A 57,671-nucleotide genomic window follows, 5' to 3' on the forward strand; every position below is an offset into this window, starting at 1 on the left:
CCCTGAGCGCGTGGCACCGGCGATAGAAATCGCTATGGCACAATTTAAACATTTCCAGCAATTGCGTCAGTCTCTTGAGCGCACCCAGCAGCAACTCACAGAGCGAAAAGCGATCGAGCGGGCCAAAGGGCTATTAATGGCCAAGAAGAACCTCAGTGAAGAGGATGCCCATAAGACCTTGCGCAATCTCGCAATGAACAGCAACTCGACCATCCATACAGTTGCCGAGCAAGTAATCCAATATTTTCAGAAAGAGCATTAGAGTACCGATGTCAGCCCTTCTGTGCCCGGAAAAAAAGACCATCAAACTGCTTTACCTGCGCCTGACCGACAGCGCACCGCTGATTGTCGCCAAGGAGCTAGGCTACTTCCAAGAATATGGATTAAAGGTACAGCTGCAAAAAGAAACAAGCTGGGCCACCCTGCGAGACAAGTTAATTGCGCGCAAAGCAGATGCTGCAGCAATGCTCGCTCCTATGCCCCTGACACTGGAACAAGCGTTACCAAATTGCCACGAACACTTGTTAAGTGGATTAATTCTCAGCTGCAACGGTAACGCTATTACCCTTTCCGCAGAATTATTCGAACGTCTGCAAAATTACTGTGAAGGTGACTCACAAAGTGATATCGCCTTGGCGCTAAAGCGCTACCTTCACGACAATAAATACCCACCTACTGTCAGGCTCGCCACGGTTTATCCATTCTCCAGTCATAGCTTGCAATTAAGATACTGGTTGCGCTCTGCCGATATCAACCCGGACCGGGATATAAAACTGGTGGTATTACCGCCTGAACAAATGCTGGAAAACCTCCACAGTGGCGTTATCGATGGCTATTGTGTAGGCGAACCCTGGAACTCCCTGGCCGCCCACAAAGGGTCCGGCGTGGTTATTGCGGCTTGTAATACACTGCTGCCAGCTATGCCGGAAAAAGTGCTGACAGTCACTGAGAGCTGGCACCAAGCCAACCCTGCGACCCACTTGGCCCTAAGGGCCGCTCTTCTCAAGGCCTGTACCTGGCTTGCCGCACGCGCAAACAGAGCCGAAGCTGCCAAGCTCTTGTCCCTGGGGCAATACCTCAACTTGCCTGAGGAGCTGATTCAACGCTCCCTCAATGACCAGATACTCTACCACCGGGACCGGGAAATTCTCGCCAATCCCGGCTGGCACCTCTTTGCCCATATTGATAACGACTGTGGGCGTCCAACTCAGGAAAAAGCACGGCAGCTGCTGGAGATGTATTCAGACCTGGGGAGTTCAACGCTCCGTGCAGCAGAAGCCTATCGTCCAGACCTCTATCGGCAGACAGTGGATTTCCTGCTCGCAAAAAAATAGTGGCACATTAATTGAATGGAAATAATTCGATGATGCAATTGCCTTCCCTCAGGCGCATCAGCGCGGTGAAGCGGTTGTTCGCCGAATATAACGGGCAACGAAGTCCATCGTCTGCAGTCAAGCGGCTGCAGCTGTGGGCTTTTTTTGTGCCTGCGGAATTAGCAAACAAAGGAAATGCGCATGTCCAGTGACTCACTCAATCTATTCTCGTTCCGCGGGAAGATAAAAGTGCTCCACCTAACCTGGGTGGCCTTCTTTATCACTTTCTTTGCCTGGTTTAACCACGCACCACTGTTAATGGCAATTGCGAAAAGCCTTTCATTAACTCCAGACCAGGTCAAAACCCTACTTATTTTAAACGTGGCCCTGACAATTCCCGCGCGCATTGTAATCGGGATGCTAACTGATAAATATGGCCCCAGACTCACCTATTCGCTATTACTGGCAATCGGCAGTGTGCCTTGCTTTATTTTTGCCCTGGCAGACAACTTTGTACAGGCAGCCATTGGCCGATTCCTTTTGGGCTTTATTGGTGCAGGTTTTGTCGTAGGCATCCGAATGGTGTCCGAGTGGTTCCCGGCTCGACAGCTGGGTACCGCAGAGGGTATTTACGGGGGATGGGGAAATTTTGGCTCAGCTGCAGCAGCCATGTCCCTGCCCACTATCGCCCTGTTTTTTGGCGGTGACGACGGCTGGCGCTATGCCATTGGCCTCACTGGCGCAATCGCACTGGTTTACAGCGTAGTTTATTACTTCTCTGTGACTGATACGCCCAAGGGGTCAACCTATTTCAAGCCAAAAAAAATTGGGGCGATGGAAGTCACTAGCCCCGGGGATTTTATCCTGCTTCTGGTGATGAAAGTGCCCATGTATGCGGCACTGGCTCTGCTAACCTGGAAATTATCCAGCGGCGTTGCATTAATATCTAACCTTACCGCCAACCTGATCTATGCAGGCTTGGTATTACTCTATCTTCTGGACGCGTATAAAACCTACAGTATTAACCGTGAAGTACTCAGCAACCCACCGGCACCGGTACACCGCTATAAGTTTAAGCAAGTAGCAGTTTTGAATCTGCTCTACTTCGCGACTTTCGGTTCCGAATTGGCTGTGGTTTCCATGCTGCCCCTCTTCTTCTCCGAGACCTTTACACTGGACCCGGTAAAAGCTGGCTTGCTGGCCTCCGCCTATGCCTTTATGAACCTCATGTCACGCCCTGCCGGCGGATTGATTAGCGACCGCTGGGGCCGCAAACCTACCCTGCTGATCCTCACCGCCGGCCTGGCTCTGGGTTACTTCACTATGAGCATGATCGATGCCGAGTGGCCCCTGTACCTGGCGGTCGCCGCTGCCATGGCCTGTTCCTTCTTTGTGCAAGCTGGTGAAGGCGCTGTATTCGCAGTGGTGCCCCTAATCAAACGCCGCCTAACCGGGCAGATTGCCGGCATGACTGGCGCCTACGGCAATGTCGGAGCCGTTTTCTATCTCACCGTTCTCAGCATGGTGTCTTACCAGGCCTTTTTCCTGGTAATCTGCGCTACCGCATTGCTCGGCTTTGCCGCCCTGCTTCTACTGGAAGAACCGGAGGGACAAATGGCAGAAGTACACCCCGATGGCAGCGTATCCATGATCGATGTTGCCTAATAACGATCTACCCACTGCAGCGAGCACAATAGAATCTGGGCTCGCTGCTAGTGACAGTTCGCAGGACAATAAAGAAGATGCCCTGCAACTGTTCACTGCCTCCTGCGCCGGACTTCGCCAGCACAATGACGACGCCTGCGCAGTGCGGCTTCCCCAAGGCGCTGAATTACAGCGCCACGGCAGCCTTGCCGCAGTAGCCGACGGTGTTGCCAATGCAGAAGCCGGCGGTGAAGCAGCCCGCGCTGCCATCAATGGATTCTTTTCCGATTATTACAGCACCCCGCAAACCTGGTCGACAAAGCACGCTGTTGCGCGGGTTTTGCACTCGCTCAATAGCTGGCTATTTCGACAGAGTGGCGGCAGTGCCGAAATTAAACGGGGTTGGCTGACCACTTTTTCTGCCGTTATTTTCAAAGGCACCAGCGCACATCTGGTTCACATCGGCGACTCCCGGATCTACCGACTCCGCGACAGGAAATTACAGTGCTTGAGTAGCGATCACAGCCACAGCCTCGGACCTGGACGCACCTTTTTGAGCCGCGCCCTGGGAATGGATGCCCATATTGAAGTGGACTACCGCTGTGAGGAATTGCAACCCGGGGATATTTTCCTGCTGAGTAGCGATGGGATTCACGATTTTCTGCCTGAGACAGAGTTAATTGAGCTATTGCTTAATTTTTCCAGTTCAACCCCACAAGGGCTTATTGATGCTGCTCTGACAGCGGGCTCCACCGATAACCTGACTGCTGTCACTTGCCGGATAAATTATGTAGGGCTGCCCCAGTGCGATGAATTGGCTATGCGTAATCGCGAACTCCCGTTCGCACCTGACCTGCGCCCAGGCCAAAAGCTCGACAATTTCCTTGTTTTACAGGAATTACATGCCAGCAGCCGCAGCCATCTCTATCTGGCCCGAGACCTCAATACCGAAGTATTGCGGGTGATAAAAACTCCCTCAGTTAATTTCTGTGATGACCCCCACTACATCGAACGATTTATTGCTGAGGAATGGACCGGGCGACGAATCTCCCACCCAGGAATTATTAAAGTTTTTGCTCCGACTTCTGAAAGGCACTGTCTCTATCATATTCTCGAATATATCGAAGGACAGACTTTGCGTCAGTGGATGCAATTACATCCACAACCTCAAATTCCCCAAGTGCGGGAGCTAATGGCACAATTGGTTAGTGCGTTGCGAAGTTTACAGCGGTTGGAGATCGTTCACGGCGATCTCAAGCCAGAGAATATTATGATGCGCAACGACGGGCGCCTGGCAATCATTGATCTCGGTGGTGCCGATGGCCCAGGGCTCAGAGAGCAATTACATCTATCTGGTGAAACAGCGCCCGGCAGTAAGAATTATACAGCTCCGGAATTCTTTTTTGGGGATAGCGCCAGCCATCGATCAGACATCTTTTCCCTGGGAATCATTGCTTATGAATTGCTCACGGGCAAATATCCCTATCCCGAGCGCTTTGGCAGCTACCACTACCGTTTAAAGAACTATAACCAAATGCGCTTTACTCGCGCATCCGCACACCGCAAAGATATTCCCTACTGGATTGATAGCGCCCTACAAAAGGCTTGTGCTCCTGATCCTAAAAAGCGCTACAACGCATTGTCAGAATTTATCCAGGATCTGCAATCTCCCAGCCCGGAATTTAAAGCCCCCCAAAGCCGTCCCCTGCTAGAAAGAAATCCGGTTCTTGTCTGGCAGCTACTAACTTTAATTCTACTGCTCTCTCATCTGCTCTACTTCTTTTGGCGCTAATACATAAGATTTGAATAAGCACATTTACAGCGCAGAAAATTAATTAAATGCACCACTTTGTCGCAAAAATTGTGGACAATCAGGCCAAACCCCCTTTATTACTAAAAATAAAATTGGCATAGAGATTGAATGTATTTAATTACCAACAAATTATTCCCCCATTACGAGGCAACGGCGCCTGTACTCTTCGGCAGAAGAGGAGACGCCCTTGCCATTTCAGACGGGCCCTCTTCCTGCCGAATAAAACGAATTGAGACGGCAGGATTGTAAATGAAGGCAAATGTTAAACCTCAAAAGCTGATTGTGATTGGCAACGGTATGGTCGGGCACCATTTCCTGGAACAGCTCGCCAACCATCAATACGCCAACCAGTTTGATATCACCATATTCTGTGCAGAGCCCCGTCCCGCTTATGACCGGGTCCACCTTTCCGAATACTTTGCCGGACGCACAGCTGAAGACCTGTCCATGGGAAACTTGGAGCAGTATCAGCAGTGGGGTTTTAATATCCTGCTCAATGACAAGGTGGTGCAAATTGATCGGGACAATAAAACAATTACTGCGGCAAGTGGAGCCAGCCACTCTTACGACCAATTAATACTTGCCACCGGCTCCTACCCTTTTGTTCCGCCAATACCCGGTCATCAACACCAGCGCTGCTTTGTATATCGAACCCTGGAAGATCTCGATTCCATTCGCTCGATTGCCGCCAGTGCAAAAAGTGGTGTAGTTGTCGGCGGTGGCCTACTGGGCCTGGAAGCTGCCAATGCCCTGAAAGCCCTGGGACTTGAAGCCCACGTTGTCGAGTTCGCCCCAGGCCTAATGGCCACTCAGTTGGATGAAGGTGGTTCAGCCCTACTAAGAACAAAAATTGAAGCACTCGGGGTTCAGGTACACACCAGTACCGCCACGGAATTGATTGAAGAAGTAGACGGCCGCCTGCGTATGCAGTTCAAGGGAGATAAAGAACTACTTACCGATATGATTGTTTTCTCCGCAGGCATTCGCCCCCAGGATGAACTGGCAAAATCCAGCGGGCTGGAAGTTGGCGAACGCGGCGGGATCGTAATTGACAGCAACTGCCGTACTTCAGACCCGAATATTTTCGCTATCGGCGAATGCGCGCTTTACGATCAGAAAATTTTTGGCCTGGTCGCTCCCGGTTACAGCATGGCGCGTACTGCTGTCGCTCAACTGACCGGTGGAGAGGAGAGCTTTAACGGTGCTGACATGAGCACCAAGCTGAAACTCCTGGGTGTACAGGTCGGTTCTATTGGCGATGCCCATGGTCGCACCAGCGGCGCTGCCGCTATTACTTTTGTAGACGAGCAGAGCGGTGTTTACAAACGTATGATCACCGATAGCGAGGGCAAAAAGCTGCTGGGTGCGGTGATGGTGGGGGATACGGTTGACTACGATACCCTGCTGCAATATCACCTCAACGATATTGATCTGCCCGAACACCCGGAACAATTAATTTTACCGGCAACCGATGGCGCAGCTCCCGGGCTGGGTGCCGCTACACTTCCTGCGTCGGCTACCGTGTGTTCCTGCCACAATGTAAGTAAAGGCCAGATTATCGACGCCGTTGCCGGTGGCTGCCACTCACTGGCTGATGTCAAGGATGCAACAAAAGCATCTACAGGTTGCGGTGGTTGTGCTGGGTTACTGAAAAATATTGTCGATGAAGAGCTAGCGGCGCTCGGCATGGAAGTGAACAATCACTTATGCGTGCACTTCCCCTTCTCCCGCCAGGAGTTATTCCACATTATCCAGGTGGAAGAAATAAAAACCTTTAGTGAATTATTAAGTAAACACGGTTCAGGGCGCGGCTGTGAAATTTGTAAACCTGCGGCCGCATCCATATTTGCCTCCCTGTGGAATGAACATATTCTGGAGCAGACTCATGTCGGCTTACAGGACACCAACGATACTTTTATGGCGAATATGCAGAAAAACGGCAGCTATTCTGTAGTTCCGCGTATTCCCGGCGGCGAGATCACACCGGAAAAATTAATAGTGATCGGCGAAGTGGCCAAACGCTACGACCTTTATACAAAAATTACTGGCGGCCAGCGTATCGACTTGTTTGGCGCGCGCCTGGAGCAGCTACCGGAAATTTGGCGAGAGCTGATTGATGCCGGATTTGAAACCGGCCATGCCTACGGCAAATCCCTGCGCACGGTTAAGTCCTGTGTTGGTAGCACCTGGTGTCGCTTTGGGGTTCAGGACAGCGTTTCAATGGCCCTTCAAGTAGAGAACCGCTACAAGGGATTGCGCTCTCCACACAAAATAAAAATGGCTGTCTCCGGCTGTACCCGTGAATGCGCTGAGGCTCAAAGCAAAGATGTCGGGGTTATCGCCACTGAAAAAGGTTGGAATCTATTTGTTTGTGGCAACGGCGGCATGCGCCCCCGCCATGCAGATTTGTTCGCCACTGACCTGGATGACGAAACTCTTATCCGCTATATCGACCGTTTCCTGATGTTCTATGTGCGCACCGCCGATAAATTACAGCGCACATCTGTGTGGCTGGAAAATCTTGACGGCGGCCTGGATTACCTGCGCGAAGTCATTATCGATGACAAGCTGGGGATTTGTGCCGAGCTGGAAGCCCAGATGGCCCGAGTAGTAGACACCTACCAATGCGAATGGAAAACAGCCATTAACGATCCGGAAAAACTCAAGCGCTTCCGTCAATTCGTTAATAGCAACGAAACCGACGAAAAGATTGTTTTCGTTAAAGAGCGCGGGCAACCGCGTCCGGCGACCACTGACGAGCTAGTGGAAACAGCCGAATACGCCTAAAGCTTCTCCCGGCGGCGCAAGCCGCCAGTTATACCTTTATTAATAAATTGCTTTTGAATCCTTTCCATCCATTGTGAGGAAATTATTATGAACCTGGCTGCCCTGCAAGAAACTCCCTCAAATTCAGTTGCCATAACCCACCCCCAATGGTCTCCAATCTGTCAGCGATCAGATTTGGTCACCAACTCTGGGGTATGTGCGCTTTGGGGCGATACCTCCGTATACCCAACGAAGGCTTTGAATACAGTGACTAAAACTGTCTATCAAAGAAGCATCGCCCTGTTTTTTTTACCCGACCAGGAACAACAGCTTTATGCCGTTGACAACTGGGACCCAATCGCACAAGCTGGTGTGATTGCAAGAGGAATTATTGCGGAATTGGAAGGGGAATTAACCATTGCTTCCCCAATGTATAAAAACCATTTCCGCCTTAGCGATGGAGTCTGCATGGAAGACAGCGATATCAAGCTTGCCACCTACCCGCTGGCATTTAGTGGGAACACGGTTTACATCGGCAACAATAAGCTACAGTAATGGCAGTACAGGAATTTCTGAGCGCGCACCGCTCCTGCACTACCTGCCCCTATTGTGGTGTCGGTTGTGGGGTTTCGATTAACAGGGAAGAGCGCGCAAATACTACAGCGATTACTGTTAGTGGCGATTCCCAGCACCCTTCAAATTTCGGCAAATTGTGCGTTAAAGGTTCTGCGCTCGGCGAAACGCTGGGCGAACACGGCCGTCTCCTACACCCTCGCCTGCACGGAAAAGATTGTGACTGGGATACTGCGCTCTCTTATATGGCCGATGCCTTTAAACAGACAATTCGCGACCATGGCCCTGACTCTGTAGCTTTTTATCTGTCCGGTCAGCTTCTCACCGAAGACTACTATGTGGCCAACAAGTTAATGAAGGGATTTATTGGCTCTGCCAATATTGATACCAATTCCCGACTTTGTATGGCCTCTGCGGTGGTGGGATATAAACGCGCATTTGGTGCCGATGCGGTACCCTGTTCCTATGAGGATCTGGAACAGGCTGAACTTATCGTGCTTATCGGTTCCAATGCAGCCTGGACACATCCGATCTTATTCCAGCGAATGCAGGCAGGTGCTGCAAAGCTTGTCGTTATCGACCCCCGTGGCAGCGCTACCAGTGAAATGGCAGATCTGCACCTGGCAATTAAACCCGGCACTGATGCGGCACTATTCAATGGACTTCTGCGTTTTCTCAGCCGGCACTATTATCTAGATACCGACTACATAAAAAATCATACACAGGGATTTGCCGATACCTTAGCTGCGGCTCAAGACTGGTCACCAGAATTAACTGCGGCCACCTGTGGCATATCTATCGAAAAACTATTGGAATTTTTTCAGGCATTTGCAGCAACAGAAAAGACCATTAGTTTTTATTCCATGGGAATCAATCAGTCCAGCAGCGGCACTGATAAAAACAACGCAATCATAAACTGCCATTTAGCCACCGGACGCGTGGGCAAAATTGGTGCAGGACCATTTTCTATTACCGGCCAACCCAACGCGATGGGTGGACGCGAGGTGGGCGGACTTGCCAATACCCTCGCCGCGCATATGGAGTTTAACGAGCAGGATATTGACCGGGTATCACGATTCTGGAATTCCGATCAAATTGCTACCAAGCCGGGAATGAAGGCTGTGGATATGTTCCGCGCGGTAGAAAGCGGAAAAATTAAAGCCATTTGGATTATGGCTACCAACCCCGCCGTCAGTATGCCCGAAGCCGATAGAGTCAAAGCCGCACTACAGAAATGCCCGTTGGTTATTGTCTCCGACTGCATTGCCAATACCGATACCGCTCGCTGTGCCGATTTGCTACTTCCCGCAACGGGCTGGGGAGAAAAAAACGGCACTGTCACCAATGCAGAACGACGTATCTCTCGGCAACGTGGATTTTTATCCCCAGCGGGAGAAGCTCGCCACGACTGGCAAGCCCTGTGCGAACTGGCCCAGCATCTGGGTTATGGAGATCAGTTTAATTATTCACACCCCGCCGATATTTTTCGTGAGCACGCCCAGCTTTCCGGCTTCGAAAACCACGGCTCCAGGGCTTTTGATATCTCCGCACTCGCCAATATCAATCGCAGTGAATACGATGCACTGGCCCCGGTACAGTGGCCGGTCAACCAGGAGCATCCAGCCGGGTGCAAACGCTTATTCACCAGTGGACAGTTTTTTACCCCGGACAAGCGTGCTCGCTTTATCCCCATAGCGCCGCAGCCTCCGGAACAGCAGATCAGTGGCGACTATCCTATATGGCTCAATACCGGCCGTATGCGCGACCAATGGCATACCATGACCCGAACCGGGCGGGTAAGAAAATTACTCGATCACAGCGAACTGCCGGAAATACAAATAAACCCCAAGGATGCCGCTCGCTTCCAGGTTAACGATGGGGAATTAGTTCGGTTAAACAGCGGCTCATCTAAAATGGTCGGCCGCGCCGCTCTCAACGGCGGGCAAAAAAGCGGGGAGATCTTTGCCCCTATTCACTGGAGTGAAACCTTCTCACAGGATTCCAAGCCCAGTGCCCTGGCGGACTCCAGTATTGATCCCTATTCCGGCCAACCAGAATTCAAACAGGTTCCCGTCAATGTCAGTCCTCTGGCAGCTGAATACTTTGCCACAATGATCTGTGCCGAAGAGACTGCCGATAGAGTATGGGATTGGTTACAGCGGGCCAACGACAGCAGTATCCTGCACTGGTATCGAGTCCCCTTGGAAAATGGCTTTCGCTATGAAATTGCCGCAAACCAACTTATCCACGGGCGGGAACTGGCATCCAAGATAATGGACGAGCAGCCCCAATTGTTCTGGCAGGAATTGGTTACCCCTAAAAGTCAGCGCTGGATCGCCTACGATAATAGCTTAAAACTTCTGATTTTCTCTGGTAGAGACTGGCACCAATTACCCAGCCGACAACACCTGGAAAACTACCTGGCCACTCCCCTGCCTGAATCACCGGGGCAATTGCTTCATCCCATAAAGCCCGGTGTGAAGATGATTTGTACCTGCCTCCAGATATCCCGGCCACAGATAGAGGAGGCCATCGCCCAAGGCATTAACACCGTCGAAGCACTGGGAGAAACCCTTGGCTGCGGTACCAGCTGCGGTTCCTGCAAACCAGAAATCGCCAGTATTATTCGCACAGTTAATGTCTCTGAAGACACATCCATGGAGTCAACACCGGCAAAGCAAGATCCTGCCGAAATAAGCAGAAACCCCCAAATAAATATGGTTCAGGAATTTATTCCGCAGTAAGTTTTTAAATTTTCCCATGAATAAAAGAACCTCTGCCCGCAAGCGACCAACCTTGACGGCAGAGGCCTCTACCGAGCTATTGAGAACCTTCCGGGACAATCAATCAACCGCTTCTGCAGCTAGCTTTTGCGTTACATCGCGAGGATGGCAGGCAGCAAGCTGGGTATCACTATCGGCCAAATAATCAATCAGTTTCTGTATAGGACCTTCGGAGACTCCGTTTGAAGGTCTAACTGCATAGGCAGGTAAATTCGGAAGCTGCCAGTCTGGCAATAATTCTTGTACATCATCCTGTGCACTTAATAGAAATCTAGGTGGCGCCGATAGTCCCAGGCCGCAGCTCGTTAATCGATAAGCCGCTTCAACACTGTCGACAGTCGCTACCGGAGCGTAGCTAACTTCATATTCGCTCTGCTGCCGATGCAGAAATCGCCGGTGATTGGGCCGCATTTTCAGCCCAATCCAGGGCCAAACTGCAAGGTCGCGAGGATGACTCGGAAAACCATAACGATCCAGCATATCGCCACTGGCAATTAACACCCGCTCTAGTTCAAATATCTTACGCGCTTTCAAATTGCTGTCAGGCATATTACCCAGACGAATTGCCAAGTCAAAACCACCGCCAATTACATCCTCGTGCTGGTCGCTGCATTGAATTTGTAAATGAATACCCAGATCCTGCCGGACAAAGCCCACTATTTTGCTCAGCAAGCGGCTGTGGATCAAAACGGCGGGGATTGCAATTTTAAGCCGACTGATACTGCGTTCCTCTCGCGCTTTGTATTCTCCGAGACCATCGGCGTACAAATCCAATATCTTCTGTGCCGTTTTATAAATCTTTTCCCCATCTTCGGTCAGGGACAACTTGCGGGTATTGCGATACAAGAGTGCAACGCCAAGACTTTCCTCCAACCTCGCCACATAGGAACTAACGCTGGCGACAGAAATATCCAGTTCCGAAGAAGCGCCTCTAAAAGAGCCGCTTTCCACAACCTTGGCAAACACCAGTAAATAGCGAATATCCTTTAGCACAATAGCAACTCCCTATGAATTCTCTAAAGGTACTTCTGGGTCAACAGGAAAGGATACACCGCTCTTGCGAAGATCTGTGAATATATTGCTGTTAGCACGTAATCGGCACCCAGTCTCATGCAGCACACTCTTCCATACTTACTACTGGGGTGGAAGGATAGAATACACTGCACTCGAGACACGCAGTGAATACATCCCTGTAAGCTCCTAATCGGCATCCATGCCTCATAGGGTCCCAAGTGCAGTGTATTCTTTCCTTCTCCATTTTTAGTAAGTAAATTTTTATAAACAATATATTTCAGTTTTAAGTATCTAATCATTTTCCTACCAGGCCATTAAAGTCTCCAAACAATTGATAACTGCCAGGAGCAGCGAATGTCACTACTTCTTGCTATGTTTGGGTTTTCCCTGGCTATGTCCATTACACCGGGGCCGGTGAATATGGTTATCATTTCCTCTGGGGTGAATTATGGATTTATCCGCACCTTGCCCTTTGTATCAGGAGCCACAATAGGCTTTACACTGTTACTTGCAGCTATAGGCCTTGGGCTCTATCAGGCAATAGAAATTTATCCCCAGTTACTACGATATGTTGCGATACCAGGATCAATTTATGTGGCCTTTATCGGCTACCAAACAGCGGCTGCACCTACTAATCATGCGGATATTGAGCAGTTACAGAAACCACGCTTTTACCAGGGGTTTTTATTGCAATGGCTCAATCCGAAGGCCTGGATCGCCTGCCTTTCTGGAGTGGCTATTTTCTCCAGCAGCGATAACCACAGCAATTTACTCTCATTCACCCTGATTTACTTTCTGGTTTGCTACATCTCATTAAGTATTTGGGCTATTGCCGGAGATCGGGCTCGCCTATTATTAGAGAGTCAATACCGGCGCAAAATATTTAACAGATCCATGGGGAGCCTTCTGGTTATTTGCGCTACCTACCTTCTCTATAGCCAGGCTTTTACAGATTAACTAAAAAATCTCTAACATTTAATTCACTCGACAACTACCTTAGGGTCCACCTAGTCTTAGTAAAAACTAAGCTTGGGCAGCCTATGATTAAGCTCCACCATATTGACCATATTGTATTGCGTGTCCAATCTCTAAAACCCATGCTCGACTTTTACCAAAATATTCTTGGATGCAGCATTGTGCGCCAACGGGACGATATTGGCCTCTACCAACTCCGCGCAGGCACTTGCATGATAGATTTAGTGCCAGTTGATAAACCTATAGGCCAGAGAGGGGGAGCAGCACCAGGAAAGGAAGGGCGGAACCTGGATCATTTTTGCTTCCGGGTTGAACCCTTTAATCCGGAGAGCATTCAGGCCTTTTTAGCGCAGGAACAGGTAAAGTTTTCGCCAGCAGAAGAGCGCTTTGGCGCCGATGGAATTGGCCTGTCAATTTACATCTCAGATCCCGAAGACAATGTGATTGAGCTGAAAGGGCCACCCACTGGCAACAACTGAAGTTTGTGCCACGCTTGCGGAGTAGCCGGGCCCAAACCGGTTTCCCAACGACTCTTTCTCGATCAGCCAGGCGACTCACTATGGAAGCGGAAGTAATTGACTACACCGTAAACGGGGATACTTTTTGCGGATATCTCGCATGGGATGAAAATATCAGTGACAAACGGCCGGGGGTTTTACTGGTACACGAATGGTGGGGGCACAATGCCTTTGTTCGCGAGCAGGCGGAGAAACTGGCCAACTGCGGCTACCTCGCTTTTGCAGTGGATATGTTTGGCGCAGGCAAGCAGACCGATGATCCACAAGAGGCACAGCAGTTCAGGGATGAAGCCCTGAAGGACCCGGTGGCCCTTGAAGCGCGCTTCCGCACAGCATTATCACTGCTCCAGCAGCGGCCCCAAGCAGACCCGGACCAGGTCGCAGCACAGGGCTATTGTTTTGGCGGCGGAGTCGTACTCGCTATGGCTCGAGTCGGCGTGGACTTGCGCGGCGTAGTCAGTTACCACGGGGCACTGGCAAGAAGTACCCCCGCACAAAACAAACCTATTAATGCTGAAATACAGGTCTACACCGGCGGCGCCGATGTGATGGTTCCACCGGACCAGGTCGGCCAGTTTGTTACTGAGATGCAGGAATCCGAAGCCAAATTAACTCTGGTCAGTTACCCGGGGGTCCTACACGGATTTACCAACCCCTGTGCAACAGACCGGGGAGAAAAGTTCGGCCTGCCGCTGGCCTATAACCGTGAAGCCGCTGAAGACGCCTGGCGGGGAACACTGGCGTTTTACGAGAAGATTTTCTCCTGAGGTGAGCGCCGAAAAACCGCTATCAGCCTTTTAGCAGTGATAAAAGTACGCCTTGGGGGTTGGTAGCAGTACTCGTGTATTGCTACCACTTTCCTATTCGGTCAAATCCAAATAGCGAGCTCCCCCTCCCTGCTCCGCAGCTTCATCCCCGGGATTCCGTAAAGGGCATTTCTGCATAGACAAACAACCGCAGCCAATACATCCCTCAAGGTCATCGCGCAACTTGGTTAACTGCTGGATACGCTGATCCAACTCTTCACGCCAGTGAGAAGAGAGTGATGACCAATCCCCCGCATTGGGCGTGCGTTTATTGGGAAGCTCCCCGAAAGCCTCGCGTATTTCCGACAGTGGAATCCCGGTACTCTGGGCCACCTTGATAATGGCCACTCGGCGCAATACATCCCGCGAGTAACGCCTTTGATTTCCGGAGGTCCGCCAGCTGGCAATCAGGCCTTTGCTTTCATAGAAATGCAGGGCGCTGACTGCCACGCCGCTGCGCTCGGCCACCTCGCCAACAGTCAGCTCCCGCTTGATTTGCTTTGACTTTACCGCTCCTTTTTCGGCCGATTCTTCAGCTGCCATAAAAATGCCCACCAACCATTGACCTAAACATTAGTTGAGGTTTTACACTGCTGCACAACCTAATGCAAGCGAGGGAGAAAAGTGATGGAAAAGCACCAAGCAAACGGCGTTACGCAACCAGTCGGTCAAGCCAACCCAAACCTGTTCTTACTACTAGTGGCAGCTGCAAGCCTGAACCCCAAATTTGCTACTGAAATACGCGAGTCTGGAGATACCGCGAAGAGAAACCCTGGGACCTAGAAGCAGCGACTAATAATCATGAAGCACACGACCAGCGGGATACCGTCTCAGAGCCGTATCACATTACTGTGTCTGGCAGCACTCACTATCATGTCGGGGGCCACTGTAGCCCCGTCACTACCTGCACTGCAGCAGTATTTCTCAGGGACACCCAATAGTGATTTGTGGAGCCGACTGGTAGTGACCCTGCCCGCTTTGAGCATCGCCCTCTGCGCTCCATTAGCAGGCTGGATTGCTGATCGCCATGGCCGCCTGCAATTATTGAAAGCAGCCCTGGTACTCTATGGACTATCCGGTCTACTAGCCCTATTTCAGGATAGTCTCGCAGGTATCCTGACTAGCCGCTTACTATTGGGAGTTGCCGTGGCCGGAACAATGACCTCGGTAACAGCCCTGGTGGGGGATTATTTCAGCCGGGAGCAACGCCTAACTTATTTGAGCCAGCAGAGTACTTTTATCAGTATCGGTGGGGTCGTATTTCTAACCCTGGGCGGACTACTGGCCAGCTTACATTGGCGCGCCCCCTTCGCAATTTACTTGTTGGCCTTACTACTAGTTCCAGCAGTTAAAATTTTCCTTTGGGAGCCCATGCGAGTAAGGCCTTTCAAGCACAGAGACCCCAAAAAAGAAAAGCAGGATAACCCGCTTGCATTTTATGCACTACTGGCGGCGGCAACTTTAAATAGCCTGGCTTTTACCCTGATTCCAACTCAGATCCCGTTTTACTTGCGCGAGATAGAAATCTCCTCACCCAGCCTTATTGCTATGGCTATCGCCTCCAGTAATGTTATGGGAGCCATCGCCTCATTATTGATTTACCGGCGAGCCCGGAATCAACTGGGAGTGCTCGGCGTTTTTATCGCAAGCTTTACTATTATGGCCGCCAGCTTTGGGCTGCTCGCCGGTGCTCAAAACCTGACGGAAATAGTTGCTTTTATTGCCCTCTACGGACTTGGAATGGGTACCCTGATACCACATATCTTTTCTACGGCTCTCGAGTCTGCTCCGGAGTCAAAAAGAGGGAAAACTGCGGGATTTCTGACGACTGGAATTTTTCTTGGGCAATTTATTTCGCCTTTCATCAGCCAGCCCTGGATAGATAAAATGGGATATTCCAGTGCATTCTCATCCATGGCTTTAATTTTGATGTTCGCCGCCTCCAGCGCGGCTTTGATATACATCATTAAAATTAAAAAAGAATTCTCATTGGCATATACTTCCGGGCTGGGATCGGGAAACTGATCCGACAGGAAAGGTATTCCTCCTTTCTGCCCGATAAATCCACCTGACAACACACAGCCAAAGCCGTACGGTAATTTTGGCAAGGAGAAAAAGTGGAATCGATTATTTCCATCAAAGGCTTGGGAAAAACCTATGCCGAGGGGTTTACCGCCCTGAAGAATATCGACCTGGAAATTCAGCGGGGAGAACTCTTTGCCTTGCTCGGCCCCAATGGCGCGGGCAAGACAACCATGATCAGCATTATCTGCGGCATCGTAAATCCAAGCTGCGGTGAGGTCACTGTCAATGGTTACAATATTCAGCGGGGCTATCGCAATGCCCGCAATGAGATTGGTCTGGTGCCCCAGGAGATATCCACCGATGCCTTTGAAACCGTTTGGGCGGCAGTGAAATTCAGCCGCGGTCTATTCGGCAAGGCTCCCAATCCCGCCTACCTGGAGAAAATTCTACGGCAGCTATCCCTGTGGGAAAAAAAAGATAACAAAATTATTACGCTTTCAGGAGGAATGAAGCGCCGCCTGATGATCGCCAAAGCGCTATCCCACGAGCCCAATGTGCTCTTCCTCGACGAACCCACCGCCGGGGTCGATGTGGAGCTACGCCAGGATATGTGGCAAATGGTGCGCGAACTGAAAGAGTCGGGGGTAACCGTTATCCTCACCACCCACTATATCGAAGAGGCCGAGGAAATGGCCGATCGTGTCGGTGTTATCAATCACGGCCAACTGGTTCTGGTTGAGGAGAAAAATGCACTGATGAAGAAAATGGGGGAGAAAGAACTCAGCCTGCAACTGCCCACACCACTGCAACAAATTCCAGAGAGTCTTGCTGACCTACCACTCAGTCTCAGCAGCGATGGCAGCCAGCTGGTTTATCGCTTTGACATCAAAAGCGAAGACACTGGTCTTGCGGAATTTCTGCGCCGTTTAAATGCCGCCAATATTGAATTCCGCGATTTACACACCCGGGAAAGCTCCCTGGAGGAAATTTTCGTCAACTTGGTTCACGGTGCCCGCCTTGAACGGGAAGAGCAGCTCAGTAAGGAGGCACAGGCATGAATTGGTATGGAATTGGCGCCATCTATAAGTTTGAGATGGCCCGCACCTGGCGCACCCTGATGCAGAGCATCGCCTCACCGGTGCTCTCGACATCTCTCTATTTTATTGTCTTTGGTGCGGCGATTGGATCGCGTATGGGGGATATCGACGGAGTCAGTTATGGGGCCTTTATTATTCCAGGATTGGTAATGCTGGCACTGCTCAGCGAGAGTATTTCCAACGCATCTTTCGGAATATTTTTCCCTAAGTTTTCCGGCACCATTTATGAAGTACTGTCCGCTCCCATATCCTCCTTCGAAATCGTCACCGGATATGTGGGTGCCGCAGCTACAAAGTCCATTTTATTGGGGCTGTTGATATTGCTGACCGCTCGCTTTTTTGTGGATTACGAAATTGTACACCCCTGGTGGATGCTGACATTCCTCGCGCTGACTGCCGTCACTTTTAGCCTGTTCGGATTTATTATCGGAGTTTGGGCCGATGACTTTCAGAAGCTGCAAGTTATTCCGCTGATGATTATTACGCCGCTCACTTTTCTCGGCGGTGCATTTTATTCGATCAGTATGCTGCCGGAAATGTGGCAAAAAATTACCTTGTTCAACCCGGTAGTTTATTTGATCAGCGGCTTCCGCTGGGCTTTTTACGGCGTAGCCGATGTTAACCTGGGGCTGAGTATCGGCATGACTTTGCTCTTTCTGGTGCTGTGTCTCACCACCGTCTGGTGGATTTTCCGCACCGGATACCGCATCAAAACCTGATTCCTCCCCCACGCCGCTGTGCCAACCTTAGTAAAGGCGGTACAGCGGTGGACTTAGCATGGTGGAGGAATATCACGAAGGGGGCTGCGTTTGCGGGCAACTGCGCTTTCGCGCCCACGGCTCCCCTCGCCGGGTCAGCCTGTGCTCTTGTCAGTGGTGCAGAAAGCGCAGCGGTAGCCCCATCGGCTTATCGGTCTACTTCAAAAAGAAACAAATAGCCTTTCTTCAGGGCCATTTGCAAACCCACACTCTTTACTCCGATGCCGGTCGCTGGATAAAGAGCCAGTTCTGCCCCAATTGCGGCAGCACGCTCACCTGGACACTGGAATTCCTACCCGAATATCGGGGCTTCGGCGGCGGCGCCTTTGATGCACCGGAGTTTATTTATCCCGAGCGCTATGTTTACAGCCGCAACAAACCTGAGTGGCTCCAGGTAGCCTCTGATATTGTCCTGTGCCCCGCGATGGCGGAGCAGCCCAAGAATACAGGCAATAATCCCGGCGCTAGTGGTGGGCACACATAAAGGTTCTCACCGCCTTTTGTACGCGCTCACGGCGCTCTTCCTGTGTCGACATTTGTCGGCAGCCGATCAAGACCTGCATATGGTGGCAACCCAGCAACAAGCCGATAAAATCTTCCGCCGCTACGGCGGGATTATCCACCTTCAACATCTGTAACTGATTGGCTCTGCGCAGTAGCTGCTCTATCTCCCCCAAAATCCGCTGGGGACCTGCGTCAAAAAATAGCTGGGCCATTTCCGACTCCTGGGATGCCAGGGCACACAAAAGGCGTAACAGACGCACGCTATCCTCGCTCTCCACCATCCCCAAAAAAGCGTCGCCAATACGCTCCAGGACCTGCTCTACCGATTCCCCCTCTTCTAAAGCAAAGATGGGCAGGGGCATCATCATTTCGCAGCGAGAGGCAATAGCGGCGCTAAAGAGCGTCTCCTTATCGGAGAAGTGGCTGTAGACCGTAAGTTTGGATACTCCCGCAGCCGAGGCCACCGCATCCACGCTGGTAGCGGCAAAACCGTGGGATAAAAACAGGTCCCGGGCGGCATCCAGAATGGCTTGGCGTTTCACCGGATCCTTGGGGCGACCGCGCTGGGCGGCCGTCTGGGTCTGCTCAGACATAGCTCTCCATATACTAGACTCGTTAGTTCATTAAATATACTATACTCGCCAGTATAACATTGATGGCCGCCCGGCCATGCTTGACCCAGTCACGGATCTGCCTCGACGCGCCAGCGCCGGGGAAGGAAGCCAATATGTACCGAATGCTAATCCTCGCTGCGCTCTCACTCAGCCTTTTGCTGAGCGCTTGTGCCCCCTCTGAATCCCAGGAACAAGAAGCCAAACCGCGCCCCGCTGTTATGGTCCGCCCCACCCTGGCCAGCGCCCAAACCGATGTGTATCCCGGTGAAGTAAGAGCCCGCTTCGAGCCGGCACTGGCCTTCCGTATCGGCGGGAAAATCCAGCGGCGCCTGGTAAATGTCGGCGACCGTGTGGAACAGGGCCAGCCCCTGGCGGAACTGGACACTGAAGACCTGCTGCTACAACTGGATTCAGCCCGCGCCAGCCATACTTCCGCCGAGGCAGACCAACGCCTGGCTAGCAGTGAACTCTCGCGCCACCGCAAGCTATTGGAAAAGCAGCTGGTGAGCCTCTCCCAATTCGATACCGTAGAAACCCAATTCGAAGCCAGTGAAGCGCGACTACAGCAGGCCAAGGCACAGCTGGATGTTGCTCGCAACCAGGCTGCCTACGCCGTACTTAAGGCGCCGGAAAGTGGCGTGATTGCCCGCCGCATGGCCGAGGCCGGCCAGGTCGTTGCCGCAGGTCAAGGCATTTTTGAGCTGGCAGCCGATGGCGAGCGAGAAGTGCGTATCGACCTGCCGGAGCAGTCCATCAGCCGCTTTAAAGTGGGCCAACCGCTAACTGTCGAACTCTGGTCCCAACCGGGCCGATCTTTCCCCGCACGCATCCGCGAACTATCGCCGGCAGCCGATCCCATATCCCGCACCTTTGAAGCCAGGGTCGCTTTCGAAAATAAAGTGAGCGGTGTAGAAATCGGCCAGAGTGCACGGGCATTTGTCCCCAGGGCGGAAACAACTGATGTACTGCAAGTTCCGATGTCAGCAGTCAGTGCTGACGATGGCGCCGCATTTGTATGGGTATTAAATCCAGAGACAAAAACGCTGCACAAAAGTCCGGTCAGCCTGGGCCCCTACGGTGAGGAGTTTGTCTCGGTATTTTCCGGGTTGGAACGCAATGACTGGATTGTGGCCGCAGGTACCCATTTATTGCAGGAAGGTATGGTGGTGCGCCCTGTGGACCGTATGAACCGCCCCATCGAACAGGGGCCGTCTCTCGCCCATCAGGAATAAATTAAAGACGCGGGAACAATAAACCTGCCCGCGTAAATTAATTCCCAATAAAGCCTCGATAACAATTTCCAAAGTGCGGCCGCGAACAGCAGAGCCGCCCTTGAAACAGAGAAACTGCCATGGGTTTTAACCTCTCCGAGTGGGCCTTAAAAAACCGCCCGCTGGTGCTTTACGCAATGATCGTCCTGGGACTGCTGGGAACCTTTTCCTATACCCAATTGGGGCAAAGTGAAGATCCACCCTTTACCTTTAAGGTGATGGTGATCAACACCGTCTGGCCCGGCGCCAGTGCCGAAGATGTGTCCCGCCAGATTACCGAACGGATAGAAAAGAAATTACTGGAGACCGGCGATTACCAGCGTATCTCCTCTTTTTCGCGTCCGGGGCAATCCCAGGTACTGTTTGTTGCCCGGGACGATATGCACTCCCGTGACATTCCCGATCTCTGGTATGAAGTGCGCAAAAAGGTGGGAGATATTCGCCACACCCTGCCGCCGGATATCCAGGGCCCATTTTTTAACGACGAGTTTGGCACCACCTTCGGCAATATTTATGCCCTCACCGGCAGTGGCTTCGATTACGCACTGATGAAGGACTACGCTGAGCGGCTGCAACTGGCCCTTCAGCGAGTTAAGGATGTAGGCAAGGTCGAGTTGCTGGGATTGCAGGACGAAAAAATTTGGGTGGAAATATCCAATACCAAATTGGCCTCCATGGGCATTCCCCTGTCTGCGGTTCAAAACGCCCTGCAAGCGCAAAACCAGGTCACCGATGGCGGCTTTGTGGATACCGTCAGCGACCGGGTGCGCATCCGTGTGAGCGGACAATTCACCTCAGTCAATGAAATACGCCAGTTTCCTATTACCGCAGATGGCCGCACCCAGCGCCTGGGAGATATCGCCCAGGTCCACCGCGGCTTTAGCGATCCGGCCCAGCCCCGCATGCGCTTTATGGGAGAGGACGCCATCGGCCTCGCCGTGTCCATGAAGGAAGGGGGAGATATTTTAAAGTTGGGTAAAGCCCTCGACGAAACCTTTGCCCGACTACAGGAAGATCTGCCCATAGGTATGGAACTGCGCAAGGTCTCCGACCAACCGGCGGCAGTAAAACGCGGCGTTGGCGAATTCCTGCAAGTGCTGGCCGAAGCCCTGGGTATCGTACTGCTGGTGAGTTTTTTCTCCCTTGGCAGCCGCCCGGGATTGATTGTGGCGCTGTCGATCCCATTGGTATTGGCGATGACCTTCGCGCTGATGCACTACTTCAATATCGGACTGCACAAGATCTCGCTGGGGGCACTGGTGCTCGCCCTGGGCTTGATGGTGGACGACGCCATTATCGCGGTGGAGATGATGGCGATAAAAATGGAGCAGGGGCTCAGTCGGCTAAAAGCCGCCGGCTTCGCCTGGACCAGCACCGCTTTTCCCATGCTCACCGGTACACTGATTACCGCCGCCGGTTTTTTACCGATTGCCACCGCCCAGTCCGGTACCGGTGAATACACCCGATCTATTTTCCAGGTGGTCACCCTGTCGCTAATCGTTTCCTGGATTGCCGCCGTGGTCTTTGTACCCTATCTGGGCCACTACCTGCTGCCAAACCTGGCGCGACACGGCCACGGCGGTGAAGTGGCAGACCCCTACCAAAAACCCTTTTACCAGCGCTTCCGCCGCTTTATTACCTGGTGCCTGCGCAATCGCAAAACAGTGATCGCGGCTACCCTGGCGATTTTTGTCGGCTCGCTCGCTCTGTTCAAACTGGTTCCGCAACAGTTCTTCCCCTCTTCCGGGCGTCTCGAATTGATGGTGGACCTGAAGCTGGCCGAGGGTGCCTCGCTGAAATCCACCGAGCACCAGGCCAAAAGGCTGGAAACCCTGCTGGCGCAAAACGATCAGGTAGAAAATTACGTGGCCTATGTGGGCACCGGCTCCCCGCGCTTCTACCTGCCTTTGGACCAGCAACTGCCCGCTGCCAGCTTCGCCCAGTTTGTTGTAATGACCCGCAGTGTCGAAGAGCGCGAGCAAGTGCGCAGCTGGTTGATCAATACGATGAATGAGGAGTTCCCCACCCTGCGCAGCCGTGTGTCCCGCCTCGAGAACGGCCCGCCCGTGGGTTACCCGGTGCAATTCCGCTTGTCCGGCGAACATATTCGCGAAGTGCGCGGATTGGCCCGGGAAGTGGCCGAGCGCCTGCGGGACAATCCACAAGTGACCAACGTGCACCTGGACTGGGAAGAACCCAGTAAATCTATCAACCTCAATATCGACCAGGACCGCGCTCGCGCGATGGGCGTCAACAGTGCAACCTTGTCCCAGGCTCTGCAAAGTTCCTTGACCGGTATCACTGTGAGCCAATACCGGGAAGATAACGAGCTGATCGACGTGCGTGTGCGCGGTAATGAAGACGATCGCTATGCCCTACGCCAGTTGGGCAACCTCGCAGTACAAACCGACAGCGGCCGCAGTGTACCGCTGAACCAGATTGCCACCCTGGAATACGGTTTTGAGGAAGGTATTATCTGGCACCGGGATCGCCTACCCACCGTTACCGTGCGCGCTGATATTTATGGGGAAGAATTACCGGCGACCGTCGTCAATGCCGTGTGGCCTCAACTTCAATCCATTCGCGATAAATTACCGCCGGGCTACTTGCTGAAAGTGGGTGGTACCGTGGAAGAATCTGCGCGGGGGCAAAAATCGGTCAATGCCGGTATGCCGCTATTTGTGCTGGTGGTCTTTACCCTGCTGATGCTGCAATTGCGCAGTATGTCCCTATCCACCATGGTATTCCTCACAGCTCCCCTGGGTCTGATCGGCGTTACCCTGTTCCTGCTACTGTTTGGCAAGCCCTTTGGCTTTGTCGCCATGCTGGGCACCATCGCCCTTGCGGGAATGATTATGCGTAACTCGGTGATTTTGGTGGACCAGATACAGCAGGATATCAGCCAGGGCCTCAGCCCTTGGGATGCAATTGTCGAGTCGACGGTAAGACGCTTCAGGCCGATTGTTTTGACAGCGCTGACTGCGGTATTGGCGATGATTCCTCTATCCCGCAGCGACTTCTTTGGCCCTATGGCGGTCGCCATTATGGGGGGATTGATTGTCGCAACCGGACTCACCCTACTGTTCCTGCCTGCACTCTATGCCGCTTGGTTCCGAGTGCGAGAAGAGCACAATGAAGAGGCGGTGGAAAACAGCCCTGAATTTGGCGGGCCCATGACCCCGAACGCCGCTACAGATTAAAATCACCGGGTAATCCAACAAAAAAGGCGGCGCAGGTTTTCACTGCGCCGCCTTTTTTTTCTAAGATTGTGTCAGGGAGTCGTAAACAATCCCGGTCCAAATATCCGGTGTCATAAAACCCTGGCCATACTGCGCATCAAATTCCGCTGTGGGTTTTGCAGAAATCACTTCCTGCCGGGTTTTCCCCTCATCCACCATCGCTTTCACTTTGTCCCTAAGCCCTGCCAGTATATTGCGCTGCTGTTGCAGTTCTGCCCGATTACTGAGAGGACCGTGACCGGGAATAATTTTTGTATCTTCCCCCGCCATCGCCAATGCGGTGTCCATAGCTGCGATCATGCCATCCACCGAGCCGCCGGAAGAGAGATCGATAAAGGGATAGTTACCGTTAAAATAAATATCCCCCATATGAATCACATCGGCTTCGGCAAAATGCACGATGGAGTCACCATCCGTGTGGGCGGGCCCCACATGTTGGACCTTTACCCTATCGCCATTCCAGTAAAAGGTAGTGGCGTCGGTAAAGGTAATCACCGGTAATGCTTCTGGAGGAGACGGCTCAACCTTCCGCTTAAACGCCTCAATAAACTGCTCGGTACTTACCCGTTTGCGCACATTCTCGTGAGCCACAATCAGGGCGCCGCTTTTACCCAGGTTTTCGTTACCGCCGGTATGATCTCCATGCCAGTGGGTATTAATGACGAAGCGCAAAGGTTGCTTGGCTAACTCAGCTACTGCCTGTTGAATTTTTGCGGTCAAAGGCGCGTACTGGTCATCCACCATAAAGGTGCCGTCCTCTCCCACCAGTACTGCAATATTGCCCCCAGCCCCTTTGAGCATATAAACATTGCCAGACACAGCTTCACTGCTAATTTCCACATTGGCAAACCGATCCTGCGCAGAAGTAAAAGATGCAGCCAATACAGAAACCGCCAGGGCGACGGAACCTACCAAGTTCTTCATAAAAACTCCCAGTTGTTATTATTTCTTTCCAATATCATCGGCAACTGATTATTTAGCTCAGGCTGCCTGCTTCAATAAAGTTTCTCGCTGCTGCGCCAACATCTCCAACAGCAGATCCGGTCGGTCAGTCACAATGCCGTGTACGCCCAGATCAATATAGCGCCGGTAATTCTCCATACCATTCACGGTCCATACCGCCAAGTGGACTTTCTTTTTATTAGCAGCGCGCACCATACTTTCAGTAACTACGGGAATACCTTTTTGTTCCATCGGTAGCTGCATCGCGCTATAGCTTGGACGCAGCAGTTTCTCTGCTCGGAGTAACTGTGCAATATAAAATACTACCGCCTCTACGGTAGGCGTACCCGTCGCCACTTGCGGACAGAGTCGACGAAACTCATTAATCACCCCTTGGTGAAAAGAGGAAACAACGACCTGCTCGCCTTTTCCACACTTTGCCAGCACATCCTTCAACACTTTTGCAGCGCGATACTGGCGGCTTTTAATCTCCAGTATCATTGGCATATCCCCCACCATTGCCAGCGCCTCTTCCAGAGTCAACACTCGCAGGGGCTTTTCTCTATAGGGGTAATGCTCTCCATCCCGAGTCCAGAGATAGGCAACATTTAACTGACGCAGCTGCTCTAAGGTTTTATCCTCTACAAACCCCGCTCCATCAGAGAACATTTCCAGCTCCCTGTCGTGAATCAACACTAAATGGCCATCGGCGGTGAGCCACAGATCGACTTCAATAGCATCCACGCCCAGTTGCACCATTTTTTCAAGGTAAATCGCCGTGTTTCCTGGATAGAGGCCATTGCCGCAGTCATTACCATGTGCGATCACCATCGGCCCCTCCCCCTGAGGAAACCACAGGGGGCAAGGTTTGCCCGGTGCAGACCGGGCATAAAGAAATAGGACGACTAGGGCAATTAAAAAGAACGACAACCAAAACATGCTTCACCACACTTATTATTTTGTCAGTTTTCAAGCTGGATAGTGTTAGGCCTCTTCCGCTAATTTGGCAACAGAGTCAGTGTCAGCAAGCACGGTATTCTTTTTGGACTCTTCTTTCCCCGCCGGTTCTTTAGCCTCACTGCCAGTTCCCTGTTTCTGACGCACATATAAAGCCTGTAACCAGAGGGGAACAAAAATAACGATGTCGTAAAAACGATTAGCCAAAACACCTAAGTGCAGTGAAGCCATCGCCAAAAACCGCAGTATTATGGTCATTCCCCGCAGGGATAAGCCCACCCCAATACCAATTACTGTTCGCGCTGAACGGATAAACTGCTCCAAAGGAATTGCCAGAAAAGCCAGAATCAAGGGAAGCACAAACCCAAGTCCCATCTGTGCCAGAGGAATTGGCCAAAGCTGCTCAGAACCTAATAACTGCTGTTGCAGAATCAACTCACGTGAGAAAGCCAGGTTTCCACCGACTACAGCCAAAACCAATAAGAGTGTCAAAGCCACACCCAGCAATAACCTGCGCGTACTCTCACCAAGGGAACCTACCGCAGGAAACATTCGAGTAACCTGCAAGCATTCCATAATCAACAATCCGACAGTGATCTGCAAAAAGACAACCACTGCGGCTGAAATACTGGCGAGACTATAACTGCCAAGTGAAGCTTCAGCGCCCAGTACTGCCGCCATAGGCTGTGCCAGTAACTGGAAATTCACCATAGCGCCAGCTAAAGCAACCACTAATACCAGAGAAGCTGTCAGAAAGCGGCTGAAAGAGGATGAAGACAGCAAGTGAAGGCTTTTATCCGTTTCCTGCAAAATCTCTTCGTAGCGCTCCATATGGCCATCCAGCGCTTTGGCCCGCCGAATAACCGATTCTACATTTTTGTTAATACGTCCCAATGTCGAAAGCATTGCACGCCAACTGGGCAGCATACGTTTTAGTAATTGATGCCTCTCCCGGGTGGACTCACGATAGGACTCCAGAGCTTTGGACTCGGCCTTGCGCATAGACTGATTAATAGTATCGAGAACATCAGCTACCACTGGGTCCTCTTTACCGGGTATTTCCGAAACAGCCCGAATAGCCCTGGCCCAGTTTGACGGTTCCGGTGCTATTTCAGCACTGCGTACATAGTCTTCATCCAAGCTGCTGAGTTGTTCACAGAGCTTTCTATGTAAGGTTGGATACAGTGCCAAATCCCGCTGTACGGTTTGCTCAATACGTTCAAATTCTCTTTCAATCTGGCGCTCTGCCGTGTCCCTGCCTTCGACAAAAAGTACTTCTCGATTGCGCTCTACCAGTCTTTGTTCTGCGGAATCAATATTACTCGCCACAAAGCGCAACGCCCGATGGCCCAGACGCGCTATCGCATATACGGCACGATGCACAGGCTCACGGGCCAGGAACAAAACAATCAATCCCAGGATGCCCCAAAGCCAAAGTGGTAAACTTTGCATTAGTTGACTCATCTCTCCCCCCTTCATTATCAGCCCAATTGGCCTCTATCCTAACAGCTGCGGACAGCACATTCGCCCAAAAGTTCACAATTTGTACAGGAGTATGACGACAGCTTTGCCATTGGGATCAGGCCCTAATATGGGAAACACAGGGAAAGCTGATATAGACGCAGGGCCGTTAAGGCGACCCAACAATACGGAACCATACAGGTGACATCAATAAGTTACCTGAAAACAGTTGTTCTTTTACATCAATTTAAGTTTATCCCGTTAGAAATTAAAAAAATAAACGTCTACATCGAGTAGAGAAAATCAACAATAAAGCACAATAGTTGCCAAAGAAAAAAAACAGCACCATATGCGAGACACAAAATGCCAAAAAAATAAATTGCACGCATACCTTTCAAAACTTTGACTGAGAAAAACAATACATTTCCAAACTTAAAAACCACAGCCAAACCAAACCAAAAATATTCAAACCCCATAAATAAGGCACATTTTTTCCTAAGCCTTACCCCTCCTACGTCTACACTCCAAACTAAATTCTCATTGAGTGAGTGTTTTTCCCTAACACGGCAGAAACAATTTTACGCTGACTCCCACGTCGTCATGGCAGATAACGTGGGGTAATTTTGGGAACCTAAACGACAGGAGTCGATGGAAGGTCAAACTCTTATTTTAAGAGAGATCTATCTGTATCAAGGAGAGGTACGAGGTATATGCCGGTTCTTTTTTTTAGCAACTCCGGCCTTCAAGGCGATCTATTATTTTCACTGTTTTCACAAGCTATTCCCATACCCTGGGAAAAATCTAGCATTGGAAAACAAAAAAACTGCCTGCAGCATTATCAGGCTATCGTGATAGATTGCTGGCAAATTGGTGTGAGCTCTGACTCAAAGCAGTTTCTTTCAGATCTAAAGAAGATTAGTCATGCAAAAGCTTTACTGATTAATCTCCCAGCCAACCTACCCATTCATATATCGGAAAAGTTACGCCAGAAAGGTTTTCACCTACTTTGTGACAGCAATACCAGTCAGGAAAACCTTATTCACAAATTGGATACCGCGATTCACAGTGCCGAGGGGCGACAACATATCAGCCCACAAAACTCCCTCCCTCTTACCCGCAGGGAACAGGAAATACTCGGACAACTCACTACCGGTGAACCCAACAGTGTGATCGCAACAAAATTGCACCTTAGCGAACACACTGTAAAAAATCACATGTATAACATTTTCCGAAAAATTGGAGTTAAAAACCGGCTGCAGGCCAGTAATTGGGCCAAGCTCAATCTCCAGGAAGAGAGGATATGAGACTAACCCTGTTGATGTTGACACTGTGTGCATCCCTGGCCTTTGGCCAGGATGACACAGAGGTCCCTCCAGCAGATACCGATTCTGGAAAACTCGAAGACGAAATCAGTGGATTCAATATTGATCGAACAATAACCCGTACCGGGCACGATTTTGCCCGCTACATGAGCGAATACAGAAACCTTAATTATCCAGATGCCACTTACAACTTAACTATTTACGAGAGACCCTCAGCACGGTGGGGAAACCTCATCTGGGTTACCTATAACGACAAAATTGTTTTCAGGCGTTTTATCAGTCCAAGCACCAATAATATTCATCGCTTGGCCGATGAGGCCGCGCAATATATTCACCAGGAAGTACTGCAAGCGCGTGTTCGAAGCTCACTCACAGACACCTTTGATTTGGGTAAGGATGAATTCTAATGAAGATCAAATCATTACTGGGTACCGCTTTTTTTTCTCTGGCGGCGTTCTCATATCATCACGTCTCGGCCACCGAATTAATCTATGAACCGGTAAACCCCAATTTTGGTGGCAACCCACTCAATGGTACCTACCTTCTGCAAAATGCGCAGTCACAAGACACTCACGAAGATCCGGATAAACCAGACAGCCTTTATGAACAACCCAGTGCTTTGGATAGGTTCAGCGACTCGCTTGAAACCCGCCTGCTAAACCAACTTCTAACCGATGTTGGTGATGGTAATAGTGGAGAACTGATTACAGACGACTTTATCGTACAAATCGTTGATAACGATGGTGTCCTGACAGTACTTATCACCGACCGCAGTACCGGAGATAAAAGCGAAATCGTTGTAAGCGGGCTAAACCCGACAAACTAACGAACGTTTAAATTTCAAAGGATTCTTTGGCAATGCGTAATGCAATAAAAAAAGTGATAGCTTTGCCCATCGTAGCGACATTAATGACGCTAAGTAGTTGTTCCGCGGTCAAAGATGTGGGCGATGCACTTTTTGGTCCGGGCATCACAGATGCAATGCTCACCCCGAGGAAAAACACCTATCGGGACCTGATCAACCTTCCGCAACCGAAGGGTAAAATATTGGTGGCGGTATACGGTTTCCGCGATCAGACTGGCCAGTACAAGCCCGCACCAAACAGCAGTTTCTCTACCGCAGTCACCCAAGGTGGCGCGGCCATGCTCATGGACGTACTCAATGAGTCCGGCTGGTTTATCCCGTTGGAACGTGAAGGGCTGCAAAATCTGCTGACTGAGCGGAAGATTATCCGTGCTGGATTAACCAAGCCGGATATTCCCGTCAATAACAGTGTGCCACTTCCCACACTTGTGGCTGCAAATGTCTTATTAGAAGGCGGTATCGTTGCCTACGACCAAAATATTCAAACCGGTGGTGCAGGTGCTCGCTACTTTGGTATTGGCGCAGATGAGCAGTATCGCGTGGATCAGGTAACAGTGAATTTGCGGGCCATAGACATTCGTTCCGGACGGGTGCTCCACTCTGTATTGACTTCTAAAACTGTCTACTCCAAGGCAATCAGTGCCGATGTATTTCGCTACGTAAAATATCGGCGCCTGTTGGAATTAGAAGCTGGTACTACTTATAACGAACCCGCACAGCTTGCTATGCTTTCAGCGATGGAATCTGCTGTGATTCATTTGATCAGTGAAGGCATCGTGCACAACTCTTGGGCACTTGCCAATCCGGATGAGATTGAAAATCCGATATTGCAGTACTACCTCAATGACAGCACTGTCATTATGTAGAATCAATGACTGACAAATTAGATTTTTAAGCCCGGCTTAAAATTGGGATACTTGGAAAGATGTACCATAAATTCAGAATTATTTTTTCTGCCACCCTAGCAATGGCTGTTGTTAACCTTCCGGGTTTAGGCCATTGCTCAGACTTGGATTCCAGTAGTGAATTGGCTGTTGCGAGCGAATTAAGCGCAGCCAACCTTTACTCCGTCACAAATTTAACCGTTATCAACCAGGAAGGTGGAAACAACAACATACATACCCGCCAATCAGGTAGTAACAACTACACTTCTGCTCACCAGGACGGCAATAGAAATAGTTTATCGGTCACCCAATCTGGTGAGGATAATATTATCACATCGAGTCAGGTCGGGAATTACAACTATTCAATGTTGATACAAATAGGTTTTGAGAATTTTATAGATATCGACCAGTATGGAGTTGGCAATACTGCGGGCATATCCCAATTTGGAATACAAAATAGTGCCCATGTGGAAGAGATTGGCAGCTTTCATAACGTCAATATTTACCAAAGTGGGAATGGCCTTCACACCTCGGTCACTGTTACCGGAACCGCTACAACAACGTATATTAGCCAATATGACTAATAACTAATAATACTTCTCTGGTTTCCCTTCATCTGATTGGACTTCTTTACTTCAATTCATGTAAGCTTATTAAGTGACAATAATGATTACAGCAACTTAGAAAATTTATCAGAAATGTGATTATTTGAACCTCGCGCCGTATAAAAGAATTTTCTGACAAGCTTTATCACCCCACCTTAAAAAAAGAACTTTCTTCCTAAAGTTTCAAGACTTCTGCCCTATAGCCACAACCTCCAAAGACGACAAAACTCTATTCAGCATCAAGCTGCTGTTAAAAATGATATTGCTAGATGTTTCACAAGGAATGTGAAGGTTAGAAGCAGTCGGTTTCACTCCAGATAACTCACATACGCCTGACACAGCCGTATCGTGTCCTGAGACAAAACACTCCCAATATCTAATGGTGCTGAATTCTTTTATTTGTAAAAAGCTGTACAGCTATATTTGACATCCCTATGGAGTTACTGATGACTAAGTACACACCTATTGCCGCCAGTGTTCTTCTGGCGATCGCCAGTACCGGAGCCTTAGCTACCAACAATACCGCCATTCTCAACCAAAATGGCACTGGCAATATGGCCACGGCTGATCAGAGTGATGCCACTGTATCCAACAACCTGATCACACAAAACCAAACTGGTGACAACAACGTAGTTTATGCAGAGCAAACCAGCTTTAATGATTCCGGTGTAATTACCCAAACTCAAGTCGGGGATATGAATGACGCAGAGTCCTTCCAGAATGATTCCAGCACTGCGATTGTTACTATCACCCAAATCAACGACGGTCACTTTGCAACAACTACACAAAGTTTTGTAGATACCAGCGTTGCTACTGTCACCCAAAGTGGTAGTCCGCAAGTAGCAGCAGTAACTCAAGTTTCCAGTACAAATGATAATGCTGTAGTGACTCAGTCTGGCGACGGCAATGTAGGTAATGTTATCCAAACTAACGGTTCATTTAACACCGCACTCTTAACCCAAACAGGAACCACCAATACTGCAACTTCTACTCAAACTTCCAGTACCTCGAGCACTGTTAACGCCACCCAGGCAGGTACCACAAACTCTGTAATACACATTCAAACTTTGGCCACCAACAGTACCTCTGTTTCCTTCCAGGATGGCACTTCCAACACATTCACTACATCACAGACAGCAGGTGATGGGAACTACAGCGAGGGCTTCCAAAATGGTACTACTCAGGGCTTGACTCACATTCAAGTTGGAGATGATCACTGGGCTTATACTGAGCAAGTGGGCACCACCAATATTGGCGTGATCTCCCAGACAGGCTTTGATAACTATTCTGAAGGCTACCAGGATGGAACGTTCAATAGCTTGACCGTTACCCAGCCAGGAGATTTCAATACCACTGTCGCCTCGCAGACCGGTAATAACAACGTTATTGCCGTAACTCAGGCAACCGATACCAACATGGCTACACCTACACAGGTAGGTGATTTCAACATGGCAATTATCATTCAATAGTAAAGGGGGTAGGCCGGCTTAATTGGCCGGCCTATTTTCAACTTGGTGGGCTAAGTGCAAGCTTCAATTATTATTACTAGCCCTAAATTCCCATGAAACAACCATTTCATGCATTTAATGCCACCCCCCAAATCAGCTGGCATTATTTGCCATAGCTAGTTCAAAAAAGAACTTTATTCCTAAGGTTTCGGCACTTCCGTCCTATGGCTGTAACTCCAGAAGACGACAAAACTCTAATCAGCATCAAGCTGCTGTTTAAATGGTATTGCTAGGTTTCACAAGGAATGTGAAGGTTATTAAGCAGTCGGGTTCATCCCAGTTTCCTCACATACTTCTGGCACGGTTGTAATATGCCTGAGGATGAGACTCTTCCAATATCAAATGATGCTGTTTTCTTTTTGTTTGTAAAAGCTGTACAGCGATATTTGACATCTATATGGAGTTACAGATGACCAAGTACACACCTATTGCCGCCAGTGTTCTTCTGGCGATCGCCAGCACCGGAGCCTTCGCATCGAACAATACCGCCATTCTCAATCAGAACGGTACTGGTAACATGGCAACCGCTGATCAGAGTGATCCGACGGTAACTAATAACCTGATCACCCAGACTCAAACTGGTGACAACAATGAGGTTTACGCAGAGCAAACCAGTAGTAATAACTTAGGAGTAATTACTCAAACTCAAGTAGGAGACTTGAACTTTGCGGAGTCTTTTCAAAATGATTCTAATGTTCCTGTCGCTACTATCACGCAAATAGATGATGGACAGATTGCTACAACGGTCCAGAGTTTTGTAGACACCAGTGTTGCAACTATTACCCAAAGTGGTGGATCACAACTTGCAACTACCGCTCAGACCACTAGTGCAAATGATACTCTAGTCATTAATCAGTCCGGCGATGGTAATGTTGCTGCAGGCATACAAACCGCTACATCATTAAACTCAGCGGTTATTAGTCAAACAGGTACTAATGGCACTGCTTCAGCGACACAAAGTGGCACCACATCAAGTAGCATGACGATGATTCAAGCGGGAGACACCAATGTAGTCGCCCATCAGCAAGTCTTGGCCAGTAACAGTACAACACTCTCCTTCCAGGATGGCTCTTTCAACACCATCTTCTTCAGCCAATCTGACGACGGCAATTATAGTGAAGGTTTCCAGAGCGGTACTGGCCAGACTTTGGTACACAATCAAAGTGGTGGTGATCACTGGGCTGTCACCGCACAGGTAGGGACGTCTAACGTAGCTGTTGTTACGCAGGTAGGTTTCGATAACTTTTCATCAGCAGCCCAGGACGGCACGTTCAATAACTTAACTGTGACGCAGCCTGGTGACTTTAACACCACTACGGCATCACAACTTGGCAACTTCAATACAATTACCGTTACTCAGTCTACGGATCTTAATGCAGCAGCGCCTGCTCAAGTAGGTGATTTCAACATGGCAATTATTATTCAGTAGCCAAAATTAAGGCCGACTTTTAAAGCCGGCCTTTTTATCTGAAAAAATTTATCGGTTTATATTGTGCTAAACAAGTATTAACCCCTATATACACGTAGAATCAGCCCCACAAAATCCAAACCTATCCCGACTCAGCTTACCAAAAATGGCACGCTACAGTAGACCAGGGCGATCTCATTGCTGCGAAAAATCCAGCTGCCAAAATTAAAATTGGAGACCCCTACACATTTAATACTACCCAAAACAGTAATAATATGGGATTTATTTTTAAGCAACCCTGATTAGGGCTTTAAACAAGGGTCGCCCTATCGAGCCCCTAACTGAATTTCATTTAAGTCCACTTATCCAGCAACCTTAGTGCTCTAGCGTAAAAAACAACAACAAAGAAAATATTCCTATTTTTTAGGCACTAACTTCCCATAGCAATATTTGAGGCTTACGATAAAACTCATACCAGCATCAGGGTATTGTCAGGTACTCCAGAGATAATACCTATTAGGGATGGCAATAAAACAAGGTGTGCCAAACTCCTTGCGCAATAAATGCCATACCCTATCTATGGAGTCTTTTGTCCTTCCTAGGCTTGATGCTTCACCGCAACTGAAATCATGGGGATAAGAAAAATCCACCTTACCTTCAATCGGAGATATCGATGCGAATCCATACACCAATTTCCGTGGGCATCAGTCTATGCCTTGTCGGGTCAATTACTTATGCGGATGGAAATACAACTACCGTGGAACAAACGGGTAACAATCACCAGGTGACTGCAAACCAAGTAGACCCAACAGCAACAAACAACCTTATTGAGGTTATTCAGGCAGATGAAGCACAGGTTAGCAATAGCCTGCAAGACACTTCAACCAACCTGAGTATTATCAGACATGAGCAAGTAACATTGGGGAATGAAGCTGACTCGACTCAAACTAATTTCTCAGATGATGCAGAGGTAAATATTTATCAGGAGGGCGCTGGAAATTTCGCCTCTACTTTACAAGACAGTACTTCTTCCAGCCTTGTTGACATTTCTCAGTTCGACAATGCAAATGACATCATTTTTTCCCAAACGGACAGTAGTTTCGATACAGTCAACCTCTATCAGTCTGGCTTTGATAACCAGATGTTAGTGACTCAAACTACCACTACGTTTAACAGCCTAAATGTGTCTCAAACGGGTGATCAAAATAGCGCAGATGCCGAACAAACAGGGTTTGATAATCTGTTGACCTCCTCGCAAACGGGCAATCTGAATACTTACTTTTCTATACAAACGGGTGACATCCTGGTAGCAACAAGTACCCAGATAGGAGATGGTAACATTAGTACCCAGACCCAGACGGGAGATATTTTGTTGGTTTCTACGCTACAAGATGGTACTGGCAATATGTCCATCGTGGATCAAGCTGGAGCAATGCAAACTGCAAGCAGTACCCAGATAGGAACAACTAACCTTCATACTATTACCCAAAGCGTCGACAATCAAACGGCTATTGGCATTCAGAATGGTATGTTAAACCAAGGATTTATCATGCAGTAGCGGCATATTCGTTCCGGCCGAAAGTTATTATATTTTCAATATACATAGAGGAAAGAATGCATTTTTTAATGCCAGCTTTAATTTATGAGTCACTTACAAAGCTACCCAAAGAATGGCATTCTTTCCTTACCTGATAAAAATACTGCATCAATATTTTCTTACGTAGCAGTGGTTTCAAAATTCTTCGTCTACAGTTTTCCATGTAAACGATTTCTCACATTTTGACGTTACTCACTTCACAGGTAACACAGGCAAAAGTTTTAACGACCGGATTTACCACTAGACGGTAATACACAGGAGTTAGCCGTGCAGAAGATTACCGTAATTCCACTGGTACTGGCGATATCTGCCACCAGCTTGGGTTATGCTGCAGAAAATACTACATTAATCACGCAAAGTGGCTCCAGTAACTCAGCTGTAGCGGATCAAACTGACCCAAGCGCTATCGATAATCACCTGGAGATCAGTCAGGACGGCTCTGCTCATATTGCAGAGGCCGTACAGCAAAACGAAATTGAAAGCTCAATTATCCAAATACAAGAAGGCAGTCTTAACGACGCCTATAGCCTGCAAATGGATGGGATCGCAAATAGCGTAGAAATATTCCAGTCGGGCTCTAATAATCGTGCCAGTAGCTATCAATTAGCCACACAGCATGGGCAATCGACAATACGCCAGGTGGGGTCCGGTAATGAGGCAGAGATCCAACAACACCTCGGTAGCGATAATGTCTCTGTTATTGAGCAAATGGGCGAACTCCACGGCGCATTAATTGGACAATATGCAAGCTTTAATTCCGATGCGATGATTTTCCAGCAAGGCTCAAGTCATGAAGCCATAATCAGCCAGGAAGGCACCGGGCACTACGCCAGTATCCAACAGATCGGCGCCGCCAACAGCGCAGATGTCGCCCAGTCCGATATGTACAACGAACTGGACCTCTATCAGGACGGCGAGGGCAATATGGCCACCATCGTGCAAGTATCCTGGTATAACAGTGCCTACGTCACTCAAGATGGCTACTTAAATTCCGCCAATATTATGCAGGCCGGGAATGGTGGATTAGGCGGTGGCCATATGGTGATCGTCAATCAGTCTGGCAGTATGAATGACGCAACTGTGATTCAAAATGGTTTCTCCCAATCCGCCAATATTACCCAAACCGGTACCGGTAATACGGCAGTGGTTTTACAGTAACGAAGTTATTACCAGTCGGAGTAAGGTCAACTTATTCCGACTGGATTCCTGAGGTAAAAGCAGTCATTTCTTGATACTTATTTCTCATTAAATTGAGAATAAAGCCCTATAGAAACTTACTATACCGCCATCAACAATGAAAATAGCGGTAGTTGGGTCAATTCGCTTTTAGCGCTCTTAATAATTACTGTCCGGAATTTAATTTCCAGTGGTAATTTCCCTATGTTTGCTTGCCAACACCGCACTTTAAAGCCGTAATTTTCATGCTCCTTGTTATGTAGTCGTGGAGGTATTCGTGAAAAAAGTTATTTACTCGCCGGTAGTCATATTTATCGCATTTCTTTCCGTCAATTCCGCCTTTGGGAATGACCAAACCGTAGAGCAGATACAGGTTGGTATTGGCAACAATGCCGTTGCCAACCAGAGGTTTCCGCTTAATGAGGGCAACTTAATCCTGCAAGAGCAAATTGGCTTTTTTAATGACGCCACCGGCATTCAATCCATAGAAATCAACAGCACAATTTCCCAATTTCAAACTGGCCGCAATCATTTTTCCAGAGTCTCCCAATCTACTGGTAGCGACAATGCGGGACAGAGCGTACAGATTGGCTCTAATAGCAGATCGCTCACCCGACAAGTTAACCAAATAAACGGTTTCTCCCTGCACACTCAGGATGGCCAGGGACAGGTTGCCACCACGGTACAGATTTCCGGAGCCAATAACAGCGTCAACATTGAGCAGACAGACAGAGCCAATGTCGCCGCCGTGGCACAAGTATTCAATTTTACGGGTAATGCCTCAATCTCACAGGCGGGTTTGCTTAATTTAGGTGTCAGTGAGCAAACCGGCATCGCTCATGAATCTTCAATTACCCAGGCAGGCGCACTTAACTTTTCCGAAATGGAGCAGCTGGGCACGGGGAATTCATCATCAGCTTCACAAGAGGGTTTATTGAATTCAGCAAATTCTCTGCAAGCTGGTGTAAGTAATACCAACCAATCAAACCAAATTGGGCTTGAAAATACTGTCTCATTTTCTCAACAGGGCCTTAACCAGATGGCCAGCAGTACCCAGATTGGCTTATTTAACCAGGTCCAAGCCAGCCAGATGAGAGCGGGAGCATCCAGCAACACCCTACAGATCGGCATTTCCAACAGCAGCCATATTTCCCAATAGAATAAGTCCACCTAAATTCCTACGCTGTTCATAGCAACAGGCAAAAGCTATAGAGGGGGAAAAAGTAAATTCGGTACTGTGCAATAGCACTTTCTTCTCAAGGATTTACAACTTCTCTCCTATAGCGACTGCCTCAATTCCCAGCAAGAATATTGGGGACGGAACGAAATTTTGGACTCCTAAGCAGTATCAGGGAAGCCATCAAAATGTATCAGTCCTACCCTTCCGCTAACCTGTTTGACTGGCGGCAATGCCTTTGCGGCAACGCTGCTCCCCCTCTTTACAGTGATACCTGCCCCTCCGGCTAGGTGCACCTGCTGTAAAACCCTTGGCGCAGGATGACGTGCCACCCCCTTTTCAGCCATTTAGGCTGGTAATTCACCGTGTGATATTCATTGAAGTTTGTAGTAATGGAGACACTCATGAAGACTTTAACCCCTATCGCTGTAGCCCTAACCCTGGCCATCAGTGGAACCGCTTATGCGGGCGGCAACACTGCCACTCAGGACCAGAATGGCGGCCACAACAATGCCACCATCACTCAGACCGGGCCGCTGACCTGGGATAACAACGCTATGCAGGAGCAACACGGCCATAGCAATGATGCAGAGATCACTCACAGCATTGAACTCGGCAGCTATGGGTACCAGTACCAGGAAGGTGATCACCATTCAGCGGAGTTGCTGCAAAGCGGCGGTGCCGGCAACGAGTCGTTCAGCTTCCAGTCCGGCACCACCAACGTGTCTGAGACCTATCAGATTGGACAGCTGGGCAGTTACTCCGCCCATCAGCAATCTGGGGACAACCACTACGCCCTCACCTATCAGTTTGCAGGTGCTGGCAACATGGTGATGATTAGCCAGATGGACAGCCACAACACGGCAACCGCCACCCAGGTTGTTAGCGTTGGTTCTGAGACCGTTATTCGCCAGAGAGGAGAACTGCACAACGCAGATACCTTCCAGAGCGGCTTTGGCCACGATGCCGGCATGCGCCAGTCCGGTGAATCCAATGATGGTGATATTCGTCAGGTAGGTGGTGATCACTACGCCCGTATGCGTCAACGCGGCCACAATCAGGAAGCGGATATTTCCCAGGCTGGATATGACCACAGTGCGAGTGCCCGCCAGAGAGGCCACCACAATGATGTGTACCTGGGACAGATCGGTTCTGGACACAGCGCAACAGCACGCCAATCAGGAGACAACAACAATAGCCTGGTGGGACAATTCGGCCTCTATGAAACTGCTACGGTAATGCAGTCTGGCCACGCTAACCAAAGCCTCGTATTCCAGTAGAACGGGCAACAACAAAAAAGGGCGGCCCATGGCCGCCCTTTTTTTATCGCTTGTAATTTACAGGTGCTCAACCGCATCGATTTCGTACTCCACCGCACCGGAAGGTGTTTGGACCACCACCACATCACCCACTTCCTTGCCGATCAGCGCACGGGCAATCGGGGAGTTCACCGAGATCTTGTGCTTTTTCACATCGGCTTCGTCGTCACCCACAATTTTGTATGTGACTTCCTTCTCATCATCCAGGTGAATAATCGTTACCGTAGTGCCGAAAATTACCTTGTCACTGGGCTCAATGCTTTTCACATCAATGACCAGAGAGTGGGAAAGCTTGCTTTCGATTTCCTGGATACGGCCTTCGATAAAGCCCTGCTTTTCCCGCGCCGCGTGGTATTCGGCATTTTCCTTTAAATCACCGTGTTCGCGCGCTTCAGCAATCGCCTGTACAACAGTAGGGCGTTCAACTTTCTTCAGATTGTCCAGCTCTGAGCGCAGCGCTTCTGCGCCTTCAACGGTCATTGGTACCCGGTTCAATGTGGGACCTCCATTATTGTTACGACGAAACCAGGCCCAGTGAGATCACGGGGCCCGGTTGGATTTCACAAGTTGGTTTTAAAGCTATTAAGACAGCTTTACGACACGCTGGTGAAGGTCTTGCAGGCGGCGAACCTGTAGCGGCTGCTCCTGACGCATGGCCATCGCCATGGCCTGGGCCGCCGCCAGGGTGGTGGTGTAACACACCTGGTGGTTCTCGGCACTGCGACGGATATCCGCAGAGTCGCGAATCGCCTGGCGCCCTTCGGTGGTATTCACCACCAGTGCAATCTCGTCGTTCTTAATCATATCGACGATATGCGGGCGACCTTCACTCATCTTGTTGACGGTTGTAACGGGAATATTGTTTTCTTGCAAGACCTTGGCGGTGCCGCGGCTGGCAATTACTTCGAAGCCAAGCTCCACCAGATCGCGAGCTACGCCCACTGCGTCGGCCTTGTCGAAGTCACGTACAGAGATAAATGCGCGGCCGGACTCCGGCAGGCGGTCGCCAGCGGCAACCAGGCCCTTGTCGAAGGCTTCTGCGAAGGTAGCGCCTACGCCCATCACTTCGCCGGTGGATTTCATCTCGGGGCCGAGAATCGGGTCCACTTTCGGGAACTTGTTGAACGGGAATACAGACTCTTTAACGGAGTAGTAGTCCGGTACGATTTCTTCGGTAAAGCCCTGCTCCTGCAAGCTGATACCCGCCTGACAGCGCGCAGCCACTTTCGCCAGTGAAGTGCCGATGCACTTGGAGACGAAAGGTACAGTTCGGGAAGCGCGCGGATTCACCTCGATCACGTAGATCTCGCCGTCCTGATAGGCCAGCTGGGTGTTCATCAGGCCAACTACGCCCAGCTCGCGAGCCATGGCTTTCACTTCTTCGCGCATACGGTCCTGCACATCCGCCGGCAGGCTGTAAGGCGGCAGGGAGCAAGCGGAGTCACCGGAGTGAACACCACACTGTTCAATGTGCTGCATGATGGCGCCGATCACAACGTCCTTGCCATCGGATACCGCATCGATATCTACTTCAATGGCAGCGTTGAGGAAGTGGTCCAGCAGTACCGGTGCTTCGTCGGAAACCTGTACCGCTTCTTTCATATATGTGAGCAGCTCGTCTTCTTTGTAGACGATCTCCATCGCGCGGCCGCCCAATACGTAAGATGGGCGCACAACCAGCGGGTAACCCACATCTTTCGCCGCCTGGATGGCTTCGGAGACAGAGCGCACGATGGCGTTCTTCGGCTGCTTGAGGCCGAGACGCATAATCATCTGCTGGAAGCGCTCGCGGTCTTCGGCGCGGTCGATCTGCTCTGGGGTAGTACCGATAATCGGCACACCTTCGTTGGCCAGGTAGCGCGCCAGGTTCAGCGGAGTCTGGCCGCCGAACTGTACGATCACGCCTTCCGGCTTCTCTTTGGCAACAATTTCCAGCACGTCTTCCAGGGTTACCGGCTCGAAGTAGAGGCGGTCGGAAGTGTCGTAGTCGGTGGAAACAGTCTCCGGGTTACAGTTGACCATGATGGTCTCGTAACCGTCTTCGCGCATCGCCAGTGCGGCGTGTACACAGCAGTAGTCGAACTCAATGCCCTGGCCGATACGGTTGGGGCCACCGCCGAGTACCATGATTTTCTTTTTGTCGGACGGCTGCGCTTCGCACTCCTCATCGTAGGTGGAGTACATGTAAGCAGTGGAGGTGCTGAACTCAGCAGCACAGGTGTCCACGCGCTTGTAAGACGGGAATACGCCCAGCTTGTGGCGGAATTCGCGCACAGTCTTCTGGCTCACCCCCAGCAGGTCCGCCAGGCGACGATCGGAGAAGCCTTTGCGCTTGAGGAAGCGCATTTGCTCAGTAGTCAACGCCGAGGTGGGCAGTGACTTGAGCGGCTCTTCGATTTTGATCAGCTCTTCGATCTGTACCAGGAACCAGGGATCGATACCGGACAGGTCGTAAACTTCGCCGACGCTCATGCCCATACGGAAGGCGTCGCCCACGTACCAGATGCGCTCGGCACCCGGAACGGAGAGTTCGCTGCGCAGGCGGGTCTCAGCGCCGTCTTTGCTCGGGTCAATCTTGCTTTCCAGGCCGAAGCTGCCCACTTCCAGACCGCGCAGGGCTTTCTGCATGGACTCCTGGAAGGTACGGCCGATCGCCATCACTTCACCCACAGACTTCATCTGGGTGGTCAGGCGCGCATCGGCTTCACCAAATTTCTCAAAAGTGAAGCGCGGAATCTTGGTGACAACGTAATCGATGGACGGCTCGAAGGACGCCGGGGTAGCACCGCCGGTGATATCGTTTTGCAACTCATCCAGGGTGTAACCCACTGCCAGCTTGGCCGCGACCTTGGCGATCGGGAAACCGGTAGCCTTGGAGGCCAGTGCGGAGGAGCGGGATACGCGGGGGTTCATCTCGATCACAACCACGCGGCCAGTCTTCGGGCAGACGCCGAACTGTACGTTGGAGCCGCCAGTCTCAACGCCGATCTCGCGCAGTACCGCGATAGAGGCGTTGCGCATCAGCTGGTATTCCTTGTCGGTCAGCGTCTGCGCCGGGGCAACGGTGATGGAGTCACCGGTGTGTACGCCCATCGGGTCGAAGTTCTCGATGGAACATACGATGATGCAGTTGTCGTTCTTATCGCGAACCACTTCCATCTCGTACTCTTTCCAGCCGAGCAGAGATTCGTCGATCAGCAATTCGTTGGTGGGGGAGAGGTCGAGACCGCGCTTGCAGATCTCTTCAAACTCCGGCCAGTTGTAGGCCACACCACCACCGGAACCACCCATGGTGAAGGACGGACGGATAATTACCGGGAAGCCGAACTCTTCCGGTACCTTCTTCGCCTCTTCCATGGAGTGGACGATCTTGGCGCGCGGGGTTTCCAGGCCGATCGCCTTCATCGCCTTGTCGAACAGGTCGCGGTCTTCCGCTTTCTCGATAGCGTCTTTGTCCGCACCGATCAGCTCGACATTGAATTCCTTCAAGACACCGTGCTTGTCCAGGTCCAGGGCGCAGTTCAGTGCTGTCTGGCCACCCATGGTAGGCAGGATGGCGTCGGGACGCTCCTGCTCAATAATCTTGGCAACGGTACGCCACTCCACCGGCTCGATGTAGGTGGCATCGGCCATGGCCGGGTCGGTCATGATGGTGGCCGGGTTGGAGTTCACCAGGATCACCCGGTAACCCTCTTCGCGCAGCGCCTTACAGGCCTGGGCGCCGGAGTAGTCAAATTCGCACGCCTGGCCGATCACGATGGGGCCTGCGCCGATAATCAGAATGCTTTGGATATCTGTGCGTTTTGGCATCTTTCTTCCGTTCTACTACCGGCAAAGACCGGCTGCGCTAAATTTCATTCGTTTCTTGTTAAGGAGACTCTAAACAACTCCGTGATGCCTCTGGCTTGCAGAGCGGTTCACAATCAAGGCGCGGCTTCGCAGGAATGTCTAGACCTTTCAAGAAGTCGCAACGCGGAGTGTGAATCGCTCTGCAAGCCCCGAAGGGCGGTCCTTGAAGGCCACAGCTGCTGCGTTGCAGCTCTTGCCAAGGGCTATGGCCATTCGCGGCGAGCTGCGCCTAACATCTGCAGCCTTCAAGGACCCGCAGAGGTATTACGGCGTTATTCAGAGTCTCCTTAAAACCGCCGCAAAAGCGGCGGTTAATTGCCCTACCCTGGGCGGCTACGCCCTTAGGCGCGCTCTTTCATCAAATCGATAAAGTGGTCGAACAACGGCGCCACATCGTGTGGGCCCGGGCTCGCTTCCGGGTGTCCCTGGAAGCTGAAGGCCGGCTTGTCCTTCAGGTGAATACCCTGCAAGGTACCGTCGAACAGGGACTTGTGGGTAACTTCCACATTGTCCGGCAGGCTGTCGGCGTCCACTTCGAAACCGTGGTTCTGCGCGGTGATCATCACCTTGGTGCTGTTCAGGTCTTGTACCGGGTGGTTACCACCGTGGTGACCGAACTTCATCTTGGCAGTTTTACCGCCCACCGCCAGGCCCAACAACTGGTGGCCCAGGCAGATGCCGTAGGTGGGAATGCCCGCGTCCAGGATTTCGCGGATAGCGGTGATCGCGTATTCGCAAGGCTCGGGGTCGCCGGGGCCATTGGACAGGAATACACCGTTGGGATTCATCGCCAGTACTTCGGAAGCCGGAGTCTCCGCCGGTACTACGGTGATGTCACAGCCACGATCCACCAGCATACGCAGGATATTGCGCTTCACACCAAAGTCGTAAGCCACTACTTTGAAGGGCTGTTCCGGCGCGGCCTTGTGGCCTTCGCCGAGAGTCCAGGTACCTTCACTAAAGGGGTAGGCTTCCTTGGTGCTCACTACCTTGGCCAGGTCCATCCCTTTCAGACCGGCAAATTCCTTGGCCTTGGCCAGGGCTTCTTCGCGGTCGATATTGTCACCGGCAACGATGCAACCGCTCTGCGCACCTTTGTCGCGCAGCAGGCGGGTCAGGCGACGAGTGTCGATATCGGCGATACCAACGATATTGCGCTCGCGCAGGTAGTCCTCCAGGGACTGCTCGTTGCGGAAGCTGCTGGCCAGCAGCGGCAGGTCGCGGATTACCAGGCCGGCGGCCCAGATATCAGCGCACTCTTCGTCTTCCTGGTTGGTGCCAGTGTTGCCGATGTGCGGGTAGGTCAGAGTCACAATCTGGCGGGCGTAGGAGGGATCGGTGAGGATCTCCTGGTAGCCGGTCATGGATGTGTTGAACACGACCTCGCCAACAGAACTGCCATGGGCACCGATTGCGCGTCCTTCAAAGACACTACCATCTGCGAGCACCAGCAGCGCGGGAGTTGTACTCTGCATAAAGTTGTGGGGCATGAAAGCCTCCGACGTAGGGACAGCTTTAGTCAAATTGAACTCCAATCTTCAGAACTGCTTCCGGGCGGGGTTTGCGGGCTTCGGAGCACGCGGGCTCCTGACTGGTGCGCGCATAAAAAAGCGAGATGAAACATCGCAGCTTCATCTCGCTTTAAAAATCTTTTCACGCGTGATTCTCACAAAGTGGCCGACGGTTGCCGCCAGCTTTTTAGTAGGCTCACGCTGCGCGATTCAGCTTCGCGGCACCGGCCCAAATCGGGCGCAGATTCTACGCGAATTCACCTCTGGACGCTAGTGCAAAAATACGCCAGGCTACTTTCCCTGAAAATCTCACTCCGGCTTGCGTCCCAACCGGAAAAGACTGCTGCCCATTTTCAGCTCCGCCTTCTCCAGCATGGTCTTATTCATACGCAGGGCCACCTCGCGGCCGCTGTCGGCAAACTCGATCATACCGCCAGTGGCGGCAAAGCGCTCGGCATCGCTCACCGTCAGAACCGGGAAAAACTCCAGTGCCACCAACGCCTTGAGCAGTGTGGGGCGATCCAGGGTACTCAGCACCACAATTTGGCACTTGCGCGCCCGCAGCATCTCCTTGACCTCAATTTTCTCAAGCTCCACATCCCGCCCATCAATACGCTGATTCTTGAACCGGGCCGCCAGTGGCTCACCGAGAGAGTCCCCACCCATCAGGCACACCTTGAACGGGGCACTGCTGTTGGCGAAGGCATTGACCGGCCACTGTAGGTGGTAGGCGAAGTGCACTATGTAATCCACCATTACCCGTCGCCCCAAAGGCGTATCGGAGAGCTGCACCGCAGCCTGGGCACCCACACCGGTGAAAAGTACTATCAGGAAAAGTATCAGGGCGGGAATAGTGCGAAGTGAACCTGGGCTGGATATCGTCATAGAAGCTCAAACCCTGCGGTTTGCATCTCCCGAAAGGAAGCTGCGGTGGGCTGTTACCCGCAGCGGCCAAAGCTCGCTGCGGCTCTATTTGCGCGCCAGCGAAAAGCCCGGCCACCTACTCAGATTAGCCCAACGCAAAGGCCCCCGCCGGGACCAGAGTTACAGCGCCTAAAGATCCTCCCCCGGCAATATCGGGCGCCACTTCAACGCCTTTTCGATAGATATGATCATGGCTCCAGCCACATCCTTGCGTGTAGCGCTCTCGATGCCTTCAAGTCCCGGTGAGGAATTTACCTCCAATAACAGCGGCCCCTTGCGGGAGCGAATAATATCCACACCCGCCACCTTGAGCCCCAACACCTTGGCAGCCTTGACCGCCAGGCGCTTCTCCTCGGCGGTAACTTTAACTACTGAAGCCGTACCGCCCTGGTGAATATTGGCACGAAATTCCCCAGGTGCCGCCTCGCGCTGGATCGAGGCCACCACACGACCATCGATAACAAACAGGCGAAGATCCTTTCCCTCCGCCTCGCGAATAAACTCCTGCACCAGAAGATTGGCCTTGAGAGACTTAAACGCATTAATCACCGACTCCCCAGCCTTGCGGGTTTCTGCCAAAACCACACCACGCCCCTGGGTTCCCTCCAGCAACTTCACTACCAGTGGCGCACCGCCCACCATTTCGATCAGCTCGTTGGTATCCACTGGGGAATTGGCAAACCCGGAGGTGGGAATATTTAATCCACTTTGTTGCAGCAACTGCAGGGAAAATAATTTATCCCGGGACTGACTGATAGCGGCAGAGCCATTCAGGGCAAAAATATCCAGGCTCTCAAAGTGCCGCGTCAGCGCACAACCGTAAAAAGTCTGGCTGGGGCGAATACGGGGAATCACCGCGTCCAGGCTATTGAGTATGCGACCATCCCGGTAGTGCACTTCCGGCTCATCAGGGTCGAGCTTCATATAGCACTGGCGGATATCGAGAAAACTCATGCGATGTCCGCGCTCGGCTCCCGCTTCCATAATGCGCCGGTTGCTATAGAGATCCGGGTTCGATGCCAGCAGCCCGATGCGCAGGCCGGTACCGGCAATATGGTGCTCATCCCGATAATATTCATCCAACTGGCTTTTCGGGATATCGCCAATACAGAAGCTCTCAGCCGGATCTACCAGCATTCGCCCAATCATGGCTTCGCGCCCCAACAACATGCGATAGCCCATACTGTCCCGATTGGTCAGGGTCAGTTCGATATCCCAGACACTGCCACCAATGGAAATAGAGGTACGAATTACCGGGCGTTTTTCGCTTTCTCCGGAGGAGCTGCGCACCAGCCTTTTATCCAAAAGCCGCGCCTCACAACGCACTGAAGGGCGGCGCTGGTGCTGCAGTGGATGCGCCTCAAAACTCACCCAGGGTTCGCCATCGCGCTTGAAGGTATGGATGTTGTAAGCGTGCAAACAGGAAGTTTTAGCCCCGGAGTCCACACGCACCTTAATCGCCGGGACGCCGAGTGCGGGAAGCCCGCACCACTCCTCGCTGCCGACAATCAGCTTTCTTTCCAATCGAGGTTCCTCAAAGGAAGGTTACAGGGTGACCGGTCGAACGAATGTTGCCGGCCTTTTAGTTTTACCCGCAAAAATGGCGGGCAAATGAAAATCGAAAATTTCTTTCACAGCGCCCCTGCAGGCGCTGAATTTATTTACTCTTTGTAAGGTTAGTTAAGGCCGAGCACATCGCGCATGTCGTAGTGCCCCGGCGCCCGCGTACTCCCTTCCTCTCCCATCATCCACAGTGCCGCGCGCACGGCACCACGAGCAAAAGAGAGCCTGCTGCTGGCGCGGTGGCTAATTTCGACCCGCTCACCTTCTGCCAGGAACATCACCGAGTGCTCTCCCACTACGTCACCACCGCGCACTGTGGCAAAACCGATAGTATCCCTATCGCGGGCACCGGTTTGACCTTCGCGGCCGTAAACTGCCACTTTATCCAGATCGCGCCCCAGAGTTTCCGCGATCACTTCTCCCATACTCAGTGCCGTGCCGGAAGGTGCATCCACTTTGTGGCGATGATGGGCTTCGACAATCTCGATATCGGCCTCTTCCGCCATTACCCGCGCAGCAGTTTCCAACAATTTAAAGCACAGGTTTACCCCGGTGGAAAAATTACTGGCGAGGCACAGCGGCACCTGATCTGCATAAGCCAATACTTTATTTTTTTCCTCGCTATCAAAGCCCGTGGTGCCGATTACAATGGGGAGGTTTTTCTCCGCACAATAGGCAGTATTTTCCACGGTCGCTTTAGGGGCAGTAAAATCAATAAGTACGTCAAAGTCCACCTTATCGAGGCTGTCCACAATAGCCAGGCCGCTGCGGCCCAGACCGGCAACTTCGCCGGCATCAGCGCCGACCAAGCTGGAGCCAGGCCGCACTATAGCCGCTGACAGTTCGGCCTTATCAGACAGGGACAAAGCCTCCGCCAACGCTCGTCCCATTCGACCACCAAATCCCGTCACCGCCACTTTTACCGCCATCACAGCACTCCAGTCCAAATCTATAAGGTTCTGGATTCTACAACGCACCCGGTAGAGCGCATAGATACCAGTAAGCCAGTATTAGCGTGCCTAAAAATCGCTAGTCACTCCGCAAAAGTAAAACAAAAAGAAATATCCACATATTTTTAAATTGCCAAGAGGATACTTGCGCAAAACGCGATATCAGCGGCCACTGCTACGCTTTACTGTGAGGGGTAAATGGAGCGCCAATATGCGACTGATGATCCTGTCCAACCATCTACCACACATCATGGCGGTAGTGATCTCTCTGAGCCTGGCTTTTGGCAGCACGCCGGCATCTGCCCAGCAGCAAAATGCCAATCCAGACTTTTGGGAGAAGTATGATGATATTACCGATTGGGTGACGCTGCGTTTGCAGCTCACCCCGGGACAGGAAAAAACCGTATTACCCATTATGCAAAAGAGCTTCGCAGAGAAAAAAGCGGTGCTGGAAAAATACGGTTTACTCAGTGGTAAAAAAGTCTCCCTAACCCCCAAGCAACGCGGCGAAATTGGCGCTCAATTCGCAGCTATCAGCCTGGAAACACACAAAGAATTGGAAGGTATTTTAAGTAAGGAGCAACTGCGCAAAGCGCAAAAAATCCAACAGGAATTCCTGAGCGAATTCGCAGCCCGCTTGAGAACCAAAACTTCCCAATAGAAGGCATTCTATTGAAGGAATAATACTCGCCTGGAAATAAAAAAGGCTCGAAAGCTAATGCTCTCGAGCCTTCTTGAATAGGCAACCCGCAAAACAATTTAAGGTTTTGCCGGTGCTAACAGCGATTAAAGCTTCATATCACCAAAGAAGTTTTTCACCCCTTCAAACCAACCGGTCTGACGCGGTGAATTTTTCTTTTCGCTGAGGGTATTAGAGAACTCTTGCAGCAAATCTTTTTGCTTGCCGGACAAGTTCACTGGAGTTTCTACAACAACGCGACACAGCAGGTCGCCAGTTGCACCACCGCGAACCGGGGAAACACCCTTGCCGCGCAGGCGGAACAGTTTGCCGGTCTGGCTTTCTGCTGGAATCTTCAGCTTCACTTTACCGTCGAGAGTCGGCACTTCCAGCTCACCACCGAGGGCAGCGGAAACAAAGCTAATCGGCACTTCGCAGTAGAGGTTCTTGCCATCGCGCTGGAACAGATCGTGCTCTTTCACCACTACCTGTACATAGAGGTCACCAGCGGGGCCGCCGTCGGGCCCGGCTTCACCTTCACCGGACAGGCGAATGCGATCGCCGGTATCCACACCGGGCGGTACCTTAACGGACAGAGTTTTGGTTTCCTCTACGCGACCGCGACCGTGACAGCTGCCACAGGGATCGGAGATAGTGGTCCCGCGACCGCGACAGTTGGGGCAGGTTTGCTGAACAGAGAAGAAACCCTGCTGCATACGCACCTGGCCAGCACCACCACAGGTGCCACAGGTTTGCGGAGAGGAACCGGGCTTGGCCCCGGAACCGCTACAGGTACCACAGGCTGCCAGAGTCGGAACGCGAATCTTGACCGTGGTGCCGCGCACCGCGTCTTCCAGGTCCAATTCCAGGTCATAGCGCAGATCGGAACCGCGAGCAGGGCCGCCGCGACGGCCACCGCCGCCACCACCGAAGATATCGCCGAACACATCGCCAAAAATATCGGAGAAGCCACCGAATCCACCGGCGCCGCCACCGCCCATCTGGCCTTCCACACCGGCGTGGCCAAACTGGTCATAAGCTGCGCGCTTCTCGGAATCCGACAAAACCTCGTAGGCCTCATTGGCCTCCTTGAATTTGTTCTCCGATTCCTTGTCATCGGGATTGCGGTCCGGGTGAAACTTCATTGCCACCCGGCGGTAGGCTTTTTTCAGCTCTGCATCCGAAGCGCCGCGCTCGACGCCGAGGACTTCGTAATAATCGCGTTTCGACATAAAACTATGTTCTCTGGTCCGGCATCAAGAACGGCCAAACTCTCTTTCTACTTCTCGGTTTCTAACTAAGCTCCGCGAACGGAGCACCACCAAAACTGCGAAAACTCGGCAAATATTGGCGGATACCTGAAACAACACAGGGCGCGGGCCTCTGAAAGTAAGGCGCCGCGCCCCTGAAGTTCTCCGGCGGCCACTTTAAAAGCTGCCGCCGGAATTGCAAGCGAACGCTTACTTACCTTCTTTTTTGTCGTCCTTAACTTCTTCGAACTCTGCGTCTACCGCGTCGTCGCCAGCGGAGGACTGCTGCTCGCCCTGGGCACCAGCGCCAGCGGCACCTTCAGCACCAGCGGCTTGAGCCTGCTCGGCGTACATCTTCTGGGCAACCGGACCGGAAGCTTCAGTCAGCTTGGTAGTTGCAGCTTCCATAGCGGCCTTGTCATTGCCTTTAACAGCTTCTTCCGCTTCGGTAACTGCTGCTTCAATAGCTGCTTTCTCTTCAGCGGTAGCTTTGTCGCCAGCTTCTTCCAGAGTTTTCTTGGTCGCAGAAATCAGGCCGTCGAGCGTGTTACGAGTCTGCACCAGCTCTTCGAACTGCTTGTCCGCTTCAGCATTAGCTTCAGCGTCCTGAACCATCTTATCGATCTCGTCCTCGGACAGACCGGAGGAAGCCTGGATCACGATGGACTGCTCTTTACCAGTGGCCTTGTCCTTCGCGTGTACGTGCAGGATACCGTTGGCATCGATGTCGAAGGTTACTTCGATCTGCGGCATGCCGCGCGGTGCCGGTGGGATATCGGCCAGGTCGAAACGACCCAGGGATTTGTTCTGTGCAGCCTGCTTGCGCTCACCCTGAACCACGTGAATGGTTACCGCAGTCTGGTTGTCATCCGCAGTGGAGAAAACCTGGGACTTCTTGGTGGGGATAGTGGTGTTCTTGTCGATCAGCGGAGTTGCAACGCCACCCATGGTTTCGATACCCAGGGTCAGCGGAGTTACGTCCAGCAGCAGTACGTCTTTAACGTCACCGGACAGTACGGCACCCTGGATAGCAGCACCCATGGCAACGGCTTCGTCGGGGTTAACGTCTTTGCGCGGCTCTTTGCCGAAGAATTCGGTTACTTTCTGCTGAACCATTGGCATACGGGTCTGACCGCCTACCAGGATCACTTCGTCTACACCGGAAGCGGACAGGTCGGCATCTTGCAGAGCGATTTTTACCGGCTCCAGGGAGCGGGTAACCAGCTCTTCTACCAGGCTTTCCAGCTTGGCGCGGGTCAGTTTAACCACCAAGTGCTTGGGACCAGTGGCGTCTGCAGTGATGTACGGCAGGTTGACTTCGGTCTGCTGGCTGGAGGACAGCTCGATCTTGGCTTTTTCTGCAGCTTCTTTCAGGCGCTGCATCGCCAGGGGGTCACCTTTCAGGTCGATGCCCTGGTCTTTCTTGAACTCGTCTGCGAGGTATTCGATCAGCCGCAGGTCGAAGTCTTCACCACCGAGGAAAGTGTCACCGTTGGTGGACAGTACTTCGAACTGCTTCTCGCCGTCTACGTCGGCAATTTCGATGATGGAGATATCGAAGGTACCACCACCCAGGTCGTATACCGCTACAGTGCGGTCACCGCCCTGCTTGTCCAGGCCGTATGCCAGTGCAGCGGCAGTCGGCTCGTTGATAATACGCTTAACGTCCAGGCCCGCGATGCGGCCGGCGTCTTTAGTGGCCTGACGCTGGGAATCGTTGAAATAAGCCGGTACGGTAATTACTGCAGCTTCTACTTTCTCGCCGAGAAAGTCTTCCGCAGTCTTTTTCATTTTCTTCAGGACTTCGGCAGAGATCTGCGGCGGAGCTTTTTTATCGCCTTTCACTTCTACCCAAGCGTCGCCGTTGTCAGCTTCAGTGATGGTGTAAGGGACCATCTTGATATCTTTCTGGACAACGTCGTCTTTGAATTTACGGCCGATCAAACGCTTAACCGCAAACAGAGTATTTTGGGGATTGGTCACCGCCTGACGCTTGGCAGACTGACCTACCAGAATTTCGTTGTCGTCAGTGAAGGCAACAATAGAAGGTGTAGTGCGATCGCCTTCGGCGTTTTCGATTACACGCGCTTTGTCACCATCCAGTACCGCTACACAGCTGTTAGTGGTACCCAGGTCGATGCCGATAATTTTTCCCATCTGTAAAATCCTCTTTTGATGCGCGCTGCCAGCTATGTTCTGTTTACACCGCGCGAATAATTCTTGATGTCAGCTATATTGGTGCCGGCCGCTAAATTTCAAGGCCGCTTTACACTTCTGCCGTTACGGCGCTTTGCTGACCACCACCATGGCCGGGCGAACCAGGCGGCCATTGAGGCGATAACCTTTTTGAAACACATCCAGAACCGTGTTCGGCTCCACCTCGCCGTTGGGCACCTGGGTCATAGCCTGGTGCAGCTCTGGGTCGAAGGGCTCACCGGCCGGATCGACAACTTCCACAGCATTTTTCGTCAGGGTTTCAACGAAAGATTTGTGGGTCAGCTCGATACCTTCTACCAAGGCCTTGTTGGCTTCGTCGGCCGTATCGATCGTCGCCAGTGCGCGCTCGAGGTTGTCCACTACAGGCAGCAAGTCCTGCAGCAACTTCTCTACCGCAAATTTACGCGCGCGCTCGATATCCTGTTGCGCGCGGCGGCGGGCATTCTGCTCTTCCGCCTGGGCGCGCAGGGCCATATCCTTGTGCGCTGCCAGCTGCTCCTGCAACTTGATAATTTCCTCGTGCAGGGCATCGGCACCTTCGGCCTCTTCCCGCAAGGCTTCCTCGGCAAGTTCGCTTTCTATAGAGGAAGGGTCTTCAATCTCTGCTGAAACGCCCTCGTCTGTAGCTGGTGCGTGCTCCGCCCCCTCTTTAATCTGATCTTCTTCGCTGCGCTCTCTGGCCACTGCTTTCTCCGTCGCGTCGACTCTGTCAGTAATGTGAGTTGAGCCCGTCTCTCGGGCACTGGAGCCTATATGGGGACATCCCCGCACAGTTCAAGTGGTTTTTCGCGCTAGCGCACATCCTCAGAGTAATGTGGCCCCGCCCCTATAGCTAACCGGGAACGAATACTGTATAAATAACCACTAATTGGGCCGGGCGCCCGCCGATTAGCAAGGACACAAGCGATCTCTATGCTGCTGCATCTGTCTATCAGCCAATTCACCCTGGTGGACCAACTGGAGTTGGAGTTTGGTCCCGGTACCAGCACCCTGACCGGCGAGACCGGCGCGGGTAAGTCAATCACCCTGGATGCCCTCGGCCTGGCACTGGGCGGCCGCGGCAGCGCGGAGCTTGTGCGCACCGGCGCCAATCGCGCCGATATCAGCGCCACATTTGATATCGTCGAGCACCCCAGCGCCGCCAGCTGGCTCGAGTCTCAGGAGCTGGACGCCGGGCAGGAAGTCATTCTGCGCCGCACTATCGGCGCCGACGGCCGCTCCCGCGCCTATATCAACGGCCAACCGGTCACTCTGTTGCAGCTACGCGCCCTGGGCGAGCAGCTAATCGATATCCACAGCCAGCACGAACACCAATCCCTGCTGAAGAAAGAAACACACCTGCGCCTGCTGGATGAATACGCCCAGGCCCAGGATCTCGCCGCAGAGACCCGCAGCCGCTTCAAAACCTGGCGGGATCACTATCGCCGTTATCGCACCCTGGCCGACAGCGCCGAGGAAGCCGAGGCCCGCCGCCACTTGCTGGAATACCAGCTTAAGGAGCTGGATCAACTTGGCTTGAGCGAAGGGGAAATAGAGTCCCTCGAGAGCGAACAGCAACAGCTGGCCAATGCGGGGGAAATCCTCAGTGGCAGCTACCAGCTGGCCGCTTTCCTATCCGGCGGTGAGGGCGATATCGCCGAACAGTTGCACCGCGCCCTGCAACTGCTGTCCTCCATGCCCGGACAGGCTCCGGCCTTAGTGGAAGTGGCACAGATGCTCGACAGTGCGCGCATCCAGGTGGATGAGGCCGCAGCCACCCTCTCCCGACATATCGATCGCTTCGAGATGGACCCGGAACGGCTCTCCGAAGTAGAAGACAGGCTCAGCGCCATCTACCAGGCGGCGCGCAAACACCGAGTCCAACCACAGGAGCTGCCGGCACTACAGCAACAGTTACAGGCAGAGCTGGACGATATCGGCAGCCCAGATGCCCTGGAGCGCCTTGCCGCAGATTGTGAACAACTGGAAAAACAGTACAGAAAAGTGGCCGGCAAACTCAGCAAGCTACGCAGTAAAGCGGCAGCTTCGCTGGCGGAGGCCGTGAACGGCCAGCTGGCCGACCTGGCCATGCCTCACGCTCGAGTAGAGCTATCACTACAAGAGCTGGATACGCCCAATAGCCAGGGACTGGAAGAAGCAGAAATTTTAATTTCCACCAACCCGGGCCAACCGCCTCGCCCCCTGGGCAAGATTGCCTCCGGCGGTGAACTCTCCAGGGTCAGCCTCGCAATCCAGGTGGTAACTGCGCAAACCTCCCGCACCCCCACCCTGGTATTCGACGAGGTGGATGTGGGTATCGGCGGTGCCACCGGTGATGTGGTGGGCCGCCTGCTGCGCCAGTTGGGGGAAACCCGCAATGGTCGCAGCGGCCAGGTGATCTGTGTGACCCACTTGGCCCAGGTAGCGGCGCGAGCCCACCGCCAATACCTGGTGGAGAAGCACAGCGATGGCGAAAGTGTTTTTGTGGCACTGCGCGAACTCACCAACGGCGAGCGCCGCGAAGAAGTGGCGCGCATGCTCGGCGGTGCCCCCACCGCCCAATCCCTGGCTCATGCCGAGGAAATGCTAGAGAGAATTTAACCTCCCAACCCCCTCTCTCGGGCTGGCTATGGAGTCAGCCCCGCCCCCTCCATACGGTTCCTGCGCCAAATGTCACCAAAGGGCAAAAATGATGCTTTTTGGTAAGCAATGTTATACCGTAGATCAATAAATGACCGCCACACAATCCGGTAAACCACCCCTTTCATCGGATATATGTGCCGATTTAGGACAAACGCACAAATATGACTGGGAGCGGCAGGTAAAGTCACCATATACTTGGCGGCTTATTTTTCGATGTATGAGTAGTCCCGGCCGAGGTTATGCAGAGAACGATTTTCAACACCCCTATTGTCACCCCAATCCTCCGCTTGGTTGCACGGGTGCTACTGAAGTTGCACGGCTGGCGTGTCAAAGCTGACGAGCAGTCTCTCAAACTAAAGCAGTACGTATTGATCGGCGCCCCCCATACCACTAACTGGGATGGCTATTACTTTATTCTCGCCGCACTCAAACTGAAGATGACCCCGCAGTGGATGGGCAAAGACAAGCTGTTTACCTTCCCGCTGGGTGGCCCCATGCGCTGGTTCGGCGGTATCGCCGTAGACCGCAGCAAAGCCAACAACCTAGTGGATGCCACCGCCAGGCAGTTCAAACTGCGCAAAGAACTGGTTATCGCTATTCCCCCCGAGGGCACTCGCGGTTTGGCGGAACGCTGGAAGACCGGCTTTTACCATATCGCCCGCAACGCCAGGGTTCCGGTAGTGCTGGGCTATATCAGCTTCCCCAAAAAAGAAGTGGGCATCGGCCCGATAGCGCAATTCAGTGAAAACCTGGAAGCCGAGCTTTTGAAGCTCAAGGAATTTTACGCTGATAAAATTGGCAAGTTCCCAGAGCTTTACACCCCACCCTGCCAGTCGTAACACTCAGCGTAAGCATTTGAAGGGTGCGGTGAATACCGCACCCGGAAGAATCACTTCTCTTTTTCTGTCACATACAGAACCAGGCTGTGGCCAGTCAGCTCATAGCCGTGCTCTTCAGCGATCTGGCGCTGTAGCTCCTCAATCTCTTCATTGTGGAACTCGATAACCTTACCGGTATCCGTGCACACCATGTGATCGTGGTGATCGCCACGGTCCAGTTCGAATACTGAGTGGCCGCCATCGAAGTTGTGGCGCACTACCAGGCCCGCGCTCTCAAACTGGGTCAATACCCGGTACACAGTAGCTAGACCGACATCCTCTCCCGCCTCCAGCAACAGCTTATAGACATCCTCAGCACTCAAATGCTGCTCACTAGTGCTTTCGAGCAATTGCAGAATCTTCACCCGCGGCAGAGTGACCTTGAGGCCAGCCTTGCGCAATTCCTGGTTTTCGTTCGACATGTATCAATATTTCCCGGCAGGATTTTAAAAGTTATCCGAAGTTGCCCAAACCCACAGCGGCCATTTATAAAGGATTCCGACCCTGGAGTCCCGTCTGTCAGCGAGCCAACTCTTCAGGTATTATCCCATGCCCTACGGAGTCAGAGAAACCCCGTACTGCTCACTTAGGGCAGAACTGGTAAGTGGAGGAACTTTTTTTCTCCACTTGAGACTAAACTGACTGTTTGTAAGAAATCAGCGTGAGCGCTGCCGTTTGAAACCGAATAATGGAGCAATGAATGCCGCCTAGTCTGAGATTTCTCACTATCGCCTTCCTGTGCAGCTTGCTGGGAGCTTGCACACTCGTAAAATTCCCCGGTGTACACCGTATTGAGGTGCAGCAGGGCAATATCATTACCCAGGAGATGGTGGATCAGCTAAAGCCAGGGATGACGCGACGCCAGGTACAGTTTGTTCTGGGCACTCCGCTGCTGGAAGATACGTACAACCCCAACCGCTGGGATTACGTCAATCGCCTTCGCGACAAGAAAGGCAATATCACCCAAAAGACCTTTAGCGTTTACTTTGATGAAGACTCCCTGGTAGCCACCAGCGGCGACTGGCAGCCCACAGGCTGGCCCTAAGCGGAAGTCCCCTCGGCGCCTTTCTTCTTCTCAGCCATACGCTTGGCTTTCTCGGCGCGCTGCTTGCGCGCCTCTTTGGGATCGGCGATCAAGGGGCGATACACCTCAACCCGGTCCCCGGGTTGCAGGACATAACTTTCCGCCGGCGGCAGCCCCTTACTCCCCAGCACCTGGGCAAAAATACCCATCTTTGCCGTATCCGGATCGACTTCAGGATACTCCTTGGGAATTCCCGAGCGAATTAGCGCCTCCCGCGCAGTAGTACCCTCAGACACCAACAAACGCATTAATCGCTGTTCGTGGGGCAGTGCGTACACCACCTCCACCGAGATTGTTTTCTCTTCTGTCATTGGGGTTTCCCGTAAACTTCTTCCGCACGCTCACACATAACCGCGACCATCTGGTTGGCCAGGTCACTGAAAATTTTTCCCGCAGCCGCCGCGATCAATCGATTTTTCATCGAAAACGAAAGGGTAAAACTCACCTTACAGGCATTTTCAGCCAGTGGAGTAAATTCCCACAGTCCCTCGAACTGCTCGAAAGGACCATCCACCAGCTTGAGCGTCATCGACTTGGGACGCACCAACTGATTTCGGGTTACAAAGCTCTGCTTTATACCCGCGCGCGACAAATCCAGGCGCGCCTCTAAAGTGGTGTCATCGCTGTGGATAATCTCCGCAGCGCGACAGCCGGGTAAAAATTGTGGGTAACTGGCCACATCGTTGACCAGATCAAACATTTGTTCCGCGCTGTACATCACCAGCGCACTGCGTTCTATTTCAGTCATTCCTACTGTCTAACCCAGTCCATCAGGCAAAATTACCTGGGATTACCGTTGAACGGCTAATTTTGCCAGTCGGCGCTACTCAAGCAAGACAATTCCTGCAACAATCGCATTTTTTACCGGTGGGCCACACTTAGCCCCAGCCGCAGTAACAAAAACTACAAGCATTCAAAAAATAATAGCGAGAGTACTTATGACCGCAGTGAGAGAGCATTTTGGGTCAAGGCTGGGCTTTATCCTGGCCGCAGCAGGTTCCGCCGTCGGTATTGGCAACCTGGTTGCATTCCCTGTAGCAGCCACCAAGAGCGGAGGCGGTGCCTTCTTACTGGTCTATGCTCTCTTCGTATTCGTGATCTGCCTGCCGGTGATGATGGCGGAACTCGCTATGGGACGCCGCTCGGATAAAGACCCTGTCGGCGCTTACCGAGAAATTTCCAAAGGTTCCAAGCTGTGGAGTATTCCCGG

General features: G+C 51.8%; 51 protein-coding genes and 1 pseudogene (2 of these 52 only partly in view). 33 read left to right on the forward strand and 19 right to left on the reverse strand.

Annotated features, from left to right (window positions below; translation table 11 throughout):
• The 7 genes from ACJJI8_RS02080 to ACJJI8_RS02110 all read left to right on the forward strand — a co-directional run.
• On the forward strand, positions 1 to 262 hold the 3' portion of the coding sequence (locus ACJJI8_RS02080; RefSeq protein WP_444934107.1) for an ANTAR domain-containing response regulator. Its footprint begins 326 nt before the window's first position; 262 of the gene's 588 nt are visible here — the last part of the coding sequence; its start codon lies beyond the left edge, outside the window; its stop codon occupies positions 260 to 262.
• Between the two features lie 7 nt (positions 263 to 269).
• A complete protein-coding gene (locus ACJJI8_RS02085; protein WP_444934108.1) occupies positions 270 to 1,334 on the forward strand; it encodes a CmpA/NrtA family ABC transporter substrate-binding protein in 1,065 nt (354 codons plus the stop codon).
• Between the two features lie 180 nt (positions 1,335 to 1,514).
• The gene (locus ACJJI8_RS02090) at positions 1,515 to 2,978 is read left to right on the forward strand and encodes a NarK family nitrate/nitrite MFS transporter (protein ID WP_444915595.1); all 1,464 of its coding nucleotides are present in this window, start codon (positions 1,515 to 1,517) and stop codon (positions 2,976 to 2,978) included.
• Positions 2,968 to 4,749, forward strand: coding sequence for a bifunctional protein-serine/threonine kinase/phosphatase (locus ACJJI8_RS02095; RefSeq protein WP_444934109.1), 1,782 nt, complete (start codon positions 2,968 to 2,970; stop codon positions 4,747 to 4,749). Before ACJJI8_RS02090 ends, ACJJI8_RS02095 begins: the two co-directional genes overlap by 11 nt.
• A 270-nt stretch (positions 4,750 to 5,019) precedes the next feature.
• The gene (gene nirB / locus ACJJI8_RS02100; RefSeq protein ID WP_444934110.1) at positions 5,020 to 7,557 is read left to right on the forward strand and encodes a nitrite reductase large subunit NirB; all 2,538 of its coding nucleotides are present in this window, start codon (positions 5,020 to 5,022) and stop codon (positions 7,555 to 7,557) included.
• Positions 7,558 to 7,644: 87 nt separating this feature from the next.
• A complete protein-coding gene (gene nirD / locus ACJJI8_RS02105; protein ID WP_444915592.1) occupies positions 7,645 to 8,091 on the forward strand; it encodes a nitrite reductase small subunit NirD in 447 nt (148 codons plus the stop codon).
• On the forward strand, positions 8,091 to 10,853 hold the full coding sequence (locus ACJJI8_RS02110; RefSeq protein WP_444934111.1) for a nitrate reductase: 2,763 nt from the start codon (positions 8,091 to 8,093) through the stop codon (positions 10,851 to 10,853). The genes nirD and ACJJI8_RS02110 overlap by 1 nt, the downstream gene beginning before the upstream one ends.
• 99 nt (positions 10,854 to 10,952) lie before the next feature.
• Here ACJJI8_RS02110 and ACJJI8_RS02115 read toward each other — a convergent pair whose 3' ends face one another.
• On the reverse strand, positions 10,953 to 11,885 hold the full coding sequence (locus ACJJI8_RS02115; RefSeq protein WP_444934112.1) for a LysR family transcriptional regulator: 933 nt from the start codon (positions 11,883 to 11,885) through the stop codon (positions 10,953 to 10,955).
• A gap of 375 nt (positions 11,886 to 12,260) precedes the next feature.
• Between ACJJI8_RS02115 and ACJJI8_RS02120 the strand changes: the two genes are divergently transcribed.
• The 3 genes from ACJJI8_RS02120 to ACJJI8_RS02130 all read left to right on the forward strand — a co-directional run bounded on the left by ACJJI8_RS02120 (position 12,261) and on the right by ACJJI8_RS02130 (position 14,166).
• Positions 12,261 to 12,863: a LysE family translocator gene (locus ACJJI8_RS02120; protein ID WP_444934113.1), complete on the forward strand. Its 603-nt coding sequence runs from the start codon at positions 12,261 to 12,263 to the stop codon at positions 12,861 to 12,863.
• Positions 12,864 to 12,946: 83 nt separating this feature from the next.
• A complete protein-coding gene (locus ACJJI8_RS02125; protein WP_282931346.1) occupies positions 12,947 to 13,360 on the forward strand; it encodes a VOC family protein in 414 nt (137 codons plus the stop codon).
• A gap of 80 nt (positions 13,361 to 13,440) precedes the next feature.
• Positions 13,441 to 14,166 (forward strand): dienelactone hydrolase family protein, encoded by a 726-nt coding sequence (locus ACJJI8_RS02130; RefSeq protein WP_444915587.1) that lies wholly within the window; start codon positions 13,441 to 13,443, stop codon positions 14,164 to 14,166.
• A 93-nt stretch (positions 14,167 to 14,259) separates the two neighbouring features.
• Here the strand turns inward: ACJJI8_RS02130 and soxR are convergent, their stop codons facing one another.
• The gene (gene soxR / locus ACJJI8_RS02135; protein WP_282931344.1) at positions 14,260 to 14,748 is read right to left on the reverse strand and encodes a redox-sensitive transcriptional activator SoxR; all 489 of its coding nucleotides are present in this window, start codon (positions 14,746 to 14,748) and stop codon (positions 14,260 to 14,262) included.
• Between the two features lie 84 nt (positions 14,749 to 14,832).
• Here soxR and ACJJI8_RS02140 point away from each other — a divergent pair, with 84 nt between their 5' ends.
• From ACJJI8_RS02140 to ACJJI8_RS02160, 5 genes are all read left to right on the forward strand, one after another.
• Positions 14,833 to 14,988: a hypothetical protein gene (locus ACJJI8_RS02140; RefSeq protein WP_444934114.1), complete on the forward strand. Its 156-nt coding sequence runs from the start codon at positions 14,833 to 14,835 to the stop codon at positions 14,986 to 14,988.
• An 18-nt stretch (positions 14,989 to 15,006) separates the two neighbouring features.
• Positions 15,007 to 16,230: an MFS transporter gene (locus ACJJI8_RS02145; RefSeq protein WP_444934115.1), complete on the forward strand. Its 1,224-nt coding sequence runs from the start codon at positions 15,007 to 15,009 to the stop codon at positions 16,228 to 16,230.
• A 92-nt stretch (positions 16,231 to 16,322) separates the two neighbouring features.
• Positions 16,323 to 17,288: an ABC transporter ATP-binding protein gene (locus tag ACJJI8_RS02150; protein ID WP_444934116.1), complete on the forward strand. Its 966-nt coding sequence runs from the start codon at positions 16,323 to 16,325 to the stop codon at positions 17,286 to 17,288.
• On the forward strand, positions 17,285 to 18,046 hold the full coding sequence (locus ACJJI8_RS02155; RefSeq protein ID WP_413663248.1) for an ABC transporter permease: 762 nt from the start codon (positions 17,285 to 17,287) through the stop codon (positions 18,044 to 18,046). Before ACJJI8_RS02150 ends, ACJJI8_RS02155 begins: the two co-directional genes overlap by 4 nt.
• Before the next feature lie 58 nt (positions 18,047 to 18,104).
• The gene (locus ACJJI8_RS02160; protein WP_444934117.1) at positions 18,105 to 18,569 is read left to right on the forward strand and encodes a GFA family protein; all 465 of its coding nucleotides are present in this window, start codon (positions 18,105 to 18,107) and stop codon (positions 18,567 to 18,569) included.
• On the opposite strand, the gene ACJJI8_RS02165 is transcribed toward ACJJI8_RS02160, so the two are convergent.
• Positions 18,550 to 19,182 (reverse strand): TetR/AcrR family transcriptional regulator, encoded by a 633-nt coding sequence (locus tag ACJJI8_RS02165; protein ID WP_444934118.1) that lies wholly within the window; start codon positions 19,180 to 19,182, stop codon positions 18,550 to 18,552. The two genes, ACJJI8_RS02160 and ACJJI8_RS02165, sit on opposite strands and share 20 nt — an antisense overlap.
• Before the next feature lie 134 nt (positions 19,183 to 19,316).
• Here ACJJI8_RS02165 and ACJJI8_RS02170 point away from each other — a divergent pair, with 134 nt between their 5' ends.
• Together ACJJI8_RS02170 and ACJJI8_RS02175 are read left to right on the forward strand one after the other, a co-directional pair.
• Positions 19,317 to 20,435: an efflux RND transporter periplasmic adaptor subunit gene (locus ACJJI8_RS02170; protein WP_444934119.1), complete on the forward strand. Its 1,119-nt coding sequence runs from the start codon at positions 19,317 to 19,319 to the stop codon at positions 20,433 to 20,435.
• Between the two features lie 119 nt (positions 20,436 to 20,554).
• The gene (locus ACJJI8_RS02175) at positions 20,555 to 23,674 is read left to right on the forward strand and encodes an efflux RND transporter permease subunit (RefSeq protein WP_444934120.1); all 3,120 of its coding nucleotides are present in this window, start codon (positions 20,555 to 20,557) and stop codon (positions 23,672 to 23,674) included.
• Positions 23,675 to 23,734: 60 nt separating this feature from the next.
• Here the strand turns inward: ACJJI8_RS02175 and ACJJI8_RS02180 are convergent, their stop codons facing one another.
• From ACJJI8_RS02180 to ACJJI8_RS02190, 3 genes are all read right to left on the reverse strand, one after another.
• Positions 23,735 to 24,637 (reverse strand): MBL fold metallo-hydrolase, encoded by a 903-nt coding sequence (locus ACJJI8_RS02180; RefSeq protein WP_444896145.1) that lies wholly within the window; start codon positions 24,635 to 24,637, stop codon positions 23,735 to 23,737.
• Between the two features lie 57 nt (positions 24,638 to 24,694).
• Positions 24,695 to 25,486, reverse strand: coding sequence for a glycerophosphodiester phosphodiesterase family protein (locus ACJJI8_RS02185; RefSeq protein WP_444934121.1), 792 nt, complete (start codon positions 25,484 to 25,486; stop codon positions 24,695 to 24,697).
• 153 nt (positions 25,487 to 25,639) lie between these two features.
• Positions 25,640 to 27,076, reverse strand: coding sequence for a hypothetical protein (locus tag ACJJI8_RS02190; protein WP_444934122.1), 1,437 nt, complete (start codon positions 27,074 to 27,076; stop codon positions 25,640 to 25,642).
• A gap of 869 nt (positions 27,077 to 27,945) precedes the next feature.
• Between ACJJI8_RS02190 and ACJJI8_RS02195 the strand changes: the two genes are divergently transcribed.
• The 11 genes from ACJJI8_RS02195 (at position 27,946) to ACJJI8_RS02245 (ending at position 38,895) form a co-directional block, all read left to right on the forward strand.
• Positions 27,946 to 28,377, forward strand: a complete 432-nt coding sequence (locus ACJJI8_RS02195; RefSeq protein ID WP_282931332.1) for a response regulator transcription factor — start codon at positions 27,946 to 27,948, stop codon at positions 28,375 to 28,377.
• Positions 28,374 to 28,802: a CsgE family curli-type amyloid fiber assembly protein gene (locus ACJJI8_RS02200; RefSeq protein WP_413663257.1), complete on the forward strand. Its 429-nt coding sequence runs from the start codon at positions 28,374 to 28,376 to the stop codon at positions 28,800 to 28,802. The genes ACJJI8_RS02195 and ACJJI8_RS02200 overlap by 4 nt, the downstream gene beginning before the upstream one ends.
• The gene (locus ACJJI8_RS02205) at positions 28,802 to 29,221 is read left to right on the forward strand and encodes a curli assembly protein CsgF (RefSeq protein WP_413663258.1); all 420 of its coding nucleotides are present in this window, start codon (positions 28,802 to 28,804) and stop codon (positions 29,219 to 29,221) included. The genes ACJJI8_RS02200 and ACJJI8_RS02205 overlap by 1 nt, the downstream gene beginning before the upstream one ends.
• A gap of 32 nt (positions 29,222 to 29,253) precedes the next feature.
• The gene (locus tag ACJJI8_RS02210; protein WP_413663259.1) at positions 29,254 to 30,126 is read left to right on the forward strand and encodes a CsgG/HfaB family protein; all 873 of its coding nucleotides are present in this window, start codon (positions 29,254 to 29,256) and stop codon (positions 30,124 to 30,126) included.
• Positions 30,127 to 30,185: 59 nt separating this feature from the next.
• On the forward strand, positions 30,186 to 30,728 hold the full coding sequence (locus ACJJI8_RS02215; protein WP_444934123.1) for a hypothetical protein: 543 nt from the start codon (positions 30,186 to 30,188) through the stop codon (positions 30,726 to 30,728).
• Positions 30,729 to 31,195: 467 nt separating this feature from the next.
• Entirely contained in the window at positions 31,196 to 32,218 is a 1,023-nt protein-coding gene (locus ACJJI8_RS02220) for a hypothetical protein (RefSeq protein WP_444896141.1), read from the forward strand.
• Between the two features lie 448 nt (positions 32,219 to 32,666).
• Positions 32,667 to 33,686, forward strand: coding sequence for a hypothetical protein (locus ACJJI8_RS02225; protein ID WP_444896140.1), 1,020 nt, complete (start codon positions 32,667 to 32,669; stop codon positions 33,684 to 33,686).
• A 652-nt stretch (positions 33,687 to 34,338) separates the two neighbouring features.
• Positions 34,339 to 35,223, forward strand: coding sequence for a hypothetical protein (locus ACJJI8_RS02230; protein ID WP_444915574.1), 885 nt, complete (start codon positions 34,339 to 34,341; stop codon positions 35,221 to 35,223).
• Positions 35,224 to 35,529: 306 nt separating this feature from the next.
• Positions 35,530 to 36,420, forward strand: a complete 891-nt coding sequence (locus ACJJI8_RS02235) for a hypothetical protein (protein ID WP_444915573.1) — start codon at positions 35,530 to 35,532, stop codon at positions 36,418 to 36,420.
• Between the two features lie 295 nt (positions 36,421 to 36,715).
• On the forward strand, positions 36,716 to 37,597 hold the full coding sequence (locus ACJJI8_RS02240; protein ID WP_444934124.1) for a hypothetical protein: 882 nt from the start codon (positions 36,716 to 36,718) through the stop codon (positions 37,595 to 37,597).
• 422 nt (positions 37,598 to 38,019) lie between these two features.
• Positions 38,020 to 38,895 carry a hypothetical protein gene (locus tag ACJJI8_RS02245; RefSeq protein ID WP_444934125.1) on the forward strand — a complete coding sequence of 292 codons (876 nt, stop codon included), beginning with the start codon at positions 38,020 to 38,022 and terminating at the stop codon, positions 38,893 to 38,895.
• A gap of 57 nt (positions 38,896 to 38,952) precedes the next feature.
• Here the strand turns inward: ACJJI8_RS02245 and greA are convergent, their stop codons facing one another.
• The 7 genes and pseudogenes from greA to dapB form a co-directional block, all read right to left on the reverse strand.
• Complete coding sequence (gene greA / locus ACJJI8_RS02250) at positions 38,953 to 39,429, reverse strand: transcription elongation factor GreA (protein WP_282931320.1); 477 nt, start codon at positions 39,427 to 39,429, stop codon at positions 38,953 to 38,955.
• 87 nt (positions 39,430 to 39,516) lie between these two features.
• On the reverse strand, positions 39,517 to 42,744 hold the full coding sequence (gene carB / locus ACJJI8_RS02255; RefSeq protein WP_444891977.1) for a carbamoyl-phosphate synthase large subunit: 3,228 nt from the start codon (positions 42,742 to 42,744) through the stop codon (positions 39,517 to 39,519).
• Between the two features lie 380 nt (positions 42,745 to 43,124).
• Positions 43,125 to 44,273, reverse strand: a complete 1,149-nt coding sequence (gene carA / locus ACJJI8_RS02260; RefSeq protein WP_444934126.1) for a glutamine-hydrolyzing carbamoyl-phosphate synthase small subunit — start codon at positions 44,271 to 44,273, stop codon at positions 43,125 to 43,127.
• A 330-nt stretch (positions 44,274 to 44,603) separates the two neighbouring features.
• Positions 44,604 to 45,179, reverse strand: a complete 576-nt coding sequence (locus ACJJI8_RS02265) for a YfiR family protein (RefSeq protein ID WP_444915569.1) — start codon at positions 45,177 to 45,179, stop codon at positions 44,604 to 44,606.
• Between the two features lie 168 nt (positions 45,180 to 45,347).
• Positions 45,348 to 46,256 carry a 30S ribosomal protein S6--L-glutamate ligase gene (gene rimK, locus ACJJI8_RS02270; RefSeq protein WP_413665891.1) on the reverse strand — a complete coding sequence of 303 codons (909 nt, stop codon included), beginning with the start codon at positions 46,254 to 46,256 and terminating at the stop codon, positions 45,348 to 45,350.
• A gap of 129 nt (positions 46,257 to 46,385) precedes the next feature.
• Positions 46,386 to 46,670: pseudogene (locus ACJJI8_RS02275) on the reverse strand (ATP-dependent zinc protease family protein); the annotation flags it as partial.
• A 224-nt stretch (positions 46,671 to 46,894) separates the two neighbouring features.
• Positions 46,895 to 47,710: a 4-hydroxy-tetrahydrodipicolinate reductase gene (gene dapB / locus ACJJI8_RS02280; RefSeq protein ID WP_444915568.1), complete on the reverse strand. Its 816-nt coding sequence runs from the start codon at positions 47,708 to 47,710 to the stop codon at positions 46,895 to 46,897.
• A 232-nt stretch (positions 47,711 to 47,942) separates the two neighbouring features.
• Here dapB and ACJJI8_RS02285 point away from each other — a divergent pair, with 232 nt between their 5' ends.
• Positions 47,943 to 48,392 carry a hypothetical protein gene (locus tag ACJJI8_RS02285; protein WP_444934127.1) on the forward strand — a complete coding sequence of 150 codons (450 nt, stop codon included), beginning with the start codon at positions 47,943 to 47,945 and terminating at the stop codon, positions 48,390 to 48,392.
• Positions 48,393 to 48,517: 125 nt separating this feature from the next.
• Here ACJJI8_RS02285 and dnaJ read toward each other — a convergent pair whose 3' ends face one another.
• The 3 genes from dnaJ to grpE form a co-directional block, all read right to left on the reverse strand.
• Complete coding sequence (gene dnaJ / locus ACJJI8_RS02290) at positions 48,518 to 49,642, reverse strand: molecular chaperone DnaJ (protein ID WP_282931314.1); 1,125 nt, start codon at positions 49,640 to 49,642, stop codon at positions 48,518 to 48,520.
• 228 nt (positions 49,643 to 49,870) lie between these two features.
• The gene (gene dnaK / locus ACJJI8_RS02295) at positions 49,871 to 51,817 is read right to left on the reverse strand and encodes a molecular chaperone DnaK (RefSeq protein ID WP_282931313.1); all 1,947 of its coding nucleotides are present in this window, start codon (positions 51,815 to 51,817) and stop codon (positions 49,871 to 49,873) included.
• Positions 51,818 to 51,940: 123 nt separating this feature from the next.
• A complete protein-coding gene (gene grpE / locus ACJJI8_RS02300; protein ID WP_282931312.1) occupies positions 51,941 to 52,561 on the reverse strand; it encodes a nucleotide exchange factor GrpE in 621 nt (206 codons plus the stop codon).
• A gap of 228 nt (positions 52,562 to 52,789) precedes the next feature.
• Between grpE and recN the strand changes: the two genes are divergently transcribed.
• Positions 52,790 to 54,457, forward strand: a complete 1,668-nt coding sequence (recN, locus tag ACJJI8_RS02305) for a DNA repair protein RecN (RefSeq protein ID WP_444934128.1) — start codon at positions 52,790 to 52,792, stop codon at positions 54,455 to 54,457.
• A gap of 281 nt (positions 54,458 to 54,738) precedes the next feature.
• Positions 54,739 to 55,338, forward strand: a complete 600-nt coding sequence (locus ACJJI8_RS02310; RefSeq protein ID WP_413663277.1) for a 1-acyl-sn-glycerol-3-phosphate acyltransferase — start codon at positions 54,739 to 54,741, stop codon at positions 55,336 to 55,338.
• 50 nt (positions 55,339 to 55,388) lie between these two features.
• Here ACJJI8_RS02310 and fur read toward each other — a convergent pair whose 3' ends face one another.
• Positions 55,389 to 55,799, reverse strand: a complete 411-nt coding sequence (gene fur, locus ACJJI8_RS02315; RefSeq protein ID WP_282931309.1) for a ferric iron uptake transcriptional regulator — start codon at positions 55,797 to 55,799, stop codon at positions 55,389 to 55,391.
• 278 nt (positions 55,800 to 56,077) lie between these two features.
• On the opposite strand from fur, the gene ACJJI8_RS02320 reads away from it, so the two are divergent.
• A complete protein-coding gene (locus ACJJI8_RS02320) occupies positions 56,078 to 56,422 on the forward strand; it encodes an outer membrane protein assembly factor BamE (RefSeq protein ID WP_413663278.1) in 345 nt (114 codons plus the stop codon).
• Here ACJJI8_RS02320 and ACJJI8_RS02325 read toward each other — a convergent pair.
• Both ACJJI8_RS02325 and ACJJI8_RS02330 read right to left on the reverse strand, forming a co-directional pair.
• Complete coding sequence (locus ACJJI8_RS02325; RefSeq protein WP_413663279.1) at positions 56,419 to 56,772, reverse strand: RnfH family protein; 354 nt, start codon at positions 56,770 to 56,772, stop codon at positions 56,419 to 56,421. The two genes, ACJJI8_RS02320 and ACJJI8_RS02325, sit on opposite strands and share 4 nt — an antisense overlap.
• The gene (locus ACJJI8_RS02330; protein ID WP_413663280.1) at positions 56,769 to 57,209 is read right to left on the reverse strand and encodes a type II toxin-antitoxin system RatA family toxin; all 441 of its coding nucleotides are present in this window, start codon (positions 57,207 to 57,209) and stop codon (positions 56,769 to 56,771) included. Before ACJJI8_RS02330 ends, ACJJI8_RS02325 begins: the two co-directional genes overlap by 4 nt.
• A 190-nt stretch (positions 57,210 to 57,399) precedes the next feature.
• On the opposite strand from ACJJI8_RS02330, the gene ACJJI8_RS02335 reads away from it, so the two are divergent.
• On the forward strand, positions 57,400 to 57,671 hold the beginning of the coding sequence (locus ACJJI8_RS02335; RefSeq protein ID WP_444934129.1) for a sodium-dependent transporter. It continues 1,147 nt past the right edge of the window; the window shows 272 of its 1,419 coding nt (coding positions 1-272); its start codon is at positions 57,400 to 57,402; its stop codon lies beyond the right edge, outside the window.

The sequence above is a fragment of the Microbulbifer maximicatervae (SeqCode) genome, assembly GCF_052467695.1.

Bases quoted from the DNA above. Each gene is read 5' to 3' on its own strand.
- ACJJI8_RS02200 (WP_413663257.1), top strand. From the start codon at position 28,374: ATGAGACTAACCCTGTTGATGTTGACACTGTGTGCATCCCTGGCCTTT.
- ACJJI8_RS02175 (WP_444934120.1), top strand. From the start codon at position 20,555: ATGGGTTTTAACCTCTCCGAGTGGGCCTTAAAAAACCGCCCGCTGGTG.
- ACJJI8_RS02285 (WP_444934127.1), top strand. From the start codon at position 47,943: ATGCGACTGATGATCCTGTCCAACCATCTACCACACATCATGGCGGTA.
- ACJJI8_RS02265 (WP_444915569.1), bottom strand. From the start codon at position 45,179: ATGACGATATCCAGCCCAGGTTCACTTCGCACTATTCCCGCCCTGATA.
- dapB (WP_444915568.1), bottom strand. From the start codon at position 47,710: ATGGCGGTAAAAGTGGCGGTGACGGGATTTGGTGGTCGAATGGGACGA.
- ACJJI8_RS02310 (WP_413663277.1), top strand. From the start codon at position 54,739: ATGCAGAGAACGATTTTCAACACCCCTATTGTCACCCCAATCCTCCGC.
- ACJJI8_RS02095 (WP_444934109.1), top strand. From the start codon at position 2,968: ATGTTGCCTAATAACGATCTACCCACTGCAGCGAGCACAATAGAATCT.
- ACJJI8_RS02205 (WP_413663258.1), top strand. From the start codon at position 28,802: ATGAAGATCAAATCATTACTGGGTACCGCTTTTTTTTCTCTGGCGGCG.
- ACJJI8_RS02220 (WP_444896141.1), top strand. From the start codon at position 31,196: ATGACTAAGTACACACCTATTGCCGCCAGTGTTCTTCTGGCGATCGCC.
- ACJJI8_RS02190 (WP_444934122.1), bottom strand. From the start codon at position 27,076: ATGAGTCAACTAATGCAAAGTTTACCACTTTGGCTTTGGGGCATCCTG.
- ACJJI8_RS02120 (WP_444934113.1), top strand. From the start codon at position 12,261: ATGTCACTACTTCTTGCTATGTTTGGGTTTTCCCTGGCTATGTCCATT.
- ACJJI8_RS02085 (WP_444934108.1), top strand. From the start codon at position 270: ATGTCAGCCCTTCTGTGCCCGGAAAAAAAGACCATCAAACTGCTTTAC.
- carB (WP_444891977.1), bottom strand. From the start codon at position 42,744: ATGCCAAAACGCACAGATATCCAAAGCATTCTGATTATCGGCGCAGGC.
- nirD (WP_444915592.1), top strand. From the start codon at position 7,645: ATGAACCTGGCTGCCCTGCAAGAAACTCCCTCAAATTCAGTTGCCATA.
- ACJJI8_RS02110 (WP_444934111.1), top strand. From the start codon at position 8,091: ATGGCAGTACAGGAATTTCTGAGCGCGCACCGCTCCTGCACTACCTGC.
- ACJJI8_RS02320 (WP_413663278.1), top strand. From the start codon at position 56,078: ATGCCGCCTAGTCTGAGATTTCTCACTATCGCCTTCCTGTGCAGCTTG.
- nirB (WP_444934110.1), top strand. From the start codon at position 5,020: ATGAAGGCAAATGTTAAACCTCAAAAGCTGATTGTGATTGGCAACGGT.
- ACJJI8_RS02160 (WP_444934117.1), top strand. From the start codon at position 18,105: ATGGTGGAGGAATATCACGAAGGGGGCTGCGTTTGCGGGCAACTGCGC.
- dnaJ (WP_282931314.1), bottom strand. From the start codon at position 49,642: ATGTCGAAACGCGATTATTACGAAGTCCTCGGCGTCGAGCGCGGCGCT.
- recN (WP_444934128.1), top strand. From the start codon at position 52,790: ATGCTGCTGCATCTGTCTATCAGCCAATTCACCCTGGTGGACCAACTG.
- ACJJI8_RS02225 (WP_444896140.1), top strand. From the start codon at position 32,667: ATGACCAAGTACACACCTATTGCCGCCAGTGTTCTTCTGGCGATCGCC.
- ACJJI8_RS02185 (WP_444934121.1), bottom strand. From the start codon at position 25,486: ATGGTGATCGCACATGGTAATGACTGCGGCAATGGCCTCTATCCAGGA.
- carA (WP_444934126.1), bottom strand. From the start codon at position 44,273: ATGCCCCACAACTTTATGCAGAGTACAACTCCCGCGCTGCTGGTGCTC.
- ACJJI8_RS02130 (WP_444915587.1), top strand. From the start codon at position 13,441: ATGGAAGCGGAAGTAATTGACTACACCGTAAACGGGGATACTTTTTGC.
- ACJJI8_RS02145 (WP_444934115.1), top strand. From the start codon at position 15,007: ATGAAGCACACGACCAGCGGGATACCGTCTCAGAGCCGTATCACATTA.
- soxR (WP_282931344.1), bottom strand. From the start codon at position 14,748: ATGGCAGCTGAAGAATCGGCCGAAAAAGGAGCGGTAAAGTCAAAGCAA.
- ACJJI8_RS02230 (WP_444915574.1), top strand. From the start codon at position 34,339: ATGCGAATCCATACACCAATTTCCGTGGGCATCAGTCTATGCCTTGTC.
- ACJJI8_RS02090 (WP_444915595.1), top strand. From the start codon at position 1,515: ATGTCCAGTGACTCACTCAATCTATTCTCGTTCCGCGGGAAGATAAAA.
- fur (WP_282931309.1), bottom strand. From the start codon at position 55,799: ATGTCGAACGAAAACCAGGAATTGCGCAAGGCTGGCCTCAAGGTCACT.
- ACJJI8_RS02155 (WP_413663248.1), top strand. From the start codon at position 17,285: ATGAATTGGTATGGAATTGGCGCCATCTATAAGTTTGAGATGGCCCGC.
- ACJJI8_RS02210 (WP_413663259.1), top strand. From the start codon at position 29,254: ATGCGTAATGCAATAAAAAAAGTGATAGCTTTGCCCATCGTAGCGACA.
- ACJJI8_RS02215 (WP_444934123.1), top strand. From the start codon at position 30,186: ATGTACCATAAATTCAGAATTATTTTTTCTGCCACCCTAGCAATGGCT.
- ACJJI8_RS02325 (WP_413663279.1), bottom strand. From the start codon at position 56,772: ATGACAGAAGAGAAAACAATCTCGGTGGAGGTGGTGTACGCACTGCCC.
- ACJJI8_RS02245 (WP_444934125.1), top strand. From the start codon at position 38,020: ATGAAGACTTTAACCCCTATCGCTGTAGCCCTAACCCTGGCCATCAGT.
- ACJJI8_RS02125 (WP_282931346.1), top strand. From the start codon at position 12,947: ATGATTAAGCTCCACCATATTGACCATATTGTATTGCGTGTCCAATCT.
- ACJJI8_RS02180 (WP_444896145.1), bottom strand. From the start codon at position 24,637: ATGAAGAACTTGGTAGGTTCCGTCGCCCTGGCGGTTTCTGTATTGGCT.
- ACJJI8_RS02140 (WP_444934114.1), top strand. From the start codon at position 14,833: ATGGAAAAGCACCAAGCAAACGGCGTTACGCAACCAGTCGGTCAAGCC.
- ACJJI8_RS02330 (WP_413663280.1), bottom strand. From the start codon at position 57,209: ATGACTGAAATAGAACGCAGTGCGCTGGTGATGTACAGCGCGGAACAA.
- ACJJI8_RS02170 (WP_444934119.1), top strand. From the start codon at position 19,317: ATGTACCGAATGCTAATCCTCGCTGCGCTCTCACTCAGCCTTTTGCTG.
- ACJJI8_RS02165 (WP_444934118.1), bottom strand. From the start codon at position 19,182: ATGTCTGAGCAGACCCAGACGGCCGCCCAGCGCGGTCGCCCCAAGGAT.
- dnaK (WP_282931313.1), bottom strand. From the start codon at position 51,817: ATGGGAAAAATTATCGGCATCGACCTGGGTACCACTAACAGCTGTGTA.